The organism is Candidatus Sphingomonas colombiensis (genome assembly GCA_029202845.1).
In the GTDB taxonomy this organism is placed as follows: Bacteria; Pseudomonadota; Alphaproteobacteria; order Sphingomonadales; family Sphingomonadaceae; genus Sphingomonas; species Sphingomonas colombiensis.
Genome location: CP119315.1, coordinates 3,647,769 through 3,705,439, shown reverse-complemented (window position 1 = coordinate 3,705,439; position 57,671 = coordinate 3,647,769). Strand labels below are relative to the sequence as shown.

47 protein-coding genes and 6 pseudogenes (1 of these 53 only partly in view) are annotated in these 57,671 nt (G+C 62.5%); 36 read left to right on the top strand and 17 right to left on the bottom strand.

What is annotated here, in order from left to right:
- Positions 1-72: 72 nt before the first annotated feature.
- Positions 73-843, bottom strand: coding sequence for a hypothetical protein (locus P0Y64_18060; protein ID WEK43202.1), 771 nt, complete (start codon positions 841-843; stop codon positions 73-75).
- Positions 815-1,917 (bottom strand): IS3 family transposase gene (locus P0Y64_18055; protein WEK43201.1). Its coding sequence is split into 2 segments (ribosomal slippage): positions 815-1,653 and positions 1,653-1,917, totalling 1,104 coding nucleotides; the frame shifts between segments, so codons are not numbered across the junction. Before P0Y64_18055 ends, P0Y64_18060 begins: the two co-directional genes overlap by 29 nt.
- Between P0Y64_18055 and P0Y64_18050 the strand changes: the two genes are divergently transcribed.
- The 6 genes from P0Y64_18050 to P0Y64_18025 all read left to right on the top strand — a co-directional run bounded on the left by P0Y64_18050 (position 1,906) and on the right by P0Y64_18025 (position 7,740).
- Positions 1,906-3,056, top strand: a protein-coding gene (locus P0Y64_18050; protein ID WEK43200.1) for an IS3 family transposase whose coding sequence is annotated in 2 segments (ribosomal slippage) — positions 1,906-2,181 and positions 2,184-3,056 — 1,149 coding nt in all. Because the reading frame shifts where the segments join, the coding sequence is not laid out codon by codon here. The two genes, P0Y64_18055 and P0Y64_18050, sit on opposite strands and share 12 nt — an antisense overlap.
- Positions 3,057-3,113: 57 nt before the next feature.
- Entirely contained in the window at positions 3,114-3,497 is a 384-nt protein-coding gene (locus P0Y64_18045; GenBank protein WEK43199.1) for a hypothetical protein, read from the top strand.
- An 897-nt stretch (positions 3,498-4,394) separates the two neighbouring features.
- The gene (locus P0Y64_18040) at positions 4,395-5,063 is read left to right on the top strand and encodes a DUF4386 domain-containing protein (GenBank protein ID WEK43198.1); all 669 of its coding nucleotides are present in this window, start codon (positions 4,395-4,397) and stop codon (positions 5,061-5,063) included.
- A gap of 308 nt (positions 5,064-5,371) precedes the next feature.
- The gene (locus P0Y64_18035; protein WEK43197.1) at positions 5,372-5,716 is read left to right on the top strand and encodes a type II toxin-antitoxin system RelE/ParE family toxin; all 345 of its coding nucleotides are present in this window, start codon (positions 5,372-5,374) and stop codon (positions 5,714-5,716) included.
- Positions 5,709-6,005: a transcriptional regulator gene (locus P0Y64_18030; GenBank protein WEK43196.1), complete on the top strand. Its 297-nt coding sequence runs from the start codon at positions 5,709-5,711 to the stop codon at positions 6,003-6,005. Before P0Y64_18035 ends, P0Y64_18030 begins: the two co-directional genes overlap by 8 nt.
- A 487-nt stretch (positions 6,006-6,492) precedes the next feature.
- The gene (locus P0Y64_18025; protein ID WEK43195.1) at positions 6,493-7,740 is read left to right on the top strand and encodes a pyridoxal-dependent decarboxylase; all 1,248 of its coding nucleotides are present in this window, start codon (positions 6,493-6,495) and stop codon (positions 7,738-7,740) included.
- Positions 7,741-8,137: 397 nt separating this feature from the next.
- On the opposite strand, the gene P0Y64_18020 is transcribed toward P0Y64_18025, so the two are convergent.
- Both P0Y64_18020 and P0Y64_18015 read right to left on the bottom strand, forming a co-directional pair.
- Positions 8,138-8,935, bottom strand: coding sequence for a reverse transcriptase domain-containing protein (locus P0Y64_18020; protein ID WEK43194.1), 798 nt, complete (start codon positions 8,933-8,935; stop codon positions 8,138-8,140).
- A 661-nt stretch (positions 8,936-9,596) separates the two neighbouring features.
- Positions 9,597-10,901, bottom strand: a complete 1,305-nt coding sequence (locus P0Y64_18015) for a hypothetical protein (protein ID WEK43193.1) — start codon at positions 10,899-10,901, stop codon at positions 9,597-9,599.
- A 203-nt stretch (positions 10,902-11,104) separates the two neighbouring features.
- Here P0Y64_18015 and P0Y64_18010 point away from each other — a divergent pair, with 203 nt between their 5' ends.
- Complete coding sequence (locus P0Y64_18010) at positions 11,105-15,139, top strand: helix-turn-helix domain-containing protein (GenBank protein WEK43192.1); 4,035 nt, start codon at positions 11,105-11,107, stop codon at positions 15,137-15,139.
- Between the two features lie 317 nt (positions 15,140-15,456).
- On the opposite strand, the gene P0Y64_18005 is transcribed toward P0Y64_18010, so the two are convergent.
- Positions 15,457-18,072, bottom strand: a complete 2,616-nt coding sequence (locus tag P0Y64_18005) for a prolyl oligopeptidase family serine peptidase (protein WEK43191.1) — start codon at positions 18,070-18,072, stop codon at positions 15,457-15,459.
- A gap of 695 nt (positions 18,073-18,767) precedes the next feature.
- A pseudogene (locus P0Y64_18000) lies at positions 18,768-18,983 on the bottom strand (tyrosine-type recombinase/integrase).
- Here P0Y64_18000 and P0Y64_17995 point away from each other — a divergent pair.
- Positions 18,964-19,581: pseudogene (locus P0Y64_17995) on the top strand (RNA repair transcriptional activator RtcR family protein). The pseudogenes P0Y64_18000 and P0Y64_17995 overlap by 20 nt on opposite strands.
- Positions 19,582-19,700: 119 nt before the next feature.
- Here the strand turns inward: P0Y64_17995 and P0Y64_17990 are convergent.
- Positions 19,701-19,955, bottom strand: a complete 255-nt coding sequence (locus tag P0Y64_17990) for a recombinase family protein (protein ID WEK43190.1) — start codon at positions 19,953-19,955, stop codon at positions 19,701-19,703.
- A 193-nt stretch (positions 19,956-20,148) separates the two neighbouring features.
- Here P0Y64_17990 and P0Y64_17985 point away from each other — a divergent pair, with 193 nt between their 5' ends.
- Positions 20,149-20,601 (top strand): hypothetical protein, encoded by a 453-nt coding sequence (locus P0Y64_17985; GenBank protein ID WEK43189.1) that lies wholly within the window; start codon positions 20,149-20,151, stop codon positions 20,599-20,601.
- 148 nt (positions 20,602-20,749) lie between these two features.
- Here P0Y64_17985 and istB read toward each other — a convergent pair whose 3' ends face one another.
- The 5 genes from istB to P0Y64_17960 form a co-directional block, all read right to left on the bottom strand.
- Complete coding sequence (istB, locus tag P0Y64_17980) at positions 20,750-21,529, bottom strand: IS21-like element helper ATPase IstB (protein ID WEK43188.1); 780 nt, start codon at positions 21,527-21,529, stop codon at positions 20,750-20,752.
- Positions 21,519-23,045, bottom strand: a complete 1,527-nt coding sequence (gene istA / locus P0Y64_17975) for an IS21 family transposase (protein ID WEK43187.1) — start codon at positions 23,043-23,045, stop codon at positions 21,519-21,521. The genes istB and istA overlap by 11 nt, the downstream gene beginning before the upstream one ends.
- A gap of 269 nt (positions 23,046-23,314) precedes the next feature.
- Positions 23,315-23,704 (bottom strand): hypothetical protein, encoded by a 390-nt coding sequence (locus P0Y64_17970; GenBank protein WEK43186.1) that lies wholly within the window; start codon positions 23,702-23,704, stop codon positions 23,315-23,317.
- A 361-nt stretch (positions 23,705-24,065) separates the two neighbouring features.
- On the bottom strand, positions 24,066-24,428 hold the full coding sequence (locus P0Y64_17965; protein WEK43185.1) for a nuclear transport factor 2 family protein: 363 nt from the start codon (positions 24,426-24,428) through the stop codon (positions 24,066-24,068).
- A 111-nt stretch (positions 24,429-24,539) separates the two neighbouring features.
- Entirely contained in the window at positions 24,540-25,121 is a 582-nt protein-coding gene (locus tag P0Y64_17960) for a dihydrofolate reductase family protein (protein WEK43184.1), read from the bottom strand.
- A gap of 583 nt (positions 25,122-25,704) precedes the next feature.
- On the opposite strand from P0Y64_17960, the gene P0Y64_17955 reads away from it, so the two are divergent.
- The 6 genes and pseudogenes from P0Y64_17955 (at position 25,705) to P0Y64_17930 (ending at position 29,511) form a co-directional block, all read left to right on the top strand.
- Entirely contained in the window at positions 25,705-26,229 is a 525-nt protein-coding gene (locus P0Y64_17955; protein WEK43183.1) for a TetR/AcrR family transcriptional regulator, read from the top strand.
- Positions 26,230-26,337: 108 nt separating this feature from the next.
- A complete protein-coding gene (locus P0Y64_17950; GenBank protein WEK43182.1) occupies positions 26,338-27,333 on the top strand; it encodes a LytTR family DNA-binding domain-containing protein in 996 nt (331 codons plus the stop codon).
- Positions 27,334-27,436: 103 nt separating this feature from the next.
- Positions 27,437-28,591, top strand: a complete 1,155-nt coding sequence (locus P0Y64_17945) for a M23 family metallopeptidase (protein WEK43181.1) — start codon at positions 27,437-27,439, stop codon at positions 28,589-28,591.
- Positions 28,592-28,857: 266 nt separating this feature from the next.
- Positions 28,858-29,013: pseudogene (locus tag P0Y64_17940) on the top strand (IS30 family transposase).
- Positions 29,014-29,017: 4 nt separating this feature from the next.
- A pseudogene (locus P0Y64_17935) lies at positions 29,018-29,320 on the top strand (integrase core domain-containing protein).
- A pseudogene (locus P0Y64_17930) lies at positions 29,317-29,511 on the top strand (transposase). Before P0Y64_17935 ends, P0Y64_17930 begins: the two co-directional pseudogenes overlap by 4 nt.
- A gap of 223 nt (positions 29,512-29,734) precedes the next feature.
- Here P0Y64_17930 and P0Y64_17925 read toward each other — a convergent pair.
- Positions 29,735-30,885, bottom strand: a protein-coding gene (locus P0Y64_17925) for an IS3 family transposase (protein ID WEK43180.1) whose coding sequence is annotated in 2 segments (ribosomal slippage) — positions 29,735-30,607 and positions 30,610-30,885 — 1,149 coding nt in all. Because the reading frame shifts where the segments join, the coding sequence is not laid out codon by codon here.
- Positions 30,886-30,965: 80 nt separating this feature from the next.
- Positions 30,966-31,573, bottom strand: a pseudogene (locus P0Y64_17920) (DDE-type integrase/transposase/recombinase).
- 310 nt (positions 31,574-31,883) lie between these two features.
- On the opposite strand from P0Y64_17920, the gene P0Y64_17915 reads away from it, so the two are divergent.
- From P0Y64_17915 to P0Y64_17890, 6 genes are all read left to right on the top strand, one after another.
- Positions 31,884-33,191, top strand: a complete 1,308-nt coding sequence (locus P0Y64_17915) for a S41 family peptidase (protein ID WEK43179.1) — start codon at positions 31,884-31,886, stop codon at positions 33,189-33,191.
- Positions 33,192-33,705: 514 nt separating this feature from the next.
- Complete coding sequence (locus P0Y64_17910; protein WEK43178.1) at positions 33,706-35,280, top strand: glycoside hydrolase family 3 C-terminal domain-containing protein; 1,575 nt, start codon at positions 33,706-33,708, stop codon at positions 35,278-35,280.
- Between the two features lie 955 nt (positions 35,281-36,235).
- The gene (locus tag P0Y64_17905) at positions 36,236-37,861 is read left to right on the top strand and encodes a thiamine pyrophosphate-binding protein (protein ID WEK43177.1); all 1,626 of its coding nucleotides are present in this window, start codon (positions 36,236-36,238) and stop codon (positions 37,859-37,861) included.
- A gap of 2 nt (positions 37,862-37,863) precedes the next feature.
- Positions 37,864-39,315: an aldehyde dehydrogenase family protein gene (locus P0Y64_17900; GenBank protein WEK45110.1), complete on the top strand. Its 1,452-nt coding sequence runs from the start codon at positions 37,864-37,866 to the stop codon at positions 39,313-39,315.
- A complete protein-coding gene (kynU, locus tag P0Y64_17895; protein WEK43176.1) occupies positions 39,305-40,570 on the top strand; it encodes a kynureninase in 1,266 nt (421 codons plus the stop codon). The genes P0Y64_17900 and kynU overlap by 11 nt, the downstream gene beginning before the upstream one ends.
- Positions 40,571-40,581: 11 nt before the next feature.
- Entirely contained in the window at positions 40,582-41,985 is a 1,404-nt protein-coding gene (locus P0Y64_17890; GenBank protein WEK43175.1) for an amino acid permease, read from the top strand.
- Here P0Y64_17890 and P0Y64_17885 read toward each other — a convergent pair.
- Complete coding sequence (locus P0Y64_17885; protein ID WEK43174.1) at positions 41,965-42,924, bottom strand: LysR substrate-binding domain-containing protein; 960 nt, start codon at positions 42,922-42,924, stop codon at positions 41,965-41,967. The two genes, P0Y64_17890 and P0Y64_17885, sit on opposite strands and share 21 nt — an antisense overlap.
- Before the next feature lie 185 nt (positions 42,925-43,109).
- On the opposite strand from P0Y64_17885, the gene P0Y64_17880 reads away from it, so the two are divergent.
- Entirely contained in the window at positions 43,110-44,120 is a 1,011-nt protein-coding gene (locus tag P0Y64_17880; GenBank protein ID WEK43173.1) for an amidohydrolase family protein, read from the top strand.
- 135 nt (positions 44,121-44,255) lie between these two features.
- On the opposite strand, the gene P0Y64_17875 is transcribed toward P0Y64_17880, so the two are convergent.
- A complete protein-coding gene (locus P0Y64_17875) occupies positions 44,256-44,702 on the bottom strand; it encodes a VOC family protein (GenBank protein WEK43172.1) in 447 nt (148 codons plus the stop codon).
- A gap of 14 nt (positions 44,703-44,716) precedes the next feature.
- On the bottom strand, positions 44,717-45,517 hold the full coding sequence (locus tag P0Y64_17870) for an aspartate dehydrogenase (GenBank protein WEK43171.1): 801 nt from the start codon (positions 45,515-45,517) through the stop codon (positions 44,717-44,719).
- A gap of 197 nt (positions 45,518-45,714) precedes the next feature.
- Here P0Y64_17870 and P0Y64_17865 point away from each other — a divergent pair, with 197 nt between their 5' ends.
- The 14 genes from P0Y64_17865 to P0Y64_17800 all read left to right on the top strand — a co-directional run.
- A complete protein-coding gene (locus tag P0Y64_17865; protein WEK43170.1) occupies positions 45,715-46,620 on the top strand; it encodes a fumarylacetoacetate hydrolase family protein in 906 nt (301 codons plus the stop codon).
- On the top strand, positions 46,617-47,660 hold the full coding sequence (locus P0Y64_17860) for an ABC transporter substrate-binding protein (protein ID WEK43169.1): 1,044 nt from the start codon (positions 46,617-46,619) through the stop codon (positions 47,658-47,660). The genes P0Y64_17865 and P0Y64_17860 overlap by 4 nt, the downstream gene beginning before the upstream one ends.
- On the top strand, positions 47,657-48,220 hold the full coding sequence (locus P0Y64_17855) for a VOC family protein (GenBank protein WEK43168.1): 564 nt from the start codon (positions 47,657-47,659) through the stop codon (positions 48,218-48,220). The genes P0Y64_17860 and P0Y64_17855 overlap by 4 nt, the downstream gene beginning before the upstream one ends.
- The gene (locus P0Y64_17850) at positions 48,217-48,978 is read left to right on the top strand and encodes an ABC transporter permease (protein ID WEK43167.1); all 762 of its coding nucleotides are present in this window, start codon (positions 48,217-48,219) and stop codon (positions 48,976-48,978) included. The genes P0Y64_17855 and P0Y64_17850 overlap by 4 nt, the downstream gene beginning before the upstream one ends.
- Positions 48,975-49,721, top strand: coding sequence for an ABC transporter ATP-binding protein (locus tag P0Y64_17845; GenBank protein WEK43166.1), 747 nt, complete (start codon positions 48,975-48,977; stop codon positions 49,719-49,721). The genes P0Y64_17850 and P0Y64_17845 overlap by 4 nt, the downstream gene beginning before the upstream one ends.
- Positions 49,721-50,542 (top strand): alpha/beta hydrolase, encoded by an 822-nt coding sequence (locus P0Y64_17840; protein WEK43165.1) that lies wholly within the window; start codon positions 49,721-49,723, stop codon positions 50,540-50,542. Before P0Y64_17845 ends, P0Y64_17840 begins: the two co-directional genes overlap by 1 nt.
- Positions 50,543-50,671: 129 nt before the next feature.
- A complete protein-coding gene (locus tag P0Y64_17835) occupies positions 50,672-52,153 on the top strand; it encodes a 2-hydroxymuconic semialdehyde dehydrogenase (protein ID WEK43164.1) in 1,482 nt (493 codons plus the stop codon).
- Positions 52,154-52,155: 2 nt separating this feature from the next.
- Positions 52,156-52,935 (top strand): fumarylacetoacetate hydrolase family protein, encoded by a 780-nt coding sequence (locus tag P0Y64_17830; protein WEK43163.1) that lies wholly within the window; start codon positions 52,156-52,158, stop codon positions 52,933-52,935.
- An 11-nt stretch (positions 52,936-52,946) separates the two neighbouring features.
- Positions 52,947-53,888 carry an acetaldehyde dehydrogenase (acetylating) gene (locus P0Y64_17825; GenBank protein ID WEK43162.1) on the top strand — a complete coding sequence of 314 codons (942 nt, stop codon included), beginning with the start codon at positions 52,947-52,949 and terminating at the stop codon, positions 53,886-53,888.
- Positions 53,885-54,919 (top strand): 4-hydroxy-2-oxovalerate aldolase, encoded by a 1,035-nt coding sequence (gene dmpG / locus P0Y64_17820; protein WEK43161.1) that lies wholly within the window; start codon positions 53,885-53,887, stop codon positions 54,917-54,919. The genes P0Y64_17825 and dmpG overlap by 4 nt, the downstream gene beginning before the upstream one ends.
- A complete protein-coding gene (locus tag P0Y64_17815) occupies positions 54,916-55,695 on the top strand; it encodes a fumarylacetoacetate hydrolase family protein (GenBank protein ID WEK43160.1) in 780 nt (259 codons plus the stop codon). The genes dmpG and P0Y64_17815 overlap by 4 nt, the downstream gene beginning before the upstream one ends.
- Positions 55,692-56,123: a RidA family protein gene (locus tag P0Y64_17810; protein ID WEK43159.1), complete on the top strand. Its 432-nt coding sequence runs from the start codon at positions 55,692-55,694 to the stop codon at positions 56,121-56,123. Before P0Y64_17815 ends, P0Y64_17810 begins: the two co-directional genes overlap by 4 nt.
- On the top strand, positions 56,120-56,659 hold the full coding sequence (locus P0Y64_17805; GenBank protein ID WEK43158.1) for a 3-hydroxyanthranilate 3,4-dioxygenase: 540 nt from the start codon (positions 56,120-56,122) through the stop codon (positions 56,657-56,659). Before P0Y64_17810 ends, P0Y64_17805 begins: the two co-directional genes overlap by 4 nt.
- Positions 56,660-56,873: 214 nt before the next feature.
- Positions 56,874-57,671, top strand: partial view of a TonB-dependent receptor gene (locus P0Y64_17800; protein ID WEK43157.1) — the 5' portion only. The gene runs 1,470 nt beyond the window's last position; 798 of the gene's 2,268 nt are visible here — the first part of the coding sequence; its start codon is at positions 56,874-56,876; its stop codon lies beyond the right edge, outside the window.

Sequence of the window (57,671 nt, the reverse complement as noted above, 5' to 3'; positions counted from 1 at the left end):
CCCTTCCGGAGCAGCCCCCCGTCTTCAGCTTACCCCGGGGGGCGGGCCACAGACAGAGGCTGATCATACGGTCTAAGCTGCGAGCTTTGGGATTTGACATTCGATCAGCGCGGAGAACGCGCTAGAAGATGACTGCAAGCATCGTTGGTTGTGTGTCCCCGCAACCACCGCTGTAGAACTCGATACGCCGCCCCTCGGGGCGGCGTTGTCGTTTGTGGCAAACCGCAGCAGCGTCCCCGTCGAAGCTTCGACTTCCGCCTCAGGCCCTCGTTCGCCATCAGGATGAATCGTCACTCGCTCGATCAGCCGCGCGATGATGGTTGCAGCCTCCGTGCGATGCTCATCCTGGTTCAGATTGCGATAGAGATCGGCGATCTTCTCCTGAAAGCGTTTCATCAACTCGTCGGCCGAGGGCATGTGAACCGGCAATTCCGCTACCGGTGCCCCAGCTAGCTTCGCCTCAAGATCGGCTTTCTCAGCTTCACGTTCACCGAGCAACTGTGTCAGCGTTGGGCTGAGAACGCCGGCGAGCATGTTACGGACCAGATTATCGAGCTCGCGCTGAACCTGCTTCAGGCGCGTTGCGATGTTCTCATTGTCGTTACTGCGTTCAGCGGACAGCCGCTTCATCTCGAGCTGGAACTCCTGCAGGTACACGCGAGCATGCTCGTCGGTCAGCAAATGCTGGCGCAATGACGCGAGCGCTGCCGATTCAAGCGGCTCCTTGCGGACCGAAACCTTATTGCCGCAGGTCCCGCTGAGCCTGCCCCATTCTCTGGTCCGGTCTTTGCGAGAAAAGCCGGCTCTTTTTGCATCAGGGCAGGCATGCCTGCCCTGATGCAAAAGCGCGCTCCATCGGGGTCTGGTTGCCGAGGGAGCTGTGCGGACGGACCTCATTATAATTGACCCGCCACGCCTCACATTTTACCCGAGCGTCGTCCAAGCTCAAGAACCAGAATGCGTTGAGGCATTCGGCCCGGACGCGGCCGTTGAAGGATTCGGCAAAGGCGTTGTCCGTCGGCTTGCCGGGCCGGCTGAAGTCGAGCACGACACCGTGGGTCCACGCCCAAAGGTCGAGATCCTTCGAGATGAACTCGGGCCCATTATCCAGACGAATCCGCTTCGGCCGACCGTATACCGCCGTGAGCCGCTCCAGGGTCTGCACGACGTCGGCACCGCGGTAGCTCATACGCACATCGAGCGCCGGCGATACCCGGCTGAAGTTGTCGATGATCGAGAGCACACGGATCTTGCGGCCGTCAAAGAGCTGGTCCGACAGAAAATCCATCGACCAACATTCGTTAGGCGCTGACGCCGGCGCGCGGTCATCGCGCAGCTTGGCCTTCACCTTCCGCTTGGGCGTTTTGTTGCGCAATTGCAGGCCCATCTCGCGATACAGCCGATGCGTCCGCTTGTGATTTATCTCCCATCCTTCCCTCCGCAGCAGGACGTGGATCCGCCGATACCCGTAGCGAACACGGGTCGCAGCCAGCTCCTTGATCTTCATCTTGAGACCGGCCTGATCGAGGCGGCGGGACTGATAGCGCTGGGTCGATCGGTTGATCGGAAACGCGCCGCAGGCCCGCCGTTCGCTCACTTGGTAGCTCGCCCGCAGATAGCCGACGATCTCCCGAGCTCGATCAGGCCTTACATTTTTCGGCGGATGACGTCCTGCAGCATCTCCTTGTCGAGGCTGAGGTTCGCCACGAGCCGCTTGAGGCGAACATTCTCTTCCTCAAGCTGCTTCAGCCGCTTCATCTCCGACGGCATCAAACCGCCATACTTGCTCCGCCATCGGTAGTACGTCTGAATCGAGATGCCGGCCTTCCGGCACACCTCCTCGACAGTCGTCCTGGACTTGCTTCGAAAAAGTGGAGAGTTTTCCTGAGGTGAAAGGCGAACTCGATGACGAAGCAACGACGGTTTACAAAGGAATTCGAGGACGAGGCGGTCCGGCTGGTAGCGACCAGCGGGCGCACGCAGCGTGAGGTTGCGGAAGATTTGGGGGTCGGCCTGTCGACGCTGGTTCGGTGGATCGGCCGTCGTCGTGATTGGCTGACGGAGATGCCCGACCAGGCGCCGCAGGCAGATATGGCATCCGAGTTGAAGCGGCTCCGCCGGGAGAATGAGATCCTTCGGCAGGAGCGCGACATACTGAAGCGGGCGACCGCTTTTTTCGCCCGGGAGGGAAGTCGATGAGGTTTGCGCTCGTCGATCAGGCGAAGAAGGATTTCCCCGTACACCGCCTCTGCCAGGTGCTCGGCGTCAGCCAGAGCGGCTATTTCGCCTGGAAGGATCGTCCGGCCAGTCGGCGGCAACGTGATGACATGGTGATGCTGGCGCATGTCCGCTCGGCATTCGCGCTGTCGAACGGCACGTATGGCAGTCCGCGCATGACGCGCGAGTTGCAGGATGATGGCTTCGCCATCGGGCGACGGCGCACGGCGCGGCTGATGCGCGAGAACGGCCTGCGCGGTCGGCAGAAGCGTCGGTTCAAACGGACGACCGACAGCGAGCACAGCTGGCCGATCGCGCCGAACATCATCGACCAGGATTTTACGGCGACGACGCCCAACCAGAAATGGGGCGTGGACATCTCGTATGTCTGGACGCGGGAGGGATGGCTCTATCTGGCGGTGGTCATCGATCTCTTCTCCCGCCGCGTGATCGGCTGGGCCGTCGGCGACCGCCTGCATCGCGATCTGGCGCTGGCCGCGCTGCGCAAGGCCCTCGTTATGCGGCGTCCGCCCGAAGGGCTCATTCATCATTCGGACCGCGGCAGCCAATACTGCTCCGTGGACTACCAGACCGAGCTGCGCCGCCACGGCATCCGTATCTCCATGTCTGGAAAGGGAAATTGCTACGACAACGCGATGGTCGAGACGTTCTTCAAGACGATCAAATCCGAGCTCGTCTGGCGCACCGTCTTCTATACCCGTGACCAAGCCGCGCAGGCCATTGCCCGCTATATCGACGGCTTCTACAACCCGGTCCGGCGCCACTCCGCGCTCGACTACATCAGCCCCGCGCAGTTCGAACGAACCGCGTCACGCTGAGCAAATGCCTCTCCACTTAAGCGGGGCAAGTCCATCCCATCATCCGCCTGCTTGAGAATGAAAGCGATCTGCTGCTCGCTGAACCTCGACGTCTTCATCCACGAATTCCCTCGTTCGGCACCAGCCAAACCTAACCGGGAATTTCTCACCAAATTCGGACCAGTTTCCGGGGTTCAGGTCACGGATACCCTACGCAACATTGTTGGCGAGATTGGTTGTCAGGCAGCATTTGTAACGGAAGCGCCTGCGTCCAGTGACATTGCGGTGCTGACGGTGCCTCTCACGGCGGCGTTCGCACTTCCGCCACGTCTTTTGGATGGCCGTGTCGTTGTCGATGCAAACAACTACTATCCTGATCGTGATGGTAGGATCGATGCGCTGGAACAGCGTGAAACGACAACCGCTCAGATGATAGCAAGCCACTTTGTCGATCGCGGGTGACGACGCGCCAGCCAAGACACTCGTGACGAAGCTCCAATCCGAATTCGGATATGATACGGTAGATGCCGGGCCACTCGCTGATAGCTGGCGCTTTGAGCGTGCCAAGCCTGCCTACTGTATCCCACTCGATCGAACAGGTCTGATTTCCGCACTTACTGCAGCCGAGAGGGACAAAGAACTGCCGGAAGGATCGTGGAGACGTTAGGACTCGCTAATTCAAAACCAAGTGCGACCGGCCTGCTCCAGAGGTCAACGGGACGACCCGCTTGCAAGATGTCGGAAAACACATGTTTTCCGTACAGGAGGCACGCAATTAGGCCAGAAAAGCGTCGCACGGAGCGATTCTTGCCGCTAATGCGGAGCCGAACGCACGACAAACCCTGTCGAATTGGCAAAATGTCGAAAACCACGCCAGATGAGGTTTCCCGGAATGCCTTATCGGCAGCAAATTTACGTCACAAACCCCGAAAACTGCCAGCCCGCAACCAGCCAAGGTCGGTCAATCGACGATAGCACCCATCAAGGCTGGAGCGTCCGCTCTTGCCGAAAGCCGTCATTCAAGTGGCGAGCCGGGAACGGCAGCAAAGTCCCAGACGCGGTTTTCGCTTCCGTCGCCTGACGACCAACAATCGGTCGCTCCGGCGTCCTGTCGCGGTTCCCCACAGCCGCCCGGCAACTTTTCCCTCGTTCGGCGCGACCCCCGTCAACGTTGAATGCCTTGGCTTGGCGGATTGCCGTCCCTCAGCTCATGGTCGCACGAGGAAATGAACTGTTGCTTGCAGGGAGATTGTTGCAACACACCGTCGACCGTATTAGTCAAACAACACGCATCAGGGGCTAAGGGACGGTATGCAAGGGTATAGAGCGCCTTCGTCAGTCGCGCGTATTGCCGGTGCATTGTATCTTGGCACGATCGTCGGTGGCTTGTTCGCGGAACTCGGATCGCGCGGATCGTTAATCGTTAGAGGCGACGCCACTGCGACGGCAACGTCGATTCTGGCCAACCAGCCGCTGTTTCGCGCCGGTCTGGTCGCCGATCTGGTGATGCTCGCCTGTTATATTGGGGTAACGGCTCTTTTCCATGTCATGTTCGCACCGGTCTCGCGTCGCGTGTCGCTGATGGCAGCGATATTCAGCGTGATTGGCATCGCGGTGCTGGCGGTGGACAGCTTCTTCCTGGTCGCTACGCTACGGCTGCTAGTCCCGCAGCCGTATCTCGCATCCGTCCTGGACGTGCCACAACGAGAGGCGATGGCGCTACTTTCCCTCAAATTGCACGGGGACGGCTATGATTTTAGCCTCGTCTTTTTTGGCGTCTACTGCCTGATGCTGGGTTGGCTGGTGTGGCGGAGCAGCTTCATACCAAAGATCATCGGAGGCCTGATGGCGCTAGCGGGCATCTGCTACCTCATCAACAGCGTGGCTGATCTGGCTCTGCCGGCTTTTGCCAGATCTTTGTCGCCGCACATCATGGACCCAACTTTGATAGGGGAGGCAGCGCTCGGGATTTGGTTACTGATTTTCGGAACAAATGGCTGGCCTAGGATTCACCGCGCGGATCGTTGAACCTCGCAGGCTGAGCGCTTGTCGCCGGCCCACGCTGGCGAGGGGTTTGGCCCCGTGAATGGCTTGAGGTGGTGGCTTGCGGAAAGGCGGCTCTCGGCAGCGAGGACAAGATTGCCAACATTGCGCCTTAACCTGATTTGAAGCACTCAGTTGCCGCGCAGGCCGGGGCGGCAGGTCGATCGCCTGCCGGTTCCGGTCAACCTTCGATGGACAATCCGCGACAATGGTCAAACGCCACTTCCGGTCCAATACGTCATTGACGTACAGTTTACCTTGACGGTTATCCGGCATTGACGTATAGAATGTGCATGCAGTCGGTGATCGAGACCAATGCTTACCTTGCCGCTGCGAAGAATGCCGGCATGTCGGCCGAGGAGCAGGTGGGGGTCGTCGATCTCATTGCGGCAAACCCTGAGGCGGGCGAGATCATGCCGGGCTGCGGTGGCGCGAGGAAACTGCGCGTCGCCAAGCCGGGCAAGGGCAAGTCCGGCGGGTATCGGGTCATCACCTATTTCGGTGGCGACGACGTGCCCGTGTTCCTGCTCACGGTGTTCCCGAAGAATATGAAGAGCAATCTCACGAAGGCCGAGCAAAACGCGTTCGCCAAGGCGACGAAGACACTGGTCGACGGTCTAGGAGGCAAGCATGGCTAAGCGAGCGTTCGATATGATGATGGAGGGTATGAGCGACGCGATCGCCTATGCCCAGGGCGACGAGACGCGCGGGCGCGTGGCCACACCGCTCGACGTGCAGGCGATCCGCAAGGCGACGAAGAAGTCGCAGACGGCTTTCGCCGAAGCATATCACCTGCCCGTGCGAACGGTGCAGGAATGGGAGCAGCACCGTCGCCAGCCGGATGCGCCGGCGCGTGTGCTGCTGTCCATGATCGAGGCAGATCCGGTGGCGGTGGAGAAGCTGATCGCGCGCTCGGCGGTGGCCTGATCTTTCGCCAGATCGATCGATCTAACTCTCGAGCATGCGACTTTCTAACGAGGATCCTTCCACGCCAGGGACCCGATCGGCGGCTTTCGGGGCATTCGATCACCGCAAGCAACGTCCACAAATGCGGTAAGAACTGCCCGGCGGCTTCGGTCTGGCGCCGATCGACGGCGTGAGCGGTTTGAGGTGGCAGGAAGGAGAAAGGTAGGTTTCGGGTGAATAAATAGCGATAGTTGCCGCATGATCGTGTTCCAGAGCAAGAAGCGGGACGCTGCGGATACGCATTTTTCCGATACGATTCCGGTGAGATCGGAGGAAATTATCGTGAGTCTTGAGTCTGCCGTATTGGTCCGCGCGTGCGAGCACGCAACCGCATATCTTCAAGGGTTGGATACCCGATCGGTTGGGGCGACTGTTGGCTTGGCCGAACTCCGAAAACGCCTGAATGTCAGCCTCGGGGCGGAAGGCACGCCGCCTGAAACCGTCATAGATGAACTGGTGGCCGCCACCGCCGGTGGACAGCTCGGCTCAGCGAGCGGACGGTTTTTTTGCCTGGGTGATCGGCGGCGCACTGCCTTCCGCACTCGCTGCCGACTGGCTCGCCTCCACATGGGACGTGAACGCCACAATGTACGCCTGCGGTCCCGCCGCTGCGGTCACCGAAGAGATCGCCGGCGAATGGATCAAGGACGTACTTGATCTGCCGCGCGACGCTTCGTTCGCGTTCACGACGGGATGTCAGCTTGCCCATATGACATGCCTTGCTGCGGCGCGTCATGCCGTTCTCAAGCGTGTGGGCTGGGACGTGGAACTGGATGGTCTGATCGGCGGCGCCCCGATCCGCATACTTGCAACAGCAGAGCGTCACGGCTCGATCGAACGCGCGCTACGCTTCCTGGGCCTTGGTACGCGGTCGCTCATTCCACTGACGACAGGAGATGACGGCCGCCTCCGTGCCGATGTGCTGAGCGACGCCCTCGCAGCCGGGACCGGGCCGACGATCGTCGTGCTGGACGCTGCGGATCTCAATATCGGCGCCTGCGACCCGTTCGCCGAGTTGATCCCACTGGCGCGTAAAGCCGGAGCTTGGGTACATGTCGATGGCGCATTCGGCCTGTGGGCGCGCGCGAGCGGCGAACATCGACATTTGGTCGATGGGGTCGAATTGGCCGACAGTTGGGCAACGGATGCCCGCAAGTGGCTCAACACGCCGCAGGATAATGGCATCGCGATCGTCCGCGATCACACCGCGCATCGCGCTGCGATGACGCTAACCGCGGACTATCTGGTTGCTGGAGGTGAGGCACGAGACGCGATCGACTGGACGCCGGACTGGACGCGCCGTGCCCGTGGCTACGCCGTTTATGCGGCGCTGCGTGAGTTAGGGCGCAGCGGACTCGCCGCTATGATCGATGGATGCTGCCGTCATGCCAAGGCTCTCGCACGGGGAATCGGCGACCTCCATGGTGTCGAACTGGTTGCAGCTCCCACCCTGAATCAAGGACTGGTCCGGTTCCTCGATCCGCATGGTCGTTTGGATGAGGATCATGACCGTTACACGGATGCTGTGATCTCCGCGATTAATGCCGAAGGAACCGCATTTTTCAGCGGAACTCTCTGGCGGGGCCAGCGCGCCATGCGGATCAGCGTGGTTAACTGGCGTACCTCGGATGATGACGTTCGCGCGACAGTGGCTGCGGTCAGGCGGGTACTCTCGCAGATCAACTCCACATTATAGCATGGGCCCGCCGGGTCATAGAATAGGGGGACGAGAAAGGGAGGGTGGCCAAGCGACTGTTTTTGAAAACGCAAACGGGCTGATTTTGCGGCGATAACTGAGCTGCGGCCGTCGGGCATGCAATCGAAATGCAGCCGGGCAGCTATCCGCCACTCGCCTCCCAATAGCTGCCCAAGCACTTTGTCCCCAAGGGCGGCCGGCAGCAGTCGACCAACGCCAGCCGTTCCACAGCCGACGCTTGAACGTCCGCTCTTGCGACAACCGGCCCCCGCATACCATCTAGCTACCGGATCACCACGCGCCCACTTCGGACGTTCCGAGATACTTGTATGATACCCAGAAGCGGACAGCCGTCATGGACCGCTGGGCGCGGTAGCCTGCCTTCACGCGAGAGCGATCATGCCGCAGCCGAGGGTTCGCCTTCAGTCCTTCCGATTGTTGCGGCGAGTGCTTCCATTTGATCCACGTTGACGCTGTTCACGTAATTCAGGATTCCCATGATGCGCTCGGGGTGGGCATCGCGAATTGCCACCTCGAATTCTCCCATGCGCTTCTCTGTGATTTCCATGCGACCGCTGCCCAGGTGAATGTTGAAGGCCGTAATCTCACTTGCCGGCCCCTCGCTTTTCTTCTCGTTGATCGCGAAGCCAGCCACGCCAGCCGCGGCGCGGAGCTGATCGAGGGCGGTGTTCACGGCGTCCGCATTGTCCGCCGACACGATGATGTCATCTACGTACGCGGACACTAGGCACCCGCCGGTGTTGAGCTGTGTGAGGGCGGTGCCCAAAGCCGAATAGTCCAGGGCGATCGACGCCAGGATCGGGGACTGCACGTAGCCGAAAGGCAGACTGAAATTTCGCTGCCCTGGATCGCGCTCGACGGTGCTGTCACAAGCCGCTTCCCATGCATCCTTCTGTGGCGTGCCGATCAGCTTCAAGGCGCGGTGGACCTTGGAACGACCGACTTGATGGTAGAACTTCGCTAGGTCGAGCTTGGCGATCACGGTCGAGGTGTGGTGCCGGCGCGCGGCAGCGACGTGCCCGCCTTCTAGCTGGTGGAAATAGTTGCTCTTCGGGGTCCAGCGGTCGGAAACGTCCTGGGCAATTTCTTTGCCGCGCCCACGCCCTTTTTCAGATGGAATGCAGATCGTAACGCCGTTCGGCAAGGTAAAGCGGTGCGAATACAAATCGCGCATAGTTGGCGACCTCGTCCCAAAGCTTGTAGAAGTAGTAAATAGCCTTCGCTACGCTACCACAGTGCTTTAGGACGAGGCCACAGATTTTGCGCATTTTTTTACGCATAGCCGTGGTTCCTTCGCTTCAACCCCGGCTGCCTTGCACTTTCGTGCGAGTCACCAACCAAACTGCAACATGGCTACACAGCTGCACTGCAACCGCGCATCAAGTCGCCTAAATGCCGCTACTCAGGATTAGCCGAATAGCCGCTGCGAAAGAACTTCCGCCGAGGCCAAGCCAATCTGGCGCAGCCCGATCGCATTTTCAATAGGACTGCGTTCACTAGGGCATTTTTGCGCCTCCCTTCTACCTCTATCAATCTGCGAGTCGGCTTTCGTCCGAAGCTGACGTTCACCCTTACCGTCGGGAATGGCGGGAAAGTCCCATGGGCTTCCGGCGGCAGTCGACCCAACTGTTGCCGTTCCGATCAGGTCGCAGGTCCGACCGCTATTGCCGAAAGCGGCCATAGGTCGAGAAAACCACGCTCCCCATGCAACCGCCTGAACGCGCCACATTCGCTGTCTCGCAACACGTTCCCTATCGGAATGCTCAACGGCACGCTGACAGAAGGAGGCGCTAGCGTACAACGGGGCCCATTATATGGAACGCCGGAGAAATACCTTAGTAAACAAAATCCGTCAGCACGAACTCGAAGCCCCGCGCCGCGCGGAGGGCGGACCGAAGCACCTCCCGATAGCGCTCATGGCAATCGAAGAGAAACTCGCTCTCAGCCATGTCAAGCGGAGCAGCGCCGAGACTGAACTCCTCGCAGGCGCTGTCACCGACGAGCGGCGCGGGAAGGTCGCCCGAAGGGCATAGCTCGGCGACCTGCGCATCAAAATCTGGCTCGCGATGTAAGCGCCGTCCCGCATCGATCAATTTGCCCCGTATCTCCGCCAGCTTAGGTTGAACGGCGCAACGGCCCGGTTCTCGAGCGATCGCCTGTCGCGCGTCGCGATAGACCTTCGACAACGTCGGGAGGCCAGCCATCTTCATCGCGACCTCGATCTCCTTGCGCCCCAGGTCGCCAAAGCCAGCAACAGGACGAAGGCCGAATGCGAGGCAGCAGAAGGCAAAGCCTCTGCTTCTGCTTTTTCGAAAGCCGCGCAGACGGGATTGCGTCGGATTGCCCAGGCCGGTCGGTGGGCGGAGACCGGCGAAGCAGCAGTCAGTCAGGTTGAGCACGATGTCCGCGAGCTTGCTCGACAACGCCAAGTTCTGTCGGATCTGATTTACACCCGTTGCATAAGCGACGACGTGCGCGGCGACCGAATAGGTCGTGAGTTCAGGATTGTAGAAGGCAGCACGCTGCTCCGGTTCCCGCAGCTGCCACGTTACCACGTCCTCTCCGACCGGTCGCTGCCGCAACCACTCCGTGGTCGCCGCGACCTCGGCCGCGAGCGCGCGCGTTTCCAACAGCGAACCATCCGATACGGGCTGGCGCGCGAAGTGCGTGCTTCCGGCGTCGAAGCGCACGAAGATGAACGGCCGTCTGTCGTCGAGCTGCCCATCGGTGCCGACCGTGATCCCAGTGCTGAAGCCCATCGACCAGCGATCGTCGGGCTTGAGACCGCGTGCCTCGGGAAGGACGTACTTGTAGTAAGAGGGGAACAGGATCGAACGGTCCCGGTCGAAAAGCTCGAGAACGGTCTGAACCGTCCGATCCATCTGCCTCTCAGGCGTCGTCAGAATGGCGTCGTAGGTCCTGAACAATAGGTCTAGGTCAAGGTAGCCTCGCCCCCAGACGGTGGAAACAAGATCTAGCCAGTGGCGCGCTTCGTGTTCGTAGATCTCCCAGCCCTGCGGCGCTCCCGCCCCGCCCCGAGCCGCAACGATCTCGGATCTGCTGGCGCGATTGAGATCGACGAAAAGCGTGTGTGGGTTGATGCTTCCGAGGGTGTGCATCTCAGGAATGATCTCGACCATGCGCACATGCCTACAACAATCTGAAAGTCACCGTCATCCCGCCGTTCGCCGCCGCATGTGCCCAGGCGTGGCCGAGCATCGCCTAGGAGCGCGACCTGCCGAGATGCGAACCGTGAGCGCCTGGGCACACTGAAGGCGGCTGGTCTTGTCGAGGGATTAGACAGCCTGTATCGTGTATCGCGCGCGATGCAGTTGAGGCTATCATGTCGATATCGAAGTTCATCCGCGAGCAGGTGATACCGGTCGGGATGTCCGTCACCGCTGCCGCGAAGGAGCTCGGCGTAGGCCGGGTGGCGCTATCCAACCTGTTGAACGGCAACTCGACGCTCTCACAGTCGATGGCGCTAAAGCTCGAGCGGAGCTTCGGCGCGGATGCGAGCGACCTCATGCGTCGGCAGGCGCGGGAGGACGACGTCTCGCGATCCAACCTCCAAAGCGCAACTAGGCAGCCCGGCGGATCGATCCTCAAGATAACCTCCACCGACATCGCGCACTGGGCCGACACGATCGCCGCGCGCGTAACCCTTCCGGTGCTGCTGCGGCGGCTGGTGCACGCAGACATCGGAAGCGCAGGACGGATCGACTTCCCCGGCAACGATGCTGGCCAACGCAAGGGTTGGGACGGCTTCAGCGATGTCACGGACGGAGGGATCTGGGTGCCCGGCGGGAGGGTCGGTTGGGAGCTATCTTCCGGAGACAGGCTGCCGGCCAAACCGGAGAGCGACATCAAGGAGCGCTCGAAGCTCTCCGCCAGCGAGCGGGCCGAGACCACGTTCGTCTTCGTGACGGCGCGGGCCTGGGAGGGGCGCCACGAGTGGGCAAGGAAGCACCGCGTCTCTGGCGGATGGCGCGACGTGCGCGCATACGACGCCTCGGACCTCGAGCAGTGGCTCGAGGTGTCGCCTACGGCCCAGATATGGTTTGCGGGCGAGATCGGGCGGACCGTCGATGGTGCCGTCCCGATCGGCGAATGCTGGAGACACTGGTCGCAGTCCACCTCGCCCGAGATGTCGCCTATCCTGTTTGAGGAGACCGTGTCCGAGCGGCGTGCCTCGCTTCACAGCTGGATTGACGGCGATAGCGAGCGTCCGTTTGTCGTATCCGCCGACTCCGCCGACGAGGCGCTCGCGTTCCTCGCCGTCGCGCTCAAGGAGGAAGACGGGACCGAAGGGGAGCATCACGACCGCGCGGTCTTCGCCGCGACGCCGGACGCTCTCGCCAAGGTCGCGGCAGCCTCGCGCGCGGCGATCCTCGTGGTCGCCGGACAAGAAACGGAGATCGCCGCGGCCAGCCTAACGCGCAGGAATCGCGTGATCGTCGTGCGCCCAAAGACCAGCGTCGAGCGAGACGCCAACATCGAGGTCGGGACACCCAGCTACGAAGCCTTCGGAAGGGCCCTCACCGACATGGAGATCGAGCAGACCCGCCAGGACCAGCTCCGTAAGGACACCGGGCTCTCGCCGACCATCCTCCGCCGGCAGCTCGCGCTTACCGCCGAGCTCCGCCGGCCGCGCTGGGCCACCGACCGCAGCCTGGTCCGCAAGCTCATGCCGATGCTGCTAGCCGGCGCGTGGAACCGCACAGTTGAGGCGGACCGCATGCTGGTCGCGGACCTCGCGGGCACCGACTTCTCGAGTGTCGAGGCCGACCTGACGGAGTTGCTGCAGCTTCCGGAGGCGCCCGTCTGGGCGATCGGCAACTTCCGCGGCCTGGTCTCCCGGAAGGATGCGCTCTTCACCGCTGGCGCTGAACTCGGCACGGAGGAGATCGATCGCTTCTTCGAGGTCGCACACTTCGTCCTCACCGAGGACGATCCCGCCCTCGACCTCGAACCGAACGAGCGCTGGAGCGCCGGCATCTATGGAAGGAAGCGCGAGATATCCGGCGCGATGCGGGCTGCCGTAGGCGAACTACTCGTCCTTCTCGCCGTCTACGGAGATCGCGTCCTCGGCTCCCAGGTCGAGCCCGTGGCCAACCGTATTGACCGGCTCGTCGCCAGCCTGCTGACCTCGGTCGAGACCAGGGCGTGGCTGTCGAGGCAATCCGACCTCCCGCTGCTGGCAGAGGCCGCGCCGGAGGCCTTCCTCGCCGCGGTCGAACAGGATCTCCGCTCGTCGGCCCCGCAGATCCTCGCGATGCTGCGTCCAGTCGAAGCCGGGAGCTTCGACAGTCCCGACCGGACCGGCCTCCTCTGGGGACTGGAGGCGATCGCCTGGAACGAGGACTATGTATTCCGCGTCGCACGCATCCTCGCACGTTTGAGCGAGGTGCCCATCACGGACAACTGGGTGAACAAGCCCGAGGGTAGCCTGGAGTCGCTGGTTCGCTCATGGCTGCCGCAGACCGCCGCCCCGATCGAGCGGCGCATTGCGCTGCTCGACATGCTCGTCCGCGAGTTTCCCGAGGTCGCCTGGAGGGCGTGCTCCGCGCAGGTGGGCGATGGTCACCGGTCGGCATCGCCGAACAACACGCCGCGCTGGCGCACCGACGCCGCAGGTGTGGGGGGCGTGACGTGGGAGGAGAACGACCGGATGCGGCAGCACGCGCTCACGCACATGCTCTCATGGCCCAACTACGACGTGGCAAAGCTCGGTGACCTGATCTCCATCTCCGCCGACCTCTCGGAGAACGAACAGCAAACCGTCTGGTGCCTGGTCAGCACCTGGATCGGGAACGACCCAACCGACGCCGATCGGGCCGCCCTGCGGGAACGCATGCGCGGATCGGTGCTCTCGCGGCGCCAGCGCGGACGGCGCGGCCGGAGCGATCGACTGGCAACATTGCGGCGGGAGGTGTTCGAGATGCTCGCTCCCCGTGACCCGGTCGCACGTCATAAGTGGCTCTTCGCCGATCACTGGATCGGCGAGTCCGGCGACGAGTTCTGGAACGACGACTTCGACTACGACCGTCATGAGCGGCGCATCGATGAGCTTCGGAAATCCACCATAAAGGAGATTTACGATGGCCTCGGGCTGAACGGGCTTGGCAAGCTGCTGGAGGAGAGCAACGCCTGGCACACGGTGGGCCACTACCTAGCGATCGTCGCCGACCCGACTGAGCGCGAAGCGTTGGTAGGCGGGCTCGTCGATCGCACTGGCGGCGGGGAGCGGTGGTGGCCCGCCGCGCTCGGAGGAGCGATCCATGCGTTCGAACCGGAGGAGCGCGCCGAGGTGATTACGTCGCTACTTCGTAGCCTCGCGCCCGAATCGGCGCTCGTTCTCCTCCGCGCTGCGCCGTTCGAGATCGCGACATGGAGGATCATCGGTAACGAAACGCCGGAACTGAAGGACGAATACTGGCGAACGGTGCAGCCGGCGGGCTGGGGACGTTCGGGCGAGGAGCTTGGGACGCTGATCGACGAGATGCTCGCCGCGGATCGCCCCATTTCCGCGTTCAACGCGACCTCCCACGAGTTCAAGATGATGGAGGGCGAGACGCTGGCCCGCCTCATGAAGGCGCTGGTCACGCCGACGGCCGAGGCCAGTGCCGACGTGCAACTCCACGCAGGCCGGATAGGGGATGCCTTGGAGGCGCTCGAGGCTAGCGGCGTATGCTCCCTGCAGGAGCTGGCCCACATGGAATACGTATTCATCAAGGCGCTGGACCACACTCGCCATGGTATCCGCAACCTGGAGAAGCAGATCGGCACGTCACCGGCGGACTTCGTTCAGCTCGTCACGCTGATGTATAACCGTGACGACGGTACGGTCGATCCGGATGACCCGAAGCTCCCCGAGGAGCACGGCAAGCTCGTATTCGAGAGGGTATACAGCGCCCTTCACAACCTACGCCGCACACCCGGCACGACCGACGGAGACAGGATCGATCCGACCGCGCTCCTGTCGTGGCTGGTCGATGTCCGCGAGCGGTTGCGGCAGGCGGGTCGCCTCGGGGCGGGGGACAGTGAGATCGGCCAGATGCTCGGCAGGTCCAAACCTGGACCGGACGGAGTGTGGCCGGCTCCGGAGATCCGCGACGCCCTTGAGGCGTGCAATAGCGAGCGCATGCTGCGCGGAATGGAGATCGGGCTGTTCAACAACCGCGGTGCGACATGGCGGGGAACCGGTGGGTCGGAGGAGCGGACCCTCGCGAACCGCTATCGGGGTTTCGCACGGCAGGTGCAGGACGAGCATCCCGTGACCGCGCGCCTGCTCGAACGTGTCGCGCGGATGTGGGACGATCACGCCGAGTGGCATGACACCGACGACGCCGTTCGGCAACGTCTCGGCCGCTGGTAGCTCATAGACTTTGCAGGGAGCCGACCTGGTCTGTCGGCCTGCGAGATTCGCGGGGCAACGCTGAACGTCGGCATTTGGCAGCATCTGTCGTTCAACTGGTCGACAGGAATGGCAGAAAAAGTCCCACGACGCGGCGTTCGCCGTCGTCAGCAGTCGACCCACTTTGCGCCGTTCCGGCGCTTTCTCGCAGATCCCGATAGCCGCCCGGCAGCTTCGCCTTCGTTGAGCATCGCGCCCGCGATCGTTGAATGCCTTGGGCTGGGTGGGAAACGGACAGGCGGCCTTTGGAAAGCGGTCTCGTTCAATCGGACGTTTTCTCAGGGTCGTTCCGGAGTCGATTCACCGGCCTCAGCATCTTTGACGTAACGATCGAACCAAGCGATCATCTCGCTGAAGATGTCGCGAATGTTGGCGGGAGACTGAGCAAGGCTGTGGCTTTCGCCGCCATAGCGTAGGAGACGTGCCGTCTTCCCCTGGTCGTAAAGTGCGTAGAAGAACTCCTCGGCCTCTGCGCCAGAACCGCGAGTGTCGGCGGAACCATGGACCATCAGCAGCGGCGTCGTTACCCGACCGGCAAAATTGATCGGCGAGTTGCGCGCATAGCGCGCTTCATCGCCCGTAGGGGGGGCATCAAGATTGAATTGCCGGATAATGACCCAGTTGTCGCTCTTCTCGTGCTCGATGCCAGGATAGCCATAAGCCGTGGGATCGAAGAGTTGGTAGAACGTGGATAGGTTGCTGATGCCCGCCATCGCCACGGCCGCTTTGAACCGACTGGTCCGGGTTACCAGTGAATAGACGCTATAGCCGCCGCGACTTTGCCCCATCACCCCGAGCCGCGCCGGGTCCGCGATACCCAGCTCGACCAGCCGATCGATTGCCGGCGTAACCGACGGCAGCATCGCGGCCTGCGCCTCCAAGGAACTGGCGCCACCCTGTTGGAACGGCATTGAAGGCATCAAAATTACGTAGCCCTTCGCCGCGTAAAGGTAGAGATTGTAAAGGCCCGGCATGAAGGGATCGGTGGAATAGTCGCCCTCCAGCCCCTGAACGCGATAGCCTTGATAGACCCATAGCAACGTCGGATAGCGCTGCCCGGCTCGATAATCGGGCGGCAGGATGACAGCGGCTTTCAGCGGAGTACCCGCACTGTCCTGATAGTCGATGAGCCGGGTTTCTCCCCAATTCACGTGCGCCAGATGAGCGTCGAGCGCGAGCAATGTGCGGGCGCTCGCATCCCTTAAGTTGAGATCACGAAGCTGCAGCCCGGATCGACCGCTCTGGCTGGTAAGGAAGCGTCCCGATTCCAGATGGACATCCAGCAGATCGCCGGCGTGAGGTGCAGGCTCGCCCTCGAATTTGCCGGTTGATGACGAGACGCGCTGGAACGCGCGAGTGCGCTCGTCTGCGCCGACGCGCAAAAGCAGAGTCGCCGTCGGAACTCGCGGATCGCGCGGCCAGGCGATCGATGCGCCGGTCGGCAGCGTCGCAATCGGCGCAAGCTTGGCGCGCGCCGTGTCCAGGCGCAGCAACTCGCTTCCGCTGACAGTTACCAACCCGCCCGTCCCATCGCGGCGGAAACCAGCCGGCTGATTGGTACCGCCGTTCGTCAGATCGATTTGCTTTCCAGCGAGCGCGAGCAGCCACCAATTGCGCGGGTTGGGCGCCGTGTCGTCGGAAAGGCGGACGACGAGATGGCGATCGTCCGCCCACACCACCGGGCTTTCCTGTGCCGGCGAGGTGCGCCCGGCCCCGGCGCCGACGGACAATTGCGTCAGTCGCCTGACGGCTCCATCAGACGGCGAGGCGATGAACAAAGGCGCTGTCGTGGCAAATGGGTCCGCGCGGCCGCGAAGCGCAATATGACCGCCTTCGGGGGACCAGTCGTACAATTCCAGCGGATACGCTGTTCCAGGGGGCATCGTTACCCAGCGCACCGGCGTATCGGGCGTCAGGCTGACGAAGCCGAATTTTCGCTCGACCGTCCAATAGTCTCCCCAGCGCGCAAGCGGCAGCCTCCCCTCGGCCGGCTGAAGCGCGCCGAGCGTCGCCAGGACCGCCGCCTGTCGTCCGTCCGGCGCGACAACCAGGCTCAGGCCGCCGCGAAATGGATAGGCCGGTACTTCGGCGATGACCCGGTTTTCCCCCGTCGCAACATCCACGATACGAAGGATCGCCACGCTATCACCGGGGCCGTCCGGCCTGCGTGCCGCACCACTGCTAACCGCATGAACGGTAGAGACTTTTCCGTCGTGTAAGCGACTGGCCTCCTCGGCGAGCGTGCGGAAAGGCCGCGCATGATTGTCGATCAGGCCGGATATCTGTCCGTTGGGTAGCGCCACGACGAGCAACCGATGATCATCGAGCCAAAGGAATGGCGCATTTTCATTGTCATTGTTGCAGGTGTGCGGGACGCTGCCCTTATCGCCGCCGCCACGCAGGTCGAGTTGATAAAGCGGGCTGCTGTAGCGGGTCTGGGTCATCACGGCGTGGCTCGCCATACGGCGAACCTTGCCGGTCTGGCGTTCCCAGAGATAAAGGCGGACATTGTCGCCACCGCGCGGCTCCGCGCCTTCTGGTTGCGTGGAGAGCATCGCCAGCCGTTGCCCGTCCGGCGACCAGGTTGCACACCAATAGCCCGCTGCCTGCGCGACACCTGATGTAATCGCCTTGCGTTCGCCGGTGCGGGTCGAGATCAGCCAGATATCGCTGCGGGACGGATCGATCTCATAGGCGGTGCGGCCATAAACCTCGCCATAGCGCGCCGACCGCTGAACGGCTGCCGCAACCCAAGCGCCGTCGGGGGAGTAGGATGCGCCTTCGAGGTGCTCGACGTCGAGGATGTCGTCGAGCGTCAGGAGATGCTTCGTCGCCGCGGCCGTTGCTTGTGCTTGCGCCGCAGGCGATGCTGCGGTTGCAAGCAAAACAATCATCGCGAGCGCATGATGAACGCAACCCAAGCCTGATCGCACAAAGACCTCCCGCAGGATAATGGATTACGGCATCCATTGCTTTTGCGGCCTGATTGAGGCGCGCAGCGATCAGCATCGCTTCCGCAACTGTGATACAACCAATTTGGTTTCAAAATTTGTCGCCGATTGACGATTTTGCCAAGCAAGGTGGCGCATGTGGATAGGTCATCAATGCCGGCCAGCGAGCGCTCTCCCACGACAACCTGGGCGACGCGACCGAAAGTCGTCTCGCCCATCGTCCCCATAGGAATAATCGCTTTCCGCCAACTCAGGCGGAACTGGTTCTATGTTCTCATACAGTAGCGGTTGGCGGTGCTTTGCCCGAACCCCGTACGTGTTGCGCTGATCGAGCTCGCTAACGAGGGAGCGAGAAACGAGGGTCTCCTTCCGGACTCCATAAGGAGATCGGGAGATGAACAGGATCGGCGAACTGCTGCCCTGGAACCAGTCCGCGCCATATCCGTAAGCGTCCGGCCTCCGACGTGTTGCGGCATTTCAGCTCGGCGCTGATGGATCTCCGCTAAGCCGCGCCGCGACCCTCGTGATCGAATGGCCGGTTTCGGGGAATGATCGATCGGTCTCGAACGACCGCAATTAGGGCGCATTGCCGTCCTGTCGAAAGTGGCCCATCCACTAGCGGACAGGCCACCCCCAAGTCAGATTTCGGTTCTTTCAGCCAAGAGCAGGGCATCTTCGATATCAACGCCAAGATACCTGACTGTGTTTTCAATCTTGGTGTGGCCAAGCAAAATCTGGATTGCCCGGATATTGCCTGTTGCTTTGTAGATCATCGCTGCCTTCGTCCGGCGCATCGAATGCGTGCCATACTCGGCGCGCCGGAGGCCGATCGCCGTGACCCACTCATCGACTATCGCTGCCGTCTCGCCCGAGACTGACATCGAGATGCGACTGCTCGATTTCCGCGATCCGTGGGACTTCGAAGAGGTTTACGGCAAGCTGCTCGACTTTGCGCGCGCGCAGCCGTTCGCCCCGGAAACCGAGGATTACCTCGTCCACATCACCACCGGCACCCACGTCGCCCAGATCTGCCTCTTCCTGCTGACGGAGGCGCGCTATCTTCCAGGCAAGCTGCTCCAGACTCAGCCAGAACGAGGCACCGCCAATCCGGCCGGCATTTGGAACACGATCGACCTCGATCTGTCGCGCTATGACAGCATCGCCACGCGCTTCGCGGCCGCGAGTGCGGAGAGCACGTCATTCCTCAAGTCCGGCATCGATACGCGCAACGACGCCTTCAACCGCATGATCGACGAGATCGAACGGGTTGCGTTACGGTCGAAGGCGCCGATCCTGTTGATGGGGCCTACCGGCGCGGGCAAGAGTTTGCTGGCGCGGCGCATCTACGAACTCAAGAAGCTCAAACATCAGATTGCCGGCCCGTTCGTCGAGGTGAATTGCGCGACACTTAAGGGCGACGGCGCGATGTCGGCGCTGTTCGGGCACCGCAAGGGCGCCTTCACTGGCGCGGTCGCCGACCGCCCAGGTCTGCTGCGAGCGGCCGACAAGGGTAATCGCGCTCGTGATCGACCACCATCCGTACCGCTCGCTCGCGGACTTCCGGCGAAAACCTATTCGTTGTCTTGCTCATACAGGCTCCACCTTCTCAGGAGTTGGAGCCTCCGACAAACCCGGCGCGGTTCAGAGAGCCTGTCCATCGCTTCGGCAAGGACGACGTCGAGGCGAGCCTTTTGAGCATCGCTGAGAAGAGCTTGTATTCCAGGACGCAGAAGAGACGCGCCCGATATCGCGTGATCGGTATATTCTTCTACGATTTGCCAGCCTTGCTTTTCTGCGTCACGTGGGTCAGTCGCGATGCGATCCAAGATGAGAAGCTGGGGCCTGTGTATCAAGCGCGAGTAACGATTCTCGATAATCGTCCGACCGCGGCGGGGCGCCTTTGGATGTCTCCCCGGGATTGCAGGCTAGCGCCGAGATCAGAACAGACGAGCGGCGCGTGATCGACTTTTTGTTGAGCCCGATTGAACGCCGCATGCGGGAGGCCGGAAGGGAACGGTAATGAAGCTTCGTCGACGCATGAATCTCCCGATTGCGAAATTAGCTATTGCTGTCGGAATAGGAGCCTTCGGAGCAGCCGAATCCACCGCAAAATTCATCTACAACAAGAACGAGATCTGCGGAACTTCAACAGTTGTCCAGGAAGATCCAAAAATCTGCGAAGCTATAGCGCCAAGCTGGCAGAGCGAAAGTGCGATGAACATAAAATCATGCACCGCCGTTCCACTAATGATAAAATCGGGTGTTAAGCGCGTTGTCGTATACGATCTTCAAATAATTGTAGACCTTAAAGACAATGGGGACAACATCGGGAATCTTGCTGACCCTCTCACCAACGCTGGTGTCGAAGATGTTGGAGCGGCTGTCGAAGGTTGCTTTTCGACCTATCAAGTCAGAGTCAAAGGAAGAAGAGTGACTATAGTTCGTGACTTCAGGAAGTCTGGCGGAGCGTGATATGACTCAGAATATAACCCAAAAGTCGACGATCCGCGCTGTCGATTTGGCAGCTCGCCTAGGTTGTAGATTTTCACTGAGAGTTGCCCCGGGATTTTCATCGAGATTTGACCCAGGTGGGGATATGTCCCGCGTTGCGGGGTTTGGGTCAAGCGGGTGATTTTTCCTTTCGAGATTTGGGAGCGGCAGAGCTGGCGCGGAAGCGGAAGCTGTCGTTTCCGGTTTCGATAATGTGGCAGTGGTGCGTGAGCCGGTCGAGCAGAGCGGTGGTCATCTTGGCATCGCCGAACACTTCGGCCCATTCGCTGAAGCTGAGGTTGGTGGTGATGACGACGCTGGTGCGCTCGTAGAGTTTGCTGAACAGATGAAACAGCAGCGCCCCGCCCGAAGGGCTGAAGGGTAGATAGCCCAGTTCATCGAGGATGATGAGGTCGAGGCGCAGCAGGCGCTCGGCGAGTTGCCCGGCCTTGTTCATGGCCTTTTCCTGCTCGAGCGCGTTGACGAGATCGACGGTCGCGAAGAAACGGACCTTCCTGCGATGATGCTCGACGGCCTGCACACCAAGCGCGGTGGCGATATGGCTTTTGCCGGTGCCGGGTCCGCCGATCAGGACGACGTTATCCGCGCCGTCTATGAACGCGCCGCCATGCAGGGTGCGGATCAGCGCTTCGTTGGCCTCGCTGGCGGCGAAGTCGAACGCGGCGAGATCCTTGTAGGCGGGGAACCGGGCGGCCTTGATCTGATAGGCGATCGAGCGCATCTCGCGCTCGGCCATCTCCGCCTTGAGCAACTGGGAGAGGATCGGCACGGCGGTAGCGAAGGCTGGAGCGCCCTGCTCGATCAGATCGCCGACCGCGTCTGCCATGCCATACATTTTGAGGGCCTTGAGCATGACGACGACGGCGGCGCTGGCAGGATCATGACGCATGGCGCAGGCCTCCGTCACGCAGGGCGTCATAGCGCCCGACATTGGCCAGGGGCTCCTGCGTCAGGCACAGGGCCTGAGGCGCATCGATCGGCGACGCCGGCGGGGCCTTGCCGTCGATCAGCCGGTGCAGGATATTGAGCACGTGGGTCTTGGAGGCGACGCCCGCCTCCAGCGCCAGTTCGACGGCGCAAAGCACGGCCTGTTCGTCGTGCTGCAGCACGAGCGCCAGGATCTCGGCCATCTCGCGATCGCCGCCGGGGCGCCGCAGAAGCTGGCTTTGAAGGTGCTGGAAGGCATCGGGCAACTGCATGAAGGGGGTGCCATTGCGCAGCGCCCCTGGCTTGCGCTGGATTACCGCCAGATAATGCCGCCAGTCATAGATGGTCCGTCCGCCGGTGTTGTGGGATCGATCGATGATCCGGGCATGTTCGCAAAGGATTTGCCCTTCGGCGGCTACGACGATGCGCTCGGGATATACCCTGAGACTGACTGGCCGATTGGCGAACGAGGCGGGCACGCTGTAGCGGTTGCGCTCAAAGTGCACGAGACAGATCGGCGATACCCGCTTGGTGTGTTCGACGAAGCCATCGAAGGGCCGGCCCAGCGGCATCAGGCTGCCGACCTCATCGGCGTGGACATCGGCGACGGTGCCGGGCAAGCCACCGTGCCGGATCTCGCGCCATTGCGCGATGCATTGCTCCTCGAGCCAGATATTGAGCGCGTGGATATCCGCAAAGCCGGGCATCCGTTGCCACAACCGGCGGCGGGCATCCTGCACGTTCTTCTCGACCTGGCCTTTCTCCCATCCCGAGGCCGGGTTGCAGAACTCGAGCTCGAACAGATAATGGCTGGCCATCGCCGCGAACCGGGCATTGATCTGCCGGACCTTGCCCTTGCCAATCTTGTCGACCGCAGTCCGCATATTGTCGAAGATCCCGCGTTGCGGCACGCCGCCCAGGACACGGAACGCGTGGCCCAGCGCGTCGAACAGCATCTCGTGGGTCTGGAGAGGGTAAGCGCGGACCGTGAAGGCTTTACTGTGCGACAACTTCGTGTGGGCCGCCTGCAGCTTCACCCGCTCGCCGCCGATCACCGCCCAGTCCTCGCTCCAGTCGAACTGGAAGGCCTCGCCTGGCCGGAACGCCAGCGGCACGAACGTCCCGCGCTCGCTGGTCTGGGCATCGCGCTGGCGCTCTGCCTTCCACCGGCGTGCAAAGGCGGCAACGCGACCATAGGAACCGTCATAGCCCAATGCGGCCAGATCGGCGTGCATCTGCTTCGCCGTGCGCTTCTGCTTGCGCGACTTGCCTGCCTCGATCCGCAACCAACCAGACAGCTTCTCCGCAAACGGGTCGAGCATGCTCGGTCGTTCCGGGACCTTGAATCGCGGCGTCACCGTATCTGCGCGCAGGTATTTGCGGATCGTGTTGCGCGACAGACCTGTGCGCCGTTCAATCTCTCGCAGCGGCATCTCTTCGCGCAAATGCCAGCGCCGTATCACACTCAACAGATCCATGTTGATCACTCCAATGACCCCAGACCATCAGCCAGGGGCGGGTTCAAACATGGGTCAAATCTCAGTGGAAATTTATGCCTCTCCCGGGGCAACTCTCAGTGAAAATCTACAGATATCGGGCTCCGCCTCGACCTTGAACTCGTGGCTGAACTTCCGTCGTTGCATTGTCACCCTCTGGTTCCAAAAACACCTTATCTTGGTGCCCACGAAACCGGCAGCAGTTCAGGATGGCGATCGGAGGATGAAGCGATATTGCTCGCCTTAATCGCTTAGATCTTCGTCTGCCGCTCTGGGCAATCAAGATTTGGCTTTACGTGAACAAGTTCACTTCGCGGAGTACCAATGAATATAGGCTGAGCTAGGCGAACCGTTCCATCGCAGAACTTTACCTTCACCCTATCGCCAATTTTGCAGACATCGAAACCATGCGGGTTTACACCTTCAAAAAACTTGGTTTCATTACCGTTGTAGCGGTAAGACACTTGATAGCTTTCATCTCCAAGCGCTCCACCCGGGCCACTTATGCTGGTCACGATTACGATATCGCGATCGTAGCGCAAGGTTTTAACCTCGCTTGGCGCAGAGTTGCATCCCACTACGAACATTGCGAGCAGAGGCGCAATGTGAATCGGATTCCAATTTTGACCCTCAACGATCATTGAATTCGTTGAATTATTCGTGCCGATCGGCGCCCAATGCCGAGGCCGATTCACACCGGATCACGTCCGCAAGGTAGGGCTCAAGCTCCGCTTATTTTGAAGCGACTATCGGTTGTGAATCAGCGCCGAAACGGAACCTCCTCGCATTCTGCGTCAAGCAACTATAACAGAACGAAATTGTTCATTTAAGGTAGGGTCTCGATCGGTACTATCTGGACCCACTCTAAACCATTGTTCGGTATTGAATCAGTAGCTTGGCCACTGGTGGGGTGGCCCCGTTTCAACACTGATCGACATTTTCTGGTTCAGATCTGATTCTGGGGCGGCCCGTGATATTGCGGGTGTGGCGAAATCCGATCTGTTATCCCTTCACATATCCCATGCCCTCAACGATCTTTCCGTCGCGGACGCGCATGATGTTGACGCCTCGAACCCGATCGGCCTCGTGCCCGCTCCAGCGGAGTTGCCAGCGCATGATGCCGCGATCTTCGCTGGCCCAGATCTCCTCCACCTTGAAGACAAGGTCGGCGTTAGATGCGATTCCCTTCCAGAACGAGAGGCAAGCCTCGCGGCCTTCATAGCGTGCTCCATCCGGAGCCGGCGCAGTATTTTCGAGAACGCAACCTTCGCCGATGAGATCATCAAGGTTTTCGGGGAGATGATTCTCAAATGCGTTATTAAAGCGTTCCATGATTTTTTGGGTAACGTTGCTTTCAGTAGACATTTTATTACCTCATTGAACGTTGGATCCGTTGTCACTTCAGGTCGAGTCAATTTTTTAAAAATAAATGAGATTTCTGAATTTCATATTGGCCAACAATATTACGTCGTTGAACTATCCGATTTTCAAAGGACCGGCGACATTGTAAGTACTGAGGACGATGCCAGACGGCATTGCTTTCGTGCTGACGAGCTCGAATGAACGGGCTGGGGTTCCCTTCGCAAAGAAGCGCTTTCCCGTGCCCAACAGGACTGGGTAGACGACCAGCAGGACTTCATCCGCAATCCCATATTCGAGAAGCATTGATGTCAGCGTGGAGCTGCCCCAGAGGATAAGGTCTGGGCCGTCTTGCGACTTAATGCGCCGAACGCCCTCGACGATGTCCGGTCCAAGGCTCTCGAACGGGCCCCATTCAAGACTTTCCGGACGGTGGGTGGCGACATATTTCGTTGCCGCGTTGATGCCGTCCGCCATCGGACTGCCCGACGCCTTTGCCCAGGAACCCGACCAAATGTCGTAGGTGCGGCGGCCAAGTAGCAGATCGAAGCTCTCGCCATGCGCGGCGAGGATTGCGGCCAGGCCCGCGGGGGTCCGATAGGGCGCAATCCAGTCGCTATAGGGGAAATCGCCGCCATCGGCGGAGTGTTGGATCACGCCGTCCAGCGAGATGTGTTCGATAATTTTGAGCTTTCTCATTTTTAGTCTCCGTGTTCTGGCAGTTAAGTTCCTATTCTGTTGGCATTGTGAGGAGCTTGCGCGCCTCGACCGAGCCACATGCAACGGTCATTCAGGCAAGGGCGCCGACTCGTCGGGTGTTTTGGCATAAGCCAGCGCTTCGGCGATCCGACCGTCGCGGACACGGATCAGGCTGCCCCCTCGCAATGAGCCACCGTCGCCGAAATGGAGGCGTCAGCGGATGTCGGCGCGATCGCCCATGACAACCGTGTCTTCCACCTCGAAGCGGTGGGCCCGGTCGGCGGCCATGGCCTGGCGGAACGCCATTTACGGCGTAGGCTTTGTATCGTACGCCGTTCGGCGCCGGCTGGATTGACTCCATGACGCAATTCGGTGCGATCAGGCGTTCGGAAATCGCCGGATCGTGTTCCTGGAACTCTTGGTTGAGTCGGCGAGTGACCTCCGTTGCCTCCTTCGGCTGCATGATATTCATCAGACAGAACGGTCTGTCTATTAATTGCAATGTACAGACCTGTCTGTTATGGTCAAGCGACGATGACGAAAAATTTCCTGCCGGCCTGAAATGAGTTCCGCCCGTCGTCGTTTGCTCGACACCGCGACCCGCCTTTTCTACGAAGGGGGTATCCACGCTGTCGGCATCGACCGCATCATCGCGGAAGCCGGCGTGGCCAAGGCGACCTTCTACAAACACTTTCCCTCGAAAGATGATCTCGTCGTCGCCTATCTCGAAGAGATAGATCGGCTCGGCCGCGCGGTAGTGGCGGCGCTTCCGAAGCAACCTCCTCGGAAAATGATCTCGGCTATCATGGAGCGTATTAGCGAAGCTGTGACCGCCGGAGGCTGGCGGGGATGTCCGTTCCTCAACGCGGCGGCCGAATATCCCGATCCTGCCAGCCCCGTGCGGCAGGCGATCAATGCGCGCCGCGTCTGGTATCACGACGTCCTCCAGAACCTTCTCGCACAGGAAGGCGATCCAACTCCTTCCGTTACCGCTTCTCTCTTCGTTGCGCTTTCGGATGGCCTGCTGGAAAGCGCCTATCTGGACGATGCCGAAAGCGTCCCCGCACTTGTCCGCGAGGCGGTGGCCAGATTGCTGGGTAGCCGATGAGCGCCGCACGTGCTCCGAACGGGCGAGGTCGCCCTGCAGTTGGGCCTCGTCGAAGCGAACGCGCGACGGTTTCAGTGCGCCTGCGACGAAGGCCATGGAAACAATGACATGGCCGCAGGCTTTGCTGCACGTTGGAAAGGGCAGATTGGTTGGTCATTCGCGATGCAAGCGCGTATCGAAAGATGTAAAGGCCTACCGGATATGCGCCCAATGCGAACGAGGATGATGCCTGGAAGTAGTGCATCTCCTGAAATCGGCGTCGAGCGGCAGATATTGGGGCGCGAAGCCATCGCCCTGGCCGGCGTCGCGACCGCAGCTTGGGCTACGGTCGCGGTGGTCTTCGCAGCGCAAGGCTATGCGATCAGCGTCTACCGGCAGGCGCCGCAACCATGGTGGCCCTCTTTGGGCTATTCGGCAGCGATCTTCTCGGTTTGGCTCGTGATGACGGTGCCGATTATCGCCATTGTCCGGCGGCTGGAACATTCGCGGCGGAACTGGCGACGTAAATCAGCCTTCTACATCTCGGGGCTGCCGATCGCTGCAATCGTGCATGTCGGCTTGTTCGCGCTGCTCTACTGGCCCGTCTACAACGACGGTGGTCGTATACCGAACCGGTGGGCGATGGGGGAGCGGATGTTCCTGTCGAACCTCGATACGAACACATTGTTTTACGCCATGCTTGTTGGCCTCACCGTGATGTGGACGGCAAGGATGCGCCGCGCCGCAATTGCTCCGGCACCGGGTCCGAACCGATCAGAGGGAAGTATTCGCGTAAGGACGAGAGGCCAAATTCGCGTGATCCGCCTCAATGACATCGAATGGATTGGCGCAGCCGGGAATTACGTCGAGATCCATGAGAGCGGCTCAATTCTTCTCGTGGAGGAATCGCTGTCCTCGATGATGGGGCGGCTGCCCCCAGGCTCGTATGCCCGCATCCATCGCGGTGTCATCGTGCCTGTCGCTGGGATCGTGCAGGTGAGCAGTCTTGGTCGCGGCGACGCGATGGTTAGGCTCGCCGGCGGGGAACAGCTTCGGCTCAGCCGTCGCTACCGGAAAAATCTCGAAGCGTGGTTCGAAGGGGCCCGCAATCGCGATCCCGGTTAGCAGGCAAGAAGTCCCGCTTGCGTGTTTGCGGTTTCCGTATCGCTACGGTGAGCCATAGCGGGAACTTCGCCGGCCGGGCCGAGCGCCATGCGGAGACCAATGAATGGAATTCACAAAGACCGCGGCTGTCGTTGCCGCCGTCATCCTTCTGAGCCTTGCCGTGGCACACGGACAGGCCGGCGCCGAAACGCCGGAAACCACCGCTCCCTTGCGGCAATCTTTCGACATTCACGTCCCGTTCGCGCCGGCGGTGCTCCATCTGGAGAACGGACGAAGCCTGACGTACGAGCTGCAATTGATGAACTTTTCGGCTCAGCCGCTGACGTTGGCAGGGCTCGAGGTGTTGGATGCGCAAACCGGTACCGTGTTGCTGAGCCTGTACGGCGATCTTCTGAACGGGGTGTTGGCGCGGCCCGGTCTGCCGGCCGGCGCCGATCCGCTTCGCGTGGGGCAGGGCGCGACGGCGCTCGCTTATCTCGCGGTCCCCTTGGGGGAGGGGGCGCCACCGAGAGAGGTTCGGCATCGCATCATATATGCGGCCGACGACGACCGGCTCCATCAAAGTACGACCGGTGGGGTCGCTACCGTCGATCGACGACCAATGCTGTCTCTAAGCCCGCCGCTTCGCGGCGGCCCATGGGCCGCGGTATACGACCCGGCACTGGAACGCGGTCATCGACGCGTCGTGTACGCCGTCGCGGGGCGCGCCGTCATTCCTGGCCGGTTCGCGATCGATTGGATGCACGCGCCGGCGCGTGCTGATGTTCGTGCCAGCCACGACGATGGAACGGGATTGGGGGAAGATGTGCTCGCGGTCGCCGATGGCGTCGTTGTCGGACTGTCGGATGGCGTGCCTGAGCCGTCTGCCAATTCGCTTAGGCCGCGCGTCAGCCTTGCAGAAGCAACTGGCAATCATGTCATTCTTGACCTGGGCGATGGTCGCTACGCATTTTACGAACATCTGATGCCCGGGCTTAAGGTGCGAGTAGGGGACAATGTTCGCCGCGGACAGGTGATTGGAGGGGTTGGATCCACCGGCTCCGCCAGCCGGCCCCATCTGCATTTCCACATTGCGGATAGCCTCTCGCCTCTAGGGGCGGAGGGGCTTCCTTATGTTCTTTCCGGATTTCAGTTGGTGGGGGCCTACGAATCTATCGGTGCATTTGATCAAGGCGAGCCGTGGCGCCGTCGCGAGAAAAACCGCCAGGTGATCGGGGCGACCTTTCCGGGCGCGAACGTGGTGGTGATGTTTCCCTAGACGAAAGCAGACGTGATCCACGTGAGTCCGGCGGGGGTGATGAACCAGCAGGTCCCGGAAATCGAACCGCGCCCGAACTGCTCCGGGCCCGGCGTTGCGCCAACTTCACTCGCCGTTGCAGCGCATGGGGCGGGACCAGGTTAGACTGAAGCGTTCGCCTTCCTCGTCATCGAAGAGGTTGGCATATATCGAAGCGTGAAGCTGGGCGCCGCGCTCATCATCGAATTGAGAAAAGGTGTGTTTTACCGAATTGTAGCCGCTGTCGCTCCGATCTCAGCCTGCACTCCGCTCGCGAACTGGATGCCGTTGCTCACGCCATGAACACGCGGCCGCGCAAGACGCTCGGGTGGAAGACACCCGCGGAAGTGCTCGACCAGTTCCTCGTCCAGCAATATGAAGCCGGTGTTGCGACGACCGGTTGAATCCGCCCAATATGTGTCCATCAAGTACACCAAGCGCCTCGCCGAAGCCGGGGTCGAGCCATCAGTCGGCAGCGTCGGCGATAGCTACGACAACGCTTTGGCCGAGACGATCAACGGCCTTTACAAGGCCGAGGTGATCCACCGGCGCGGGCCGTGGCGCAACTTTGAAGCTGTCGAATACGCCACGCTCGAATGGGTCGACTGGTTCAACCATCGTCGGCTGCTGGAGCCCATCGGCAACATCCCGCCTGCTGAAGCCGAAGATCTATATTATGCTGCCGCAAGCAACCTCGATATGGCAGCGTGACTCACAACCCAACGCCTCCGGCAGACCCGGCGCGGTTCAATGAGCAGATCGCGTTTGCGTTGAAGCAGGCAGAGACGGGCACTCCGGTGGCGGAGGCGATCCGCCGGATGGGCGTGTCGGAGCAGACCTTTTACCGATGGAAGAAGGTGTACGGCGGGCTCGGCGTTGGCGAGTTGCGGCAGGTGAATCAGTCATGGCGCTGCGCTGCGCCCGCAAGAGTTTTGGGGAAAGATGCAAGAGACAAAGCGGCCACCGCCACCTTCTTCCATTGAGGCAACAAGTCAATCCTGAAGGTCGCTTCGAGAGCAAGATAAGGCATCGGATTACTAATTAGGTGGCAGGATTTTGCCGGCCGACCTTGGATGCCATTGCACTCAATCTGGACTTGCCCCGCTTAAGTGGAGAGGCATTTGCTCAGCGTGACGCGGTTCGTTCGAACTGCGCGGGGCTGATGTAGTCGAGCGCGGAGTGGCGCCGGACCGGGTTGTAGAAGCCGTCGATATAGCGGGCAATGGCCTGCGCGGCTTGGTCACGGGTATAGAAGACGGTGCGCCAGACGAGCTCGGATTTGATCGTCTTGAAGAACGTCTCGACCATCGCGTTGTCGTAGCAATTTCCCTTTCCAGACATGGAGATACGGATGCCGTGGCGGCGCAGCTCGGTCTGGTAGTCCACGGAGCAGTATTGGCTGCCGCGGTCCGAATGATGAATGAGCCCTTCGGGCGGACGCCGCATAACGAGGGCCTTGCGCAGCGCGGCCAGCGCCAGATCGCGATGCAGGCGGTCGCCGACGGCCCAGCCGATCACGCGGCGGGAGAAGAGATCGATGACCACCGCCAGATAGAGCCATCCCTCCCGCGTCCAGACATACGAGATGTCCACGCCCCATTTCTGGTTGGGCGTCGTCGCCGTAAAATCCTGGTCGATGATGTTCGGCGCGATCGGCCAGCTGTGCTCGCTGTCGGTCGTCCGTTTGAACCGACGCTTCTGCCGACCGCGCAGGCCGTTCTCGCGCATCAGCCGCGCCGTGCGCCGTCGCCCGATGGCGAAGCCATCATCCTGCAACTCGCGCGTCATGCGCGGACTGCCATACGTGCCGTTCGACAGCGCGAATGCCGAGCGGACATGCGCCAGCATCACCATGTCATCACGTTGCCGCCGACTGGCCGGACGATCCTTCCAGGCGAAATAGCCGCTCTGGCTGACGCCGAGCACCTGGCAGAGGCGGTGTACGGGGAAATCCTTCTTCGCCTGATCGACGAGCGCAAACCTCATCGACTTCCCTCCCGGGCGAAAAAAGCGGTCGCCCGCTTCAGTATGTCGCGCTCCTGCCGAAGGATCTCATTCTCCCGGCGGAGCCGCTTCAACTCGGATGCCATATCTGCCTGCGGCGCCTGGTCGGGCATCTCCGTCAGCCAATCACGACGACGGCCGATCCACCGAACCAGCGTCGACAGGCCGACCCCCAAATCTTCCGCAACCTCACGCTGCGTGCGCCCGCTGGTCGCTACCAGCCGGACCGCCTCGTCCTCGAATTCCTTTGTAAACCGTCGTTGCTTCGTCATCGAGTTCGCCTTTCACCTCAGGAAAACTCTCCACTTTTTCGAAGCAAGTCCAAGAACGCTGTGTTCCGGTTGCGCGGCTGGTCGGCGAACTGAATGCCGTTGTCGGTCAGGATGGTGTGGATCTTATAGGGCACGGCTTTGGCAGGTACTCTAGGAACTCCCAGGCCGTTCGCTGATCGGCTTTCTCGACGAGTTGGGTGACGGCGAACTTACTGGTGCGGTCGATGGCGACGAACAGATAGAGTTTGCCTTCGGCAGTCTGCACCTCGGCGATGTCCATGTGAAAGAAGCCGATAGGGTAGCGCTTGAAGCGCTGTCGCCGGGGCTTGTCGCCCTCGACATCGGGCAAGCGTGAGATGCCGTGCCGCTGGAGGCAGCGATGCAGCGCTGATCGTGTCAGGTGCGGGATCGTCGGCTGCAGGGCGTACAGGCAATCGTCGAGCGGCAGCAGCGTGTGCCGCCGGAATGCGACGACCATTGCCTCCTCGGCTTCGGTCAGGGTCGTTGAATGAGGGGCCTTCGGCCCGGTCTTTAGATCATCGAGCGTCGTCCGCTTACGCCACTTCGCCACCGTCTTCGGGTTGATCCCCAGTTCTCGGCTCAACGTCGCGAGCGAAGCCTGCGATCGCTGTATTGCTGCTCGGACGGCGTGCGTGGTCGTGGCGCTCCCGTGACGTACCTGCCCCATAGTGCTTCCTTCCATTCCAGCGAAAGGATCGCACCATCAAACCATGGGATCAAACACCTAGCGTCTTCTGGCCCTTCACGGCGGCCAATGCCACCTTCGCCTTAAATGCCGGGCTGTGATTCCGGCGCGGTCGTTTGCTCATCTCTACTCCTGTCACGCGGCCATCCTGGCCGCCGGCAGGCGGAAAATACACTTGTCCCGCTGTGCAGTTTTGCCAAGCTATCTCTCCCGCAGGCGCGCCGGGACGTTCATCACTTGACGATGTGTGTTATTGTAGCAATACACACTCATCTGATCCTGGGGGAGAGCCATGCGTCTCGCTATCACGATATTGGCCGCGATGTCCGCACCAGTTTTCGCAGCACCGCTACCGTCGCCAAGACAAGCGGCGGCGGAAATAGCAGATGCGATCGAACAGAATTATTTCGATCCGAGCGCGGCTGGCCATATCGCAGATGACCTGCGGACGGAGGCTACGTCCGGCCGATACGATGGACAAAGTCCGGCTCAGCTGGCGACGACGATCTCCGACCGCCTCGTCCGCTTTGATCGACATTTCCACGTCTCCTGGCGCCCTTCAGCTACAACGTCAGGCGCAACCCAGCCTGCGTCTCGCTATGGCCCAGAGGATCAGGATCGCCGCAGCGGCTATGGCTTCCGTCAGGTATCCATCCTTTCGGGCAACATCGGGTATATGGCGCTCGACTCCTTCGCGCCGATCGATTTCGCGCAACCCGATTGGCCTGCTCGCGCCGCTGCCGACGCTGCGCTCCGGCTTGTCGATCATACCGATGGGGTAATCATTGACCTCAGGAACAATGGCGGCGGCGATCCCAGCATGGTCGGCTACCTAGCGAGCGCTTTCGTTGGGCCAGACCGAGACATCTACAATGTTTTCCGCGGGCGGCAGACGACGGCCAGCGAACGTCCTGCCACTTTCTATGCGACGCCACGTCTGACCGTGCCGCTTTACATCCTCATCAGCGGTCGGACCGGATCGGCAGCGGAATCCTTCGCCTATACACTGCAATCTGCGCACCGCGCGACGATCATCGGAGAGACGAGCGCCGGAGCGGCCAACCCTGGCGACACCGTGGATCTGCCCGGTGGGTATAGTCTCTTCGTATCGACGCTGACGCCGATTAATCCCATCACCCATGCCAATTGGGAGACGATCGGGGTCAAGCCGGATCACGCTGTCGCATCGGTCGATGCGCTCAGCACGGCGCATATCGTGGCGCTGGAAACGGCGGTTCCAAAGGTTCCAGTTGATGAGCGCATCGATGCCGAGCGCGCGCTCGAAGCCGCGAAGGCCGAGAACACCCCCCATTTCCCGGTCCACATTGCCAACTACGCTGGCGACTATGGCTCAATGAAGATTGTGCGAACCCCCGACGGACTGCATGCCATCCGCGACCATCGACCACCGGTGAAGCTTGGCTGGCTTGATGGCGATGTCTTCTTCCCGCTTACCCAGACTTCAACCCGCTACCGATTTGAAAAAGACCCGTCGGGCAGGATCGGCAAGCTGATCATATCCTTTGTCGATGGCACAACCAGCGAACTGGATCGCGCCGATCTTCACGTGGGGGGCGCAAAACGGGCCGGCAGCAATTAAGAACCCGGCCAGCGCCGGCGTATGACCGCATCTGGGGCGACTGCCGCCCGGCCGATTTGGTCCGGCGCCGATCGGCGCCGCGAACGACTTGAGATTGGGACTTTGCTGCCGTTCGCCTGGGGCGTGTCGAACGGCGGCTCTTTTCAGAAGCCGACGTTTAACGTTCGCTCGACCGGCATCTCGGAACGTCAGAAGCTGGGCCGTCAGAAGACAGGCAGGTTCCAGTTGACCGACCCCAGATAGCCGTCATTTCCGATAGCGACGGGGCGTGACGGCAACCGACCACAGCCGGTCGTTTGCATTACTGTCGATGAGCGCCCGGTCTTGCTGAAAGCGGTCGATCACGCTGTCCGAAGCTAATGGTCTGCGATGTTCCCCAACTCCGGTCTTACTTCTGAATAAGTCCACTTCCCAAAACCTGCCATTCCCGGAAAACTCTGCGCCTACGGACCAGATCGGGGATCTCAAACATTATGCATTCAACGATCAGGAGACCGGGCGGCATACCGGCAATGTGATCATCGACTATCGCGCGGCGCGAGAGAGTGACCTGCTTGCCTTCGAGATTGCGGTACGAGACGGCCAGCCCGGGATGGTGATGTGTTCGTACAACCTGTTCGCGGGCAACCATGTCTGTGAAAACGAAGAACTTCTCAATCAGACGTTGAAGAAAGAATGGGCGTTCAAGGGCTGGGTGATTTCCGATTGGGCTGCCACACATTCGACTGAAAAGGCAATTCTTGCGGGCCTGGATCAGGAGCAGCCTGGCTCGAGATATTTCGGAGCCAGCCTGGCGGAGGCCGTCAACGGCGGCCGGGTTCCCGTGAGCGCAGTCGATGCATCTGTCCGTCGTATTCTTAGGACGATGTTCGCTACCCGGGTCGTCGATAATCCGCCCGAGATGCAGGTCGTTGACGTGGCGGCGGGTCTCAAGGCCGCGCAGGACGTGGCCGAAAAAGGCATCGTGTTGCTGCGCAATCAGGATGGGATTCTTCCGCTTGCTTCAACGGTTCGCACTGTCGCCGTGATTGGTGGTCATGCCGATGTAGGCGTGTTGACCGGGGGTGGGTCAGGTCAGGTCGATCCGCCCGGCGGCAATGCGGTCAAGAACGAGCCGAGCGCGGTGCGCTTCACGACCGAGGGTATTTTCTTTCCCAAGATCTGGTGGCCTTCTTCGCCGCTCGCGGCGCTTCGCGCCGCCGCGCCCGGCACGCGCTTCATTTTCGATGATGGTAAGGATTCCGCCCGTGCCGCTGCCTTGGCCAGGTCAGCCGACATGGCGATCGTCTTTGCCTATGCGCCTTCGTCGGAAGAACATGATAACCCTATGCTTGGCCTACCTGAGGGGCAAGACGGGCTGATCGACACGGTCGCAACCGCCAATCCGCGATCAATTGTCGTTCTGGAAACCACCGGCCCGGTAACCATGCCCTGGCTGGATAAGACGGGCGCTGTCGTGGCCGCATGGTTTCCGGGGGCCAGAGGAGGAGAGGCCATCGCCGCTCTTCTAACCGGAAAGGCCAATTTCACGGCCAAGCTCCCGATTACCTTCCCCCGGAGCGAAGCGGATCTCCCCCATCCAAAGGTGCAGGGGGGCGATCTTCCGCTGGTGCCGATGAAAGACCCGTTCATTCCAGGATACAAAACTCAGCCGCCGTTCGATATTCGATATGATGAGGGCGTGCTCGTCGGTTACAAATGGTTCGAGGCGAACGGCAGGAAGCCGCTGTTCGCGTTCGGATACGGGCTTTCCTATACCACTTACACATATGCGAACCTCAAGGTCACGCCGGATGCCGCCACATTTTCGGTGACCAATACCGGATCGCGTGCTGGTATTGAAATCGCGCAGGTCTATGCATCTTTGCCTGCAAGAATCCGATTGGCGCCGCGACAGCTAGTCGGCTGGGCCAAGGTCGCCCTTGCACCGGGGGAAACCCGGACGATCACGGTTAGATTCGAGCCACTGACCATGTCTGCGTTCGACACCAGGCGACGAATCTGGACAAGGCCAAAGGGCGAATATCGCATTTCGGTCGGCGGAAGTTCTGACGACACGCCGCTCGTCGCGACGACGCAGGTAAGATAGATTTACGCATCGAGTGACTGTTGGCCGAACGATTCATGTATAGCTTAACTTTGAAACCGAATAAGATTGCCGAGCCGATGCCCGGCTAATTGGCACGTCAGGCGCCAGCGCGCGCCAGATCATTCAAATAGCGAGCGCCGGCTTGGTGGCGAAGGTCGCGGTTGCCGATAGGCAACTGAGGCGCAGGATGAAAGGCGCTGCAAGGCGCAGCGCCAAGCGGGACCGATTTTGCGATAAATGACACTCGCAAATCGCGCTAAATTAATGGAATAGAGAAATATTATGAGGCCCGCTTTGGACTGTGATCCACAGTTATAACCTCTGAGCCTAAGCTGCGAGCTTTAGGATTCGACATTCGATCAGGGTGGAAAACGCGCTCGGAGATGTCCGCAAGCATCGGGTGTTGCGGGTCCCCGCAACCACCGAACGCATAACAGCCCCCGCCTTACTCACGGCGGGGGCTGTTGCCGTTTTGGGCCCCGCGCCGGCGTCACGACGTTCCATCCATGCCAATATCGTCCCGACGTCGCCGTGGAGCATGGTGTCGACCTCGACGCGCTTGCGGCATATGGTTGGCGCGCCGACTTTGTGGAGGGCGGGAGCCCGGATTCTGCGCGCGGACAGCCCCGAGGCTTGGTAAGCCATCGCAGATGCTGCCGAGATGCGGGGTGATAATCGCCACACCATCGCCGCGTGCGAGGAGGCAGCCGCCAAAACGAAGAAGCCGGCGCGTTGCACAATCAAGATTGCCAGCGCGAAAATCTGACCACATTCACCCGATCATCTGTCGAGCGGATGGCGCAGGCTCTATTAACTTAGAAGCAGGAGCCTCCGGCAAACCCTGCGCGGTTCAGCTCCTATAATCGAATTGCCATACGGGCGATTGCAGAGAGGTATTTTCTTCGACGCCAGCCAGCCGCTAGCCGTGATTGAGAGATAGTGCGCTGGAGGGGTGATGAACGGCGAAACAGTTGCACGCAGAGTGGTGCGGAAATTGCGTGACATGGGCGTTCGCCATGTCTTCGGCGTGCCCAGCGGCGGCTGGGTCGACTATATGGAGGCGCTGCGCGAGACGGACGGGATCGATTTCGTCCTGACCAGCCACGAAGGCGGCGCGAGCTTCATGGCCGATGTGTGCGGCCGGCTGACCGGGGTGCCGGGAGTGTGCTTCGGCACGTTCGGGCCGGGCGCGACCAACCTCGCGACCGGCGTGGGCGGCGCTTTGCTCGATCGCTCGCCGATGATCGCGCTTACTGACGAGATGCCGGCGGCGATGCGCGGCCGGGTGACGCAGATGGGGATCGACCATCAGGCGTTATTCGCCCCTATCACCAAGAAAACCGTGCGGCTCGATGCCGCCAACATGGATGCGATCCTTACCGACGCGGCGACGGTCGCGCTGGAGGGGCGGCCCGGCCCGGTCCATGTCGGCCTGCCGAGCGGGCTAAGCGCGGAACAGGCGGGTGAGGGGGATATGGCGGTCGTTGCCGCTTCCCAGCCGGCTCCTGCTGCTGCCCAGCTCGATGCGCTGGCGGCCGCGTTTCGAGGCGCAAGGAAGCCGGTGCTGGCGATTGGCCTCGCCGCGACAGGGCTGGGGATCGAGGCGCGGATCGCGGCACTTGCTGAGCGATTCGCGCTGCCGGTGGTGCTGACGCCGATGGCCAAGGGGATGCTGGCGGAAAGTCATCCCAATTACGCCGGCGTGCTGTTCCACGCGCTGAGCGACGAGGTCGGGAAAACCCACGTCGAGGCCGATCTGGTGATCGCGATCGGTTACGATCCGGTCGAATTCAATTACGAATCGTGGATGCGCGACGGGCTTGCGCTCGCGAGTATCGATACTGCGCCGGTCGATGTGGATCGCGCGCGCCATCCGATTGTCGCGGAGGTGGTAGGCGATATCGCCGCCGGGCTGGCCGCGCTGGAGGCGGTGCAGGCGCCGCGCAAGGATTGGGCGCTGGCCGAGGTTGCTGCGCGCAAGGCCGGAATGTTCGAGCGGATGCGCCCCTCAATCGGCCATATGGGGCCATGTGCCGCGCTGGAGGTGTTGCGGGACGTGTTGCCGCAGGACGGGATCATGACGTGCGACGTCGGCGCGCATACCCATCTGATCGGGCAGAAATGGGAAACCCCCGTACCCGGCTTGCAGATCATGACGAATGGCTGGTCGGCAATGGGCTTTGGCCTGCCTGCCGCGATCGCCGCCAAATTATGCCGCCCGGACAAGGCCGTGTGCGCCGTGGTCGGCGATGGTGGATTCCTGATGACGGTGGGCGAGCTGGCGACCGCAGTGCGCGAGAAATTGCCGATAGTCATCGTCGTGCTGACCGACAACGATCTCGCGCTGATCCGCATCAAGCAACAGCGCAAGCAGAACCCGATCTACGGCACCCCGGTGCGCGAAGAGGGGACGATCGGCGGTCCATCGCTGTTCGGCGTGCCGGTAACGACGGTTTCCACGCCCGAGACGTTGCGTGCCGCACTGGTAGAGGCGTTCGCGGCGGATGGGCCGTGCATCGTCGAGGTGCTGCTCGACAGCCGCGAATATGACGGGCTTGTATTGCGCAAGGACAAGCCGTGACGATGGCCTTGCCCGCCGTCCGCGCGGCCGAGGGGGATCGCACGCTGCTGATCGGCGGGGAGTGGCGCGCGGCGGCGGAGACGATGCCGATCGTCAATCCTTTCACCGGGGAAACGTTGGGCCAGGCTGCCTGCGCCGACGTGGCGGATGCGCTGGCAGCGATCGATAGCGCGACGCGCGGGGCGGCGGCGATGCGCGCGTTGACCAGTGGGGAGCGCTCCGCCTTGTTGCATCGTGCCGCCGATGCGCTGGCGCGCGATACGGCGCGGTTCGCGCGGACGATTACTGCGGAAAGCGGCAAGCCGATCGCCCATGCGACGCGCGAAGTCGGCCGCGCGGTGAACACCTTGCGGCTATCGGCGGAGGAGGCGGTGCGGCTGGCGGGCGAGACGCTCGCGTTCGATAGCGTTGCGGGCGGCGAGGGGCGCAGCGGCTTCTATTGCTACGAACCCGTCGGCGTGATCGCGGCGATCACCCCGTTCAACGATCCGCTTAACCTGATCTGCCACAAGCTCGGCCCAGCCCTCGGGGCGGGCAACGCTGTGATCCTGAAGCCGGCGGAACAGGCCCCGCTGGTGGCGGTGATGCTGGCGGGCCTGCTGCTCGCGAATGGATTGCCGGCCGAAGCGCTCAACTTGCTCACCGGGCGGGGGGAAGTATTTGGTGACACGCTGGTCGGTCATCCCGGCGTGGCAATGGTATCGTTCACCGGCGGAACGCGGACCGGGGAGCGGATCGCGACTGTCGCGGGGGCCAAGCGGCTGGCGATGGAGCTGGGCGCCAATTCTCCGGTAATCGTCGCCGCCGACGCCGATCTCGACAAGGCCGCCGTCGCCTGTGCGTTTGGCGCATTCGCGGCGGCTGGGCAGAATTGCATCGGGGTGCAGCGGATCTACGTGCACGCCGCGCGTTACGCCGATTTCTGCGCGCGCTTCGTTGCTGCGACCGAGGCGCTGGTGGTCGGCGATCCCGCGTTGCCCGAAACGCAGATCGGCCCGATGATCGGTGCTGCGGAGGCGGTGCGGCTCGAACGCCGGATCGACGAGGCGCGGGCGCTGGGCGCACGGGTGCTGGCGGGAGGCAGGCGACGCGGCACATTGTTCCAGCCGACCGTGCTGGAAAACGCGCCGGACGATGCGGCGCTGGTGTGCGAGGAAGCGTTCGGCCCGGTGGTCAGCCTGTTCTCGTTCGACGATCTCGACGAGGCGATCACGCGCGCCAATGCGCCGCGTCATGCGATCCATGCTGCCATCTTCACCGACAGCCTGCGCGACGCGCTCCACGCCGCGCGGCGGCTGGAGGCGGCTGGGGTGATGGTCAACGATTCAACGGACTATCGGCTCGACGCGATGCCGTTCGGCGGGGCGAAGGGCGGGAATATGGGCCGCGAGGGTGTTCGCTTCGCTATTCGTGAAATGTCTCAGACAAAAACGGTGTGTTTCAATGCGGCTTGAAGAACGATCTGGGGCGATCCCGGCGGAGATTTCGCGCGACTGGTGCGTCGCGCAGGATCAGGCCGATCCGCTGGCACGCTTTCGCGATGCTTTTCTGATCCCCGATGGCGTGATCTATCTCGACGGCAATTCGCTCGGCGCGATGGCCAATGACGCCCCGGCGCATGCCGCGCGCGTGATCGAGCGTGAATGGGGCGGTGATCTGATCAAGAGCTGGAACAGCGCGGGCTGGTTCGATCTGCCGGTGACACTCGGCAACAAGCTCGCCCCGCTGATCGGTGCGGACGATGGCGAAGTGGTCGTGACGGATTCGACCAGCGTCAACCTGTTCAAGCTGCTGTGGGCGGCGAGCGCGATGCGTTCCGGCCGGCGCAAGATCATCCTGGAAGGGAGCAACTTCCCGACCGACAATTATGTCGCGCAGGGGATAGCGGCGGCGCGCGGGCTGGAGGTGGTGCTGCGCGAGCGGCACGAGATCGCCGATGCGATCGACGAGGATACCGCCGCGATCTGCATCACGCATGTTCATTACAAGACCGGCCATATCAACGACATGGCGGCGCTCACCGAACGGGCGCAGGCGGCCGGTGCGCTGGCGATCTGGGATCTGTGCCACAGCGCGGGCGCGATGCCGGTCGATCTCAACGGCTGCAACGTCGATTTCGCGGTGGGCTGCACCTACAAATATCTGAACGGCGGCCCCGGCTCGCCGGCATTCCTGTTCGTGGCGAAGCGGCATCTGGGCGCGGCGCGCCAGCCGATCACCGGCTGGTGGGGGCATGAAGCGCCGTTCGCTTTCGATTCCGGCTATGCGCCCGCGCCCGATATCCGGCAGTTCCTCACCGGCACGCAGCCGATCGTGAGCCTGTCGCTGGTCGGGGTCGGGCTCGATCTGATGCGCGCGGCAGACATGGTGGCGATCCGCGCGAAGTCCGTCGCGCTGACCGAATTGTTCATCGCTTTGGTCGAGCAGCGTTGCGCGCGGCACGGCTTCACGCTGGCCTCTCCACGCGACGCGAGCGAGCGCGGCAGTCAGGTCTCGTTCGCGCACGCCGATGGCTACGCGATCATGCGCGCATTGATCGATCGCGGGGTGATCGGCGATTTCCGCGCGCCCGATATCGTCCGCTTCGGCTTCACCCCGCTCTACGTTCGCCATGCCGATGTGTGGGATGCGGCGGACGTGCTCGCCGATGTCATGGAAACCGGCGCATGGCGCGATCCGCGATATAGCGAGCGGGAGGCGGTCACGTGAGCGGGGCGGCATTGGACCCGGTCGCAGGCGCGGCGATCGCGCGCGAGGGTGGATTACACCGAACGCTTGGTAAGCGTCAGATCACGATGATCGGGCTAGGCGGCGCGATCGGCACCGGTCTGTTCATGGGGAGCGGCATCGCGATCGGCTATGCCGGCCCGGCAGTGTTGCTGAGCTATCTCATCGCCGCGCTGATCGCGGTAATCATGGTGTTCAGCCTGTCGGAAATGGCGGTGGTCCATCCGACCGCCGGATCGTTCGGCACCTATGCCGGAATCTATCTCGGCCCGTTCGCCGGCTTCCTGGTTCGCTACACCTATTGGATTCAGCAGGTGCTGCTGATCGGCAGCGAGGCGATCGCGATCGGCACTTATATGCGCTTCTGGTTCCCCGAAGTGCCGATATGGCTGTCGGCGCTGGGGTTCTCGGGCGCACTGATCTGGCTCAATTCCCGGCCGGTGCGCAATTTCGCATCGGTGGAATATTGGCTGACCGTGATCAAGGTGACGGCGATCATGCTGTTCATCGTGGTTGGCGGTAGCCGCATCCTAGGCCTCTCCGGCCCCTCGACCGGGCTGCACAACGTTATCGGACTGCCGGGCGGTTTCATGCCCAACGGCTTTTCGGGGGTGTGGATGGGTGTGCTGATGGCGTTGTTTTCCTTCCTCGGGCTGGAGTTCGTGGTGGCGACGGCGGGGGAGGCGGAGAATCCGCGCGAAGCGATTCCCGCCGCGCTGCGCACGATGGCGGCGCGGCTGTTCCTGTTTTACATCCTCGCGCTGTTCATCATCATCGCCTTCATGCCGTGGACAGCGGCGGGGGCGAAGCTGGTGACGCAGAGCCCCTTTGTCCGCATGTTCGGCGCGGCGGGCATTCCTTATGCCGCCGATGTGATGAATTTCGTCGTCGCCATCGCCGCGCTGTCGGCGATGAATACCAGCCTGTATCTCGCCTCACGGATGCTGTTTTCGTTGTCGCGCGCCGGCCACGCGCCGCGCGTGTTCGGCACGCTCAACGCTGGTGGCGTGCCGCTGCCGGCGACCTTGCTTTCGGGGGTATGCGTGCTGCTGGCGGGATCGCTCGCGATGCTGACGCCGCTTGCCTATAACTATCTGTTCGGGGTCGCGCTGTTCGGCGGCATCCTGACCTGGGCCAGCATTCTGGCGAGCCATATGGTGTTCCGTCGTCGGCACGCCGCCGCCGAATTGCCGGTGCGGATGCCCTTCTTCCCGGCCGCGCAGATCGTGGGGCTGGCCCTGCTCGGCGCGATCACCGTGACGATGGCGTTCGATCGCGAATTCTGGGACGTGGCAGTGTTGGCGGGGGTGCCGTGGTGCGTGTTCGTCGCGTTGGTCTATTGGCTGTGGTCGGCGCGGCGCGGGCGTGTAGTGGCGTCAGCCTCCAGCGTCGGTTGAGGGCATATCGGCGCGGATCGTCGTCGCCACCTCGCGCACCACTTCCATGAAACAGGAGACGGCGGCCGATTGGGCGATGTTCGCCCGTGTCGTTGCGCCGATGCGCGAGGCGGTCGCCTCCATACTGATCGGCAGGATCGCCAACCCCGGCTGCACCGTCGCCACCTGATAGGGGATGGCGGCAAGCAGATCTGTTTCGAGCAGCAGCGAATGGTTGGTGAGGATCGAGACGGATTCGATCGCGTCAACCGGCGGCTCGATCCCGGCACGGCGGAAGGCGAACATCAACTGACGGCGTAGCGACGTTTCCGATGGTGGAAGTATCCACGACTGATCGGCGATGTCGGCTAGCCCGATGTCGGTTTTGCTTGCAAGCGGGTGCCCCTGCCGCGCGACGATCGCGATTGGCTCGTCGTAGAGCAGTTCCTGCTCCAGCCCTTCGCGCTCACGAAAGTCCGGTAGGCGGCCGAGCACCACGTCGAGATCGCCCGTGCGCAGCGCGGGCATCAGCTTGTCGATCGTCCCCTCCATCACCGTGACCGCGATGCCCGGACGACGCGCGCGCAACAGCGCCAGGCTGCGCGGGAGCAGCGTTGGTGAAGCGGCGAGCAAGGTGCCGACGAATACGCGCCCGGACAGCCCGGATTCGATCGATTGCAATTCCTCGCCCGCATGGCGCAACTGGGTGAGGATCAGCTTGGCGTGCTTGATGATGACATCGCCATAAAGCGTCGGCGTCACCCCGCGCGAGGAGCGTTCGAAAAGCTGGACGCCGAGCGCCTCTTCCAGTTCCTTGATGCTCTTGGTCGCGGCGGGCTGGGCGATGTTGAGGATTTGCGATCCGCGCAGGATATTCCCCTCCTGCGCCACCGCCGCCAGCAGCTTCAATTGGCGCAGCTTCAGCCGGCTCAACAGGAAATTCTCGTGAAAACGCGACAAGGGCCGGTGTTCCTTCCGATTGGTACGGCCGAATCTACTATAATTTTTTTGTAATAACAGCAGGGCGCATCGGAATTATTCCGCAATATCGACGATGCTTATTGATGTAGGCGCCGTTGATCCCGGCGCGCGTTCGGCGTCGCACGGGAAAGACGACGGGGGACGTTTGCAGGAGCGCGCCGGGCGTGACCATTATCGACATGCACAGTCATTTTTTCCCGATGTCGGACGCGGGTTATGCCGCGGTCGCGGAACGGGACGGCCTGCCCTGGCTAAAGGAAACAGGGCGGGGCGAAGGCATGATCATGGTCGGCTCGCGCGAGTTCCGCCCGGTACGCGAGGCGCTGTGGAACCCGGCGCAGCGGATCGAGGATCTCGATCGCAACGGAATCGATATGCAGGTGATCTGCGCCACCCCGGTGATGTTCGGTTATTCCCGGCCGGCCGCCGACGCGGCGGAGACGGCGCGCCGCTTCAACGATCAGGCGATTGAGATGTGCGCGCACGATGCCAAACGGCTGAAGGCGTTGGCGCAGGTGCCGTTGCAGGATGTCGACCTTGCTTGCGCGGAGGCCAGTCGCGCGATCGCCAACGGCCATCTCGGAGTGCAGATCGGCAACCATCTGGGCAACAGCTATCTCGACGACGAAAATCTGATCACCTTCCTCACGCATTGTGCGGAGATCGGTGCGGCGGTGCTGGTCCACCCATGGGACATGATGGGGCGCGAACGGATGCCGAAATATATGCTGCCATGGCTGGTGGCGATGCCCGCCGAAACCCAGCTTTCGATCTTGTCGCTGATTTTGTCCGGCGCGTTCGAGCGGTTGCCGAAATCGCTGCGGCTGTGTTTCGCGCATGGCGGCGGCAGCTTTGCATTCTTGCTCGGCCGGGTCGAGAACGCCTGGGCGCAGCGCGATATCGTGCGCGTCGATTGCCCCAATCCGCCGTCATCCTATCTCGATCGCTTCTATGTCGATTCCGCGGTGTTTAGCCCGGATTCGCTGCAACTGGTGGTCGATGTGATGGGCGAGGATCAGGTGATGCTCGGTTCGGATCATCCCTTCCCGTTGGGTGAGGAGGCGATCGGTCAGCTTGTCGGTACCCATGGCCGACTGAGCGCGAATTCCAAGGCCAAGATCCTCGGCGGAAACGCCGCGCGCTGGCTCGCGCTGGAGGATGTCGCAGTTGGCTGACACGCCGAGCGAATGAGAAAACAAAAGGGCGGGCCGCGGTCGTGCGGCTCGCCCTTTTGTTTGGCGCATGAAAAATCCGCATCGCCATCCGGGAAAAGAGGGAAACCGGATGACGATGCGGAGGCGCGGCCCGGATCAGCTCGCGCTGGCAGGCTTGCGATAACTTTCGGTGCCGACCCAACCGCGCTCGGACACGTCGACCATCACGTTCTCCGGCCCGGTCATTTTATATTCGGCATTATCCTTCGCCGGATTCTTGCCCAGCCCCTGCGCGAGATTGACGTCATGGCGCGGGGCGAAGCCGCTTTGCTCGAACCGCTCGACGATCTCGTTGATGTCGTCGCATTGGAAGCCGACGTGGTGGAGGCCGGCATAGCCCTCGGGGAATTCCATTCCGGCGGCTGGTCGGTTCTTGAACGCGAGCAGCGCGATATTGATGTGGCCGTCGGTGACGTAATAGCCATGCGCGTTGCGGCTATCGACGCGGCCGGCCATCTCCCAACCGAGTACCTCTGTAAAGAAGCGCACCGAATTGTCGGGGTCGGCGGCGGCGATGGCGACGTGGCGTAGGCGAACGGGCATGGATGGGCCTTCCTTCAGGTTCCAATGTGAAGCGGTGTGACGAGCGCGCGCAGCGCGGCGATGACGCTGAGCGCGGTGATCCGGCCGGTGCCGGGGTTCTCGTCGGTGGGTACGTTCTCGATGCGCAGTTCCAGCCGGGCGCTGTCCGCATCGACCGTGATGAAATGGGTGTTTCGCTCCAGCGCGGGATCGGCCCATATCTCCAGCCGTGTCCGATCCGCTCCGATACCGGCCAGGCCGAGCGCGGCGGCGACGTTGACATTGGCGGGGAAGGCGGCGGCGCCTTCGCGTGCGCTGCCCTCGAATATCTTGAGCGGCGCGTCGAGCGCGGTGAGGTCGATGCGGTGGCGCACGACATGCTCGGCCTTGACCAGCGATTTGGGCGGCTTGCGCGTCACCATCGTCACCGAATGGATCGTGCCGAGGGCGGCCGCGCGTACCGCGTCCAGCCCGAGCAGCGCACCAGTAGCGAGGATGATCCGACCGCCCCCCTTGGCAACCCGCGCGACGAGATCGTCGGCGTCGAGCAACGCCGCGCCGCTGACGGTCACCAGTATCTTGCCGTTATCCGCAACCGCCGTCGTGATGGCGCGGAACGCGGAGGAGGGCGCGCAATCGACGATCACGTCAACGCGCCGCGCCATCTCCGCGATATCGACGACGGGCAGCGCCCAGCCGGCCTCTGCGAGATAGCGGCGTGCCTTATCGGCATCTCCGGCCGCGACGCAATCGAGCGTCAGGTCCGTTTCTTTCTCGACCAGACGACGCGCGACGACGCGCCCGATCGTTCCCAGCCCCGCAATTCCTATCTTCATAGGGCATTGGTAGGATCGCGAGGGCCAGCCCGGAAATATCGTTTGGCCCCTCCGATATAGTCGCACCGCTATAATTGGCCGGCTCGCCCAGGCATGCGGGTTATAATGAAATCGGCCCCGCCTATGCGGAAGCCATATTGGACCTGGCCGACGCCGCCGTTCACCTTTCCGCTCGAAAAGACGAACGGGAGGATGTGATGATCTGGCACGCGCTGGCGACCTATCGACACGATGAGGTGGACCGCGCCGCGATCGTGGTGGGTGATGCCATCCATGATCTCGACACCGTTGCGGCGCGTCATGCCCCGGCTTTGGCCGGCCGCAGCGTCAACGATCTGATCGGTGATTGGGCGGCAGCGGCACCTGTGGTCGCCAAGCTGGCGGATGCACTGGCCAGTCAATGGGAAACCGCCGCAGTGGCGCACGGCGATCTCGCGCCGCCGTTCGTTCCGCGCCGCGTGTTCGGCGCAGCATCCAATTATATCGAACACGCGGAGGAGATGCAGACCAAGCTGGCGGCCAAGGCCGATAGCCAGCCCTATATCTTCCTCAAGACGGTCGAGAGCGTGATCGGCCCGGACGAGACGGTGGTGATCCCGCCGCAGGTCGAGCGGCCGGACTGGGAGGTTGAACTCGGCGTGGTGATTGGCCGCGCCGGCCGCAATATCGCTCCCGCCGACGCGTTCGATCACATCGCGGGCTATACCGTGGTCAACGACGTCTCCGCGCGTGACAAGACGCGGCGGAGTGACTTCCCGTTCTCGCACGACTGGTTCCGAGGGAAGAGCTTCGATACCTTCACGCCGGTTGGCCCGTGGTTCGTGCCGCGTGATTGCCTCGGCGATCCGCACGACATCCGGCTCGGCCTCAACGTCAACGACGAGGCGATGCAGGACGGCAATACGGCCGAGATGATCTTCGATTGCTTCGAACAGATCGCGTATCTTTCGACGATCCTTGAATTGAAGCCGGCCGACCTGATCGCCACCGGCACGCCAGCCGGCGTCGGCATGGGGCGCGGGGTGTTCCTGAAGGACGGGGACGTGATGACCGCCTGGGTCGACGGGATCGGTGAGCTTCGCAACCCCGTTCGCGCCGGATGAAACGCGCGACGCTCATACGGATGATGCCGGGGCTGGCGGTGATCGCGGCGATTGCGATCGTCACGCTGTTCTCCGCGCTGCGGCCTGAGCCGGTGGCGCGCGCGGCCGGCGGCGGCGCCCTCACGCCGGTGCGTTTCAACATGAGCTGGCTGCCGCAGGGCAGCATGGCGGGCGTGTTCGTAGCGATGGACCGGGGCTATTATGCCGACGCGGGGTTGCGGGTGGACGCGATGCGCGGGTTCGGCGGCACGCGGACCGTGAACGAGCTTGATCGCGGGATGTTCGAGTTCGGTTATGTCGATCCGCTGACGGTCGCGATCAATCGCGCGGCGGGCGGCCATGCGCGGATGGTGGGTGGCATCAACATGCGTTTCCCGGCCGGCGCCTGCTTCGTGCGCGAGCGGCATCGGATCGCGGCGCCCGCCGATCTCGCCGGGCTGACGTTCGGCGCGGGGCTGAACAGCGCGGTGCAAACCTTGTTGCCGGCGTGGCTGGCAAAGAACGGTGTCGATCCCGCGCGTGTGCGCCAAATCCAGCTCGATCCGGCGGTGGTCGTCGCCGCGTTGATCGAGGGGAAGGTCGATGCGGCGGAATGCTGGCTCGGCAATTCGATGGCGTTGTTCCAGAAACGCGCGAACGCGGCCGGCGTGACGATCGGGCGCATCGGCTACGCCGATTTCGGCTTCGACGTGTACGGCAGCGGCATCGCCACGCGTGACACGCTGATCGCGCGCGATCCGGCACTGGTGCGACGTTTCCTCGCGGCGACCTATCGCGGTTATGCCGATGCGGCGCGCGATCCCGATGCGGCGCTGGTCATCATGCGGCAGCATTTCCCGCTGCTCGACGCCGCCGTGACGCGGCAGCAGATCACCGAGACGACGCAATTGATGGCGGCCGACGGCGGCGCGCATCGCTTCGATCCCGCGCGGATCGAACGGACGATCCAGTTCCTCAAGGCGGCCGGGCGACCCGGCGGCGCGCTGCCGGCCGGCGCATTGTTCACCAACGACTTTCTAGCTGAAAAGGCGATGCAATGACGGGCGATACAATCCATTACCGGCCGCGCCCCACCAAGCTGGGGCATCTGGTGCTCAAGGTGCGCGACATCCAGCGTTCGCTGGCTTTCTATACCGAGGTGGTGGGGCTCCGGGAGTCCGACTGGATTGGCGATCATATGGTGTTTCTGCGCTGCGGGGTGGACCACCACGATCTTGCGCTGCTGCAATTGCCGCCGGGCCATAAGGCGATCCCCGACGGCATGTATCCGTCGGTCGAGCATTTCTCCTACCACGTTGAATCGATCGCGGAGATGGAAAAGATCACCGCGATGCTGGTAGCGCGCGGGATCGAAATCGATCGCGGGCTGGGGCGGCACGGGCCGGGGGCGAACACCTTCATCGTGTTCAAGGATCCGGACGGCAACAATGTAGAATTCTATTCGGACATGACGCAAATCACACCTGACGCTCCTTATGAGCCATCGGTGTGGGATGGCGGCGAACTGGAGACGTTCGATCGTTGGCGGCTGGAGAAGTTCGTCGTGCCGCCGCCCGCGCGCATCCTCCCGCTGCTGGAGCAGGGCGGAGACAAGGAGTGAGTGCTCCCGTCGTGCGTCGCGCGCGCGACATTGCGGTGACGATCCTGTTCTTCGCATTGCTGCTTGCGATGTGGGAGGTCGGCGTGCGCTGGTCTGGGGCGAAATCCTATCTGCTCGCGCCGCCGAGCGCGATCGTCGAGGAATTATGGCGTTCGCGCGTGCCGCTCGCGGAGGGAACGCTCAAGACGCTGACCGAAGTATTCTGGGGGTTCGTCATCGCGCTGGCGGTGGGGGTGCCGGTCTCGGCGCTGGTGTTCTTCTCGAACGGCGCGCGGCGGACGGTCTATCCCCTGCTCGTTGCGTTGCAGAGCATCCCGAAGGTCGGTCTGGCGCCGATCCTGGTCGCGTGGCTCGGCTATGGCCTGTCGTCGAAATTGACGATGGCGTTCCTGTTCGCCTTCTTCCCGATCGTCGTCGCGGGGATGGGCGGTCTGGCGAGCACACCGGCGCATCTGGAGGAGCATTTCCGCGCGCTGCGCGCGACGCGGTGGCAAACCTTCTGGCGGCTGCGCCTGCCGTGCGCGCTTCCGGCCTTTATCGACGGCTGCAAGGTGGCGATGCCGCTCGCGGTGATCGGGGCGATCGTTGGTGAATTCGTCGGGTCGAACGACGGTCTCGGCAATCTGATCCTCACCGCGTCGGGCTCGGGCAACACCGCGCTCACCTTTGCCGCGCTGCTGACGGTGACATTGCTGTCGCTCCTGCTGTTTTACGGGGTCGAATATTGGGAAAAATTCGTCTGGTGGCGGGCGGCATGACGGCGATCACGATCGAGGGTGTCGCCAAGCGGTTCGGAGACCGCATTGTGATCGCGGACGTCGGCGCAATTGTGCGCGATCACGAGTTCGTCTCGGTGCTTGGGCCGTCGGGATGCGGGAAGAGCACGCTGCTCCGCCTCATCGCGGGGCTGGAGCCGATCGACGGGGGCGAGGTGCGATTGTTCAACGTTCCCGTCAGCGCGCCAGCGGCCGATGTGGGGTTCGTGTTTCAAACGTCGAACCTGCTACCTTGGCTTGATGTGCGCGGCAATTTGTTGCTCGGCGTCGATCTCGATCGATCCGCGCGACGACCGTCGGAGGAGGATCTTGCCGCGCTGATCGATACGCTTGGGCTTTTCGGGTTCGAGGCGAGCTTCCCGCACGAGCTATCCGGCGGAATGCGGCATCGCGTCGCGATCGGGCAGGCGCTGATCCGCAACCCGCGCATCCTGCTGATGGACGAGCCGTTCGGCGCGCTCGACGCGCTGACGCGCGATCGGCTCAACATGGAATTGCTGCGGATCTGGCAGCGCGATCGCAAGACGGTGATGCTGGTCACCCACAGCATCGCGGAGGCGGTGCTGTTGTCCGATCGCGTGATAGTGATGTCCGAACGACCGAGCCGCGTACTGGAGGAGGTGACGATCGATCTGCCGCGCCCACGCGATCCGTCGCGCACCCGCGAAGATCCGGCGTTCGGCGATTATGTCGTGCGTCTCAGCCGGTTGATGGGAGTGGAATGATGCAGTCCAACATCCTCGCCGTCGACGGCGCCGACATCTATTGGGAGACGCACGGCGAAGGGCCGGCGATCGTGCTGGCGCATGGCGTCGGCGGCAATCATGCGATCTGGTTTCGCCAGATCGGGCCGCTTTCGCGTGCGAACCGGGTGATCACTTTCGACCATCGCGGGTTCGGCCGCTCGGTCGATCGAGATGGGCGCGGGCGGGCCGCATTCGCCGAAGATCTGCGCGCGTTGCTCGATCATCTGAACGTCGAGCGTGCCTTGCTGGTCGGTCAGTCGATGGGCGGAGGCACCTGCATCGATTTCGCCTGTCGCTGGCCTGAGCGCGTGGCCGGACTGGCTATCGCCGACAGCCTCCACGCGATTGCGGAGCCGGAAGACGTCCGCCCGCTAATGGACGCAGCACGCGCGGCGACGCGCGATCTCGGCCAGATCGAACGCGTGCTAGGCGAGAAGGCACGCGCCGAAGACCCGACGCTGGCGGTCCTCTACGCCCAGATCAACAGCTTCAACGCGACGGACCGGCACAATCTGCTCGGCGCCTTTCCGCTCCATGCGCCAGGGGAGATTGGCGGCGGGCGCTTCCCGATCTTGTTCATCGCCGGCGTGGAGGATGCATTGTTTCCAATCGAGGCGATCCGCCGGGTGCAGGCACGAGTGCCGGGATCGTTCCTGGTCGAGGTGGTCGATGCCGGCCATTCCGCCTTCCTCGAGCGCCCGACTGAATTCAACGATACGTTGCTCACGCTGGCGCAGATGGCGGGCCATGCCGGGTGCGTTGCGGCGCATTCGAACAGCGCGGGTTACACGCCGGCCTGATGTGCGGCGGCCTATAACGAAGCGGCCATAGGAAAGGCGGCAGATGATATTTTCCGCCACCGTCCCCGCTCGATAGTCCCGCATGAGCAGGATGCGCATCGGCGCGTCGTTAATCAGTCTGGGAGAGACATGGCTCGGCACCCTTATCCCTTGTCCGGCGGCAATCCGCTGCCCAACTTCATTGACGGACGCTTCGTCGAGGGGCCGGGACGTTTTCCCAATTTTGATCCGGTAACCGGGCAGAAGCTTGCGGATGTGTCAGCCGCCGATCAGTCAATGGTCGACCAGGCGGTCGTCGCCGCGCGTCGCGCCCTGAAGGGTGAATGGGGCGGCATGGCGCAGGCCGAGCGTTGTCGCCTGCTCGTGCGCGTGGCGGAGGGTATCGAGGCTCGGTTCGACGATTTCGTCGCGGCCGAGGTGGCCGACACCGGCAAGCCGATCGCCCATGCTCGCGCGGTCGATATCCCGCGTGGTGCGGCGAATTTCCGCAGCTTCGCCGCGCTGGCGGAGGCGCGCGCGATGCCGAGCTTCCAGACCCGCACCGCCGACGGGCGGACCGCGATCAACTACAGCATTCCGCGTCCGCTGGGGGTGGTGGCGGTGATCTCGCCGTGGAATTTGCCGTTGCTGCTGATGAGCTGGAAGGTCGCGCCCGCGCTTGCCTGTGGCAATGCGATCGTCGCCAAACCGTCGGAGGAAACCCCGTCCACAGCGACCTTGCTCGCTGAGGTGATTGACGCGGCGGGCGTGCCGCCGGGGGTGTTCAATCTCGTCCATGGTGCCGGAGCGGGATCGACGGGTGAGTGGCTGGTGTCGCATCCCGATGTCGATGCGATCACCTTCACCGGCGAATCCTCGACCGGCTCGACGATCATGCGCGGCGCGGCGGCGGGGGTGAAGCCGATCTCATTCGAGCTTGGCGGCAAGAACCCGTCGCTGATCTTCGCCGATTGCGATTTCGAAGCCGCGCTGGCCGGGACTGTGCGATCGGTCTTCTCCAATTGCGGTCAGGTGTGCCTGTGTACGGAGCGCGTCTATGTCGAGCGCCCGATTTTTGAACGGTTCGTCGCGGCATTGGCGGATAAGGCGCGTGAACTGACGATCGGCGATCCGTGGACGGGCGCGCAGATGGGCCCGGTTATCTCCGCGCAGCAACGCGACAAGGTGCTCGGCTATTACAAATTGGCGGCGGAAGAGGGCGCGCGTTTCCATGCCGGCGGCGGCGTGCCGGTGATGGATGGCGCGCTGGCCGGGGGCTATTTTGTTGAGCCAACGGTGATGACCGGTCTGCCCGAAACCGCGCGCTGCGTGCGGGAGGAGATATTCGGCCCGGTTTGCCACGTCGCACCATTCGATAGCGATGAGCAGGCGGTCGGCTACGCCAACGATTCCGATTACGGGCTGGCAGCGGCGGTGTGGACGCAGAATGTCAGCCGGGCCCATCGTGTCGCCGGTCAGATCGAGGCCGGGATCGTGTGGGTCAACGATTGGTTCCTGCGTGATCTGCGCACCCCGTTCGGCGGCGTGAAGCTATCCGGCATCGGGCGCGAGGGCGGCGAGCATTCGCTGAACTTCTATTCCGAACCAACCAACATCTGCGTGAGTTTCTGACGATGAGCGATGTGATCGAAACCGTCGCGGCGATGCTGCGCGAGGCGGCCGAGCGAGGCATTCCGATCGCCCCGGTTGCGCCGCTGCTGCCCGTGGGGGACCTCGATGCGGCCTATGCCGTGCAGGAGGTCAACACTGGCATCGCGCTGGCGGCTGGTCGGCGGCTGGTCGGGCGCAAGATCGGGCTGACCTCCGCTGCGGTGCAGAACATGCTGGGTGTGCACCAGCCCGATTACGGGATGCTGTTCGCGGACATGGGCTATGATGATCGCGCCGACATACCGCTCGACGCGGTGTTGCAACCGCGCATCGAGGCCGAGGTGGCGCTGGTGCTCGGTGCCGATCTGGATAACGAGCGCAACAGCGTGGCCGATGTGATCGCCGCCACCGCCTTCGCGTTGCCGTGTCTGGAGATCGTCGGCAGCCGGATCGCTGACTGGAAGATCGGCATCGTCGATACGATCGCCGACAATGCTTCGTCGGGCGCGTTCGTACTGGGGGCGACACCGCGCCCGCTGTCGGCGCTCGATCTGCGCATGTGCGGCATGGTGCTGGAGAAAAACGGCGAGCCGGTTTCGACCGGGGTTGGGCAGGCGTGCCTCGGCAATCCGCTCAACGCGGCGCGCTGGCTGGCCGATGTCATGGCGCGCGCGGGGCGGCCGCTGCGCGCGGGCGATGTGATCCTGTCGGGCGCGCTCGGGCCGATGGTGCCCGTCGTGCGCGGCGATCTGATCGGGGTGCGGATCAACGGGCTCGGCTCGGTCGCGGCGCGGTTCGTCTGAGGGGAATGAGCGTGAGCAAGGTGAAAGCGGCGATCATTGGTTCGGGTAACATTGGGACCGATCTGATGATGAAGATGCTCAAATATCCGCAGAATATGGAGCTGGTCGCGGTGGTCGGGATCGATCCTGCGTCGGAGGGGCTGGCGATGGCGCGCGAGCGTGGCGTCGCGACGACGCATGAGGGGATCGAGGGGCTGAAGAAGCTCGCGTGTTACCCGGAGATCGGCATCGCGTTCGACGCGACCTCGGCCTATGCGCACAAGCTGCATGACGAGGCGTTGCGCGCCGATGGCAAGCAGGTGGTGGATCTGACGCCGGCGGCGATCGGGCCGTTCACGATCCCGACCGTCAACGGCGACGCCAACCTCGATCAGCCCAACGTCAACATGGTGACCTGCGGCGGGCAGGCGACGATCCCGATGGTCGCGGCGGTCGCGCAGGTGGCGACGGTCCATTATGCCGAGATCGTCGCGTCGGTTTCGTCGCGCTCGGCCGGGCCGGGGACACGCGCCAATATCGACGAGTTCACCCGCACCACCGCGCGCGCGATCGAGGCGGTCGGCGGCGCGACGAAGGGCAAGGCGATCATCATTTTGAACCCCGCCGAGCCGCCGATGATCATGCGCGACACGGTGTTCACCTTGTCCGAAGGCGGCGACGAGGATGCGATCCGCGCCTCGGTGGAGGCGATGGTGGCGAAGGTGCAGGGCTATGTGCCGGGCTATCGCCTCAAGCAGGCGGTGCAGTTCGAGCGTTATGGCGACAACAACCGATTGAAGATCCCCGGCATGGGCGATTTCACCGGCATCAAGACCTCGATCTTCCTCGAAGTGGAAGGGGCGGGCGATTATTTGCCGAGCTATTCGGGCAACCTCGACATCATGACCGCGGCGGCCAAGGCGACCGGCGAGCTGCTCGCCCAGCGCATTCTCGATCGGAGGGCGGCGGCATGACCTTCGACGTCAACACGCAGAAGCTCTACATCCAGGATGTGACGCTGCGCGACGGGATGCACGCGATCCGCCACATGTATGGCCTCGATCATGTCCGCAGCATCGCGGCGGCGCTCGATACCGCGGGGGTCGATGCGATCGAGGTGGCGCATGGCGATGGCCTGAGCGGCGCGAGCTTCAACTATGGCTTTGGCGCGCATACCGACTGGGAATGGCTGGAGGCGGTGGCGGAGGTGCTGACGCGTTCGGTGCTGACCACGCTGATCCTGCCCGGCGTCGGCACGGTGGAGGAGTTGCGCCGCGCTTACGATCTAGGCGTGCGATCGGTGCGGGTGGCGACGCATTGCACCGAGGCGGATGTCTCGAAACAGCATATCGGCATCGCGCGCGATCTCGGCATGGACGTGTCGGGCTTCCTGATGATGAGCCACATGATCGACGCCGAGGCGCTGGCGAAGCAGGCGGTGCTGATGGAGAGCTATGGCGCGCAATGCGTCTATGTCACCGATAGCGGCGGCGCGCTCGACATGGACGGGGTGCGCGATCGCTTGCGCGCCTATGACAAGGTGTTGAAGCCCGAGACGCAGCGCGGGATGCACGCGCACCATAACCTGTCGCTCGGTGTGGCGAACTCGATCGTCGCGGCGCAGGAAGGCGCGGTGCGGATCGACGCAAGCCTCGCCGGCATGGGCGCTGGCGCGGGCAATGCGCCGCTCGAAGTGTTCGTCGCCGCCGCCGATCGCAAGGGCTGGAACCACGGCTGCGACGTGATGGCGCTGATGGATGCGGCGGAGGATCTGGTGCGGCCGTTGCAGGATCGCCCGGTCCGCGTCGACCGCGAGACGCTCGCGCTGGGCTATGCCGGGGTCTACTCAAGCTTCCTGCGCCACGCCGAAAAGGCCGCCGAAACCTATGGCCTCGACACCCGCGCGATCCTCGTCGAACTCGGCCGCCGCAAAATGGTCGGCGGACAGGAAGACATGATCGTCGATGTCGCACTCGATATGCTCAGGGAGAGAGGAAAAGCATGAGCGATATCACCGCACTGGCCGTCGCGCTGGATGACGCCGCCGCGCAGGCGAGCGCGATCGGACAGATCTCGCTCGATCACCCCGCACTCGACGTAACAAACGCCTATCGCATCGCGCGCGCCTCGATCGATCGGCGGCTTGCGCGCGGCGAGTGGATCGTCGGCATGAAGATGGGTTTCACCAGCCGGGCCAAGATGGCGCAAATGGGAGTGAGTGATCTCATTTGGGGTTGGCTGACCGATGCGATGATGCTGGCGGATGGCGGGAGCGTGCCCGCCGCGCGCTTCATCCATCCGCGCATTGAGCCGGAGCTGGCGGTGCGGCTGAAGGCGCCGCTCGCCGGCCGCGTCACTGCATTGGAGGCGTGGGCGGCGGTGGAGGCAGTCGCACCCGCGCTGGAGATCATCGACAGCCGCTATCGCGATTTCCGTTTCTCGCTTGCCGATGTGGTGGCGGACAATGCCTCGTCTTCCGCCTTCGTCGTGGGCGGGTGGCAGCGGCCGGATATCGACGTCGCCAATCTCGGCATGGTGATGAGCATCGACGGCGCGCCGGTGCAGTTCGGATCGAGTGCTGCGATCTTCGGGCACCCACAGCGCTCGCTGGTCGCGGCCGCCCGGCTGGCGGGAGAGGCCGGATTCACGCTGGAGGCGGGATGGACGGTGCTGCTCGGCGCGGCCACTCCGGCGGAAGCGATACGTGCCGGCAATCGTGTGCGATTGGAGACGGAGGGCATGGCTACGGTCGATATCGCACTCGAAGGATCGGTGGCATGAGCGGGGAAGGGCGGGTCATCCCCGGCAAGGCGAAGCCGCGCGGACGCTTCCCGCATTTTCGCCGCGCGGGTGATTTCATCTTCGTTTCCGGCACCAGCGCGCGCCGGCCGGATAACAGTATCGCGGGCGCCGCAGCGGACGCGATGGGCACCGTGTCGCTCGATATCCGCGAGCAGACGCGCGCGGTGATCGACAATATCCGCGATATCCTCGCCGATGCGGGCGCGACGCTGGCAGACGTGGTGGAGGTGAGTGCCTTCCTCGTCAATATGAACGATTTCGGCGGGTATAACGAAGTGTACGGCAGCTATTTCGACGAGAGCGGCCCGGCGCGCACCACCGTCGCGGTTCATCAATTGCCGCATCCGCACCTGCTGATCGAGATCAAGGCGGTCGCCTATGCGCCGCAACAGGGAGCATCCGTATGAGTGACGTTCTGCGTTACGGTCGTCCGTTCGATTTCAAGGGCTGGATCGAGGCGCATCGCGATCGGTTGAAACCGCCGGTCGGCAATGCCCAGATCTGGCAGGACAGCGATTTCATCGTCACGGTGGTCGGCGGCCCGAACCAGCGCAGCGATTATCATGTCGATCCGCTGGAGGAGTTTTTCTACCAGTTGCAGGGCGACATGGTGTTGCGGCTATGGGTCGACGGGAAGCCCGAGGACATGCCGATCCGCGAGGGCGAGATATTCTTGTTGCCGCCGTTCGTGCCGCATTCGCCGCAGCGATCGGTGCCGGGCAGCGTCGGGCTGGTGATCGAACGTCAGCGGCCGGAGGGGCTGATCGATGCGTTCCAATGGTATTGCGACGGCTGCGGCGAAGTGGTGCATCGCGTCGAGGTGCAATTGAAGAGCATCGTTGCCGATCTGCCACCGCTATTCGACGCTTTCTATGCGAGCGAAGAATTGCGCACCTGCGGCAAATGCGGAACGGTGCATCCGGGGCGTGTTGCGGTCAAATAGTCCACAAGATCATATAAAGATAAGAAAATATTGGAAAGCGCCGTGTGCGGATTACGCGCGCGGCGCTTTCGCGTTTGCCGCAATCCCCGTTGTCGGGCACCGATCGAATATGACAATTCCGTTATATCAGCAATGCGATCTATTATTTGCTGATCATAGACGTCTCTTCCAGATTTAGCTCAGGCCTTACCAGACGAATACGGGGGCGGGGAGGATGAGCGAAATGAAACATGGGGTGAAATCGTCGTGGCTGGTGTCCACGGCAATCCTTTCCGGGCTTGGTGCTATCGGGGCGACCCCGGCCTTCGCGGAGGAGCAGCCGGCGGCGACACAGAGCCAGCCGGACGAGGCAGCCGCGACGAAGCAGGGCCAGGTCAGCGACATTATCGTGACCGCGACCCGGCGTGAGGAAAGCGCGCAGCGTGTGCCCGTTGCGGTCACCGCGCTTTCCGCCGCCGATCTTCAGGCGCGCGGTATCCAGAACACGGACGACTTGAAATTTCAGGTGCCCGGCCTGCAAATCTATTCGACCCAGGTTGGCATCACCAATTACACGATCCGCGGCCTCGGCAATGCCAACAACCGTTCGGCAACGGCGGACGGATCGGTCGGCGTGTTCGTGAACGAAGCCTATTTCGGCCGTCCGTTCCTCGTGAACACAGATTTCATGGATATCGAGCGCGTCGAGGTGTTGCGCGGCCCGCAGGGCACCTTGTTCGGTCGCAATACGATCGGCGGCGCAATTTCCTTCTACAGCACCAAGCCGGGGCCGGAGACGCGCGCTGGCGGCGAGGTGACGGTCGGCAATTACAATACGCGCGACGCCGGCGGGTACATTTCGGGTGAGATCGCCGACAACGTCTATGCCAAGGTGGCGGTGACGACGCGTAACCATGACGGTTACGACTATAACACCACCACCCACAGCGGCATCGATGATCAGCGGATGACGGGTGTCAGCGCCGCCCTGCGCTTCACGCCCACCAGCAATCTCGACATCACGCTCAACCTT

Bases quoted from the DNA above. Each gene is read 5' to 3' on its own strand.
- P0Y64_17870 (WEK43171.1), bottom strand. From the start codon at position 45,517: ATGAAGATAGGAATTGCGGGGCTGGGAACGATCGGGCGCGTCGTCGCG.
- istA (WEK43187.1), bottom strand. From the start codon at position 23,045: ATGGATCTGTTGAGTGTGATACGGCGCTGGCATTTGCGCGAAGAGATG.
- P0Y64_18035 (WEK43197.1), top strand. From the start codon at position 5,372: ATGCAGTCGGTGATCGAGACCAATGCTTACCTTGCCGCTGCGAAGAAT.
- dmpG (WEK43161.1), top strand. From the start codon at position 53,885: ATGACCTTCGACGTCAACACGCAGAAGCTCTACATCCAGGATGTGACG.
- P0Y64_18010 (WEK43192.1), top strand. From the start codon at position 11,105: ATGTCGATATCGAAGTTCATCCGCGAGCAGGTGATACCGGTCGGGATG.
- P0Y64_17810 (WEK43159.1), top strand. From the start codon at position 55,692: ATGAGCGGGGAAGGGCGGGTCATCCCCGGCAAGGCGAAGCCGCGCGGA.
- P0Y64_17805 (WEK43158.1), top strand. From the start codon at position 56,120: ATGAGTGACGTTCTGCGTTACGGTCGTCCGTTCGATTTCAAGGGCTGG.
- P0Y64_17900 (WEK45110.1), top strand. From the start codon at position 37,864: ATGGCCTTGCCCGCCGTCCGCGCGGCCGAGGGGGATCGCACGCTGCTG.
- P0Y64_18020 (WEK43194.1), bottom strand. From the start codon at position 8,935: ATGCGCGATTTGTATTCGCACCGCTTTACCTTGCCGAACGGCGTTACG.
- P0Y64_18005 (WEK43191.1), bottom strand. From the start codon at position 18,072: ATGATTGTTTTGCTTGCAACCGCAGCATCGCCTGCGGCGCAAGCACAA.
- P0Y64_17840 (WEK43165.1), top strand. From the start codon at position 49,721: ATGCAGTCCAACATCCTCGCCGTCGACGGCGCCGACATCTATTGGGAG.
- P0Y64_17865 (WEK43170.1), top strand. From the start codon at position 45,715: ATGATCTGGCACGCGCTGGCGACCTATCGACACGATGAGGTGGACCGC.
- P0Y64_17965 (WEK43185.1), bottom strand. From the start codon at position 24,428: ATGTCTACTGAAAGCAACGTTACCCAAAAAATCATGGAACGCTTTAAT.
- P0Y64_17970 (WEK43186.1), bottom strand. From the start codon at position 23,704: ATGATCGTTGAGGGTCAAAATTGGAATCCGATTCACATTGCGCCTCTG.
- P0Y64_17950 (WEK43182.1), top strand. From the start codon at position 26,338: ATGGCCGCAGGCTTTGCTGCACGTTGGAAAGGGCAGATTGGTTGGTCA.
- P0Y64_18045 (WEK43199.1), top strand. From the start codon at position 3,114: ATGAAAGCGATCTGCTGCTCGCTGAACCTCGACGTCTTCATCCACGAA.
- P0Y64_18025 (WEK43195.1), top strand. From the start codon at position 6,493: ATGAACTGGTGGCCGCCACCGCCGGTGGACAGCTCGGCTCAGCGAGCG.
- P0Y64_17985 (WEK43189.1), top strand. From the start codon at position 20,149: ATGAAGCTTCGTCGACGCATGAATCTCCCGATTGCGAAATTAGCTATT.
- P0Y64_17815 (WEK43160.1), top strand. From the start codon at position 54,916: ATGAGCGATATCACCGCACTGGCCGTCGCGCTGGATGACGCCGCCGCG.
- P0Y64_17945 (WEK43181.1), top strand. From the start codon at position 27,437: ATGGAATTCACAAAGACCGCGGCTGTCGTTGCCGCCGTCATCCTTCTG.
- P0Y64_17960 (WEK43184.1), bottom strand. From the start codon at position 25,121: ATGAGAAAGCTCAAAATTATCGAACACATCTCGCTGGACGGCGTGATC.
- P0Y64_18030 (WEK43196.1), top strand. From the start codon at position 5,709: ATGGCTAAGCGAGCGTTCGATATGATGATGGAGGGTATGAGCGACGCG.
- P0Y64_17830 (WEK43163.1), top strand. From the start codon at position 52,156: ATGAGCGATGTGATCGAAACCGTCGCGGCGATGCTGCGCGAGGCGGCC.
- kynU (WEK43176.1), top strand. From the start codon at position 39,305: ATGCGGCTTGAAGAACGATCTGGGGCGATCCCGGCGGAGATTTCGCGC.
- P0Y64_17845 (WEK43166.1), top strand. From the start codon at position 48,975: ATGACGGCGATCACGATCGAGGGTGTCGCCAAGCGGTTCGGAGACCGC.
- istB (WEK43188.1), bottom strand. From the start codon at position 21,529: ATGCGTCATGATCCTGCCAGCGCCGCCGTCGTCGTCATGCTCAAGGCC.
- P0Y64_17915 (WEK43179.1), top strand. From the start codon at position 31,884: ATGCGTCTCGCTATCACGATATTGGCCGCGATGTCCGCACCAGTTTTC.
- P0Y64_17835 (WEK43164.1), top strand. From the start codon at position 50,672: ATGGCTCGGCACCCTTATCCCTTGTCCGGCGGCAATCCGCTGCCCAAC.
- P0Y64_17860 (WEK43169.1), top strand. From the start codon at position 46,617: ATGAAACGCGCGACGCTCATACGGATGATGCCGGGGCTGGCGGTGATC.
- P0Y64_17875 (WEK43172.1), bottom strand. From the start codon at position 44,702: ATGCCCGTTCGCCTACGCCACGTCGCCATCGCCGCCGCCGACCCCGAC.
- P0Y64_18015 (WEK43193.1), bottom strand. From the start codon at position 10,901: ATGGTCGAGATCATTCCTGAGATGCACACCCTCGGAAGCATCAACCCA.
- P0Y64_17905 (WEK43177.1), top strand. From the start codon at position 36,236: ATGAACGGCGAAACAGTTGCACGCAGAGTGGTGCGGAAATTGCGTGAC.
- P0Y64_17855 (WEK43168.1), top strand. From the start codon at position 47,657: ATGACGGGCGATACAATCCATTACCGGCCGCGCCCCACCAAGCTGGGG.